The 57,671-nt window shown below is 54.6% G+C and carries 48 protein-coding genes (1 of these 48 only partly in view); 19 read left to right on the plus strand and 29 right to left on the minus strand.

Translation table 11 applies throughout. The features are described 5' to 3' along the window. Positions 1–81: 81 nt before the first annotated feature. From ACYF6X_RS12595 to galU, 9 genes are all read right to left on the minus strand, one after another. Complete coding sequence (locus ACYF6X_RS12595) at positions 82–1,092, minus strand: acyltransferase (RefSeq protein WP_130018840.1); 1,011 nt, start codon at positions 1,090–1,092, stop codon at positions 82–84. 85 nt (positions 1,093–1,177) lie between these two features. Then, complete coding sequence (wcaJ, locus tag ACYF6X_RS12600) at positions 1,178–2,572, minus strand: undecaprenyl-phosphate glucose phosphotransferase (protein ID WP_149558770.1); 1,395 nt, start codon at positions 2,570–2,572, stop codon at positions 1,178–1,180. A gap of 154 nt (positions 2,573–2,726) precedes the next feature. Next, complete coding sequence (locus ACYF6X_RS12605; protein WP_406880025.1) at positions 2,727–3,800, minus strand: glycosyltransferase; 1,074 nt, start codon at positions 3,798–3,800, stop codon at positions 2,727–2,729. A 35-nt stretch (positions 3,801–3,835) separates the two neighbouring features. Next, positions 3,836–5,134: a cellulase family glycosylhydrolase gene (locus ACYF6X_RS12610; RefSeq protein ID WP_130018844.1), complete on the minus strand. Its 1,299-nt coding sequence runs from the start codon at positions 5,132–5,134 to the stop codon at positions 3,836–3,838. Between the two features lie 26 nt (positions 5,135–5,160). Next, complete coding sequence (locus tag ACYF6X_RS12615; RefSeq protein WP_130018843.1) at positions 5,161–6,213, minus strand: glycosyltransferase family 4 protein; 1,053 nt, start codon at positions 6,211–6,213, stop codon at positions 5,161–5,163. A 58-nt stretch (positions 6,214–6,271) separates the two neighbouring features. Beyond that, the gene (locus ACYF6X_RS12620) at positions 6,272–7,336 is read right to left on the minus strand and encodes a glycosyltransferase (RefSeq protein WP_242512606.1); all 1,065 of its coding nucleotides are present in this window, start codon (positions 7,334–7,336) and stop codon (positions 6,272–6,274) included. Between the two features lie 44 nt (positions 7,337–7,380). Next, entirely contained in the window at positions 7,381–8,823 is a 1,443-nt protein-coding gene (locus tag ACYF6X_RS12625) for a lipopolysaccharide biosynthesis protein (protein ID WP_130018842.1), read from the minus strand. 55 nt (positions 8,824–8,878) lie between these two features. Next, a complete protein-coding gene (locus ACYF6X_RS12630) occupies positions 8,879–9,991 on the minus strand; it encodes a glycosyltransferase (protein ID WP_130018799.1) in 1,113 nt (370 codons plus the stop codon). 77 nt (positions 9,992–10,068) lie between these two features. Continuing rightward, on the minus strand, positions 10,069–10,971 hold the full coding sequence (gene galU / locus ACYF6X_RS12635) for a UTP--glucose-1-phosphate uridylyltransferase GalU (RefSeq protein ID WP_130018798.1): 903 nt from the start codon (positions 10,969–10,971) through the stop codon (positions 10,069–10,071). Positions 10,972–11,605: 634 nt separating this feature from the next. Between galU and ACYF6X_RS12640 the strand changes: the two genes are divergently transcribed. Further along, a complete protein-coding gene (locus tag ACYF6X_RS12640; protein WP_060440356.1) occupies positions 11,606–13,189 on the plus strand; it encodes a TerC family protein in 1,584 nt (527 codons plus the stop codon). Between the two features lie 31 nt (positions 13,190–13,220). On the opposite strand, the gene dcuC is transcribed toward ACYF6X_RS12640, so the two are convergent. The 4 genes from dcuC to udk all read right to left on the minus strand — a co-directional run bounded on the left by dcuC (position 13,221) and on the right by udk (position 17,972). Then, positions 13,221–14,573 (minus strand): anaerobic C4-dicarboxylate transporter DcuC, encoded by a 1,353-nt coding sequence (gene dcuC, locus ACYF6X_RS12645; protein ID WP_107227461.1) that lies wholly within the window; start codon positions 14,571–14,573, stop codon positions 13,221–13,223. A 173-nt stretch (positions 14,574–14,746) separates the two neighbouring features. Continuing rightward, positions 14,747–16,579 carry an outer membrane assembly protein AsmA gene (asmA, locus tag ACYF6X_RS12650; RefSeq protein ID WP_130018797.1) on the minus strand — a complete coding sequence of 611 codons (1,833 nt, stop codon included), beginning with the start codon at positions 16,577–16,579 and terminating at the stop codon, positions 14,747–14,749. Between the two features lie 44 nt (positions 16,580–16,623). Beyond that, on the minus strand, positions 16,624–17,205 hold the full coding sequence (dcd, locus tag ACYF6X_RS12655) for a dCTP deaminase (RefSeq protein ID WP_004938917.1): 582 nt from the start codon (positions 17,203–17,205) through the stop codon (positions 16,624–16,626). A gap of 125 nt (positions 17,206–17,330) precedes the next feature. Continuing rightward, entirely contained in the window at positions 17,331–17,972 is a 642-nt protein-coding gene (gene udk, locus ACYF6X_RS12660; RefSeq protein WP_004938922.1) for a uridine kinase, read from the minus strand. A gap of 229 nt (positions 17,973–18,201) precedes the next feature. Between udk and ACYF6X_RS12665 the strand changes: the two genes are divergently transcribed. Then, positions 18,202–18,831 (plus strand): phosphatase PAP2 family protein, encoded by a 630-nt coding sequence (locus ACYF6X_RS12665; protein ID WP_130018796.1) that lies wholly within the window; start codon positions 18,202–18,204, stop codon positions 18,829–18,831. A gap of 45 nt (positions 18,832–18,876) precedes the next feature. Here the strand turns inward: ACYF6X_RS12665 and apbC are convergent, their stop codons facing one another. Beyond that, complete coding sequence (gene apbC / locus ACYF6X_RS12670; RefSeq protein WP_130018795.1) at positions 18,877–19,989, minus strand: iron-sulfur cluster carrier protein ApbC; 1,113 nt, start codon at positions 19,987–19,989, stop codon at positions 18,877–18,879. Between the two features lie 159 nt (positions 19,990–20,148). Between apbC and metG the strand changes: the two genes are divergently transcribed. From metG to sanA, 14 genes are all read left to right on the plus strand, one after another. Further along, complete coding sequence (gene metG, locus ACYF6X_RS12675) at positions 20,149–22,176, plus strand: methionine--tRNA ligase (RefSeq protein ID WP_130018794.1); 2,028 nt, start codon at positions 20,149–20,151, stop codon at positions 22,174–22,176. A 222-nt stretch (positions 22,177–22,398) separates the two neighbouring features. After that, complete coding sequence (locus ACYF6X_RS12680) at positions 22,399–23,466, plus strand: sugar ABC transporter substrate-binding protein (protein WP_063989318.1); 1,068 nt, start codon at positions 22,399–22,401, stop codon at positions 23,464–23,466. Positions 23,467–23,597: 131 nt separating this feature from the next. Next, positions 23,598–24,809 (plus strand): MFS transporter, encoded by a 1,212-nt coding sequence (locus ACYF6X_RS12685; protein WP_130018793.1) that lies wholly within the window; start codon positions 23,598–23,600, stop codon positions 24,807–24,809. A gap of 615 nt (positions 24,810–25,424) precedes the next feature. Next, positions 25,425–26,285, plus strand: a complete 861-nt coding sequence (locus ACYF6X_RS12690; protein WP_406880050.1) for a UTP--glucose-1-phosphate uridylyltransferase — start codon at positions 25,425–25,427, stop codon at positions 26,283–26,285. 210 nt (positions 26,286–26,495) lie between these two features. Next, on the plus strand, positions 26,496–27,632 hold the full coding sequence (locus tag ACYF6X_RS12695; RefSeq protein WP_130018791.1) for a polysaccharide export protein: 1,137 nt from the start codon (positions 26,496–26,498) through the stop codon (positions 27,630–27,632). Between the two features lie 8 nt (positions 27,633–27,640). Beyond that, on the plus strand, positions 27,641–28,075 hold the full coding sequence (locus ACYF6X_RS12700) for an arsenate reductase/protein-tyrosine-phosphatase family protein (protein ID WP_102984989.1): 435 nt from the start codon (positions 27,641–27,643) through the stop codon (positions 28,073–28,075). Between the two features lie 12 nt (positions 28,076–28,087). After that, a complete protein-coding gene (wzc, locus tag ACYF6X_RS12705; RefSeq protein ID WP_130018790.1) occupies positions 28,088–30,253 on the plus strand; it encodes a tyrosine-protein kinase Wzc in 2,166 nt (721 codons plus the stop codon). A 109-nt stretch (positions 30,254–30,362) separates the two neighbouring features. Continuing rightward, the gene (locus ACYF6X_RS12710) at positions 30,363–31,526 is read left to right on the plus strand and encodes an acyltransferase family protein (RefSeq protein ID WP_165384409.1); all 1,164 of its coding nucleotides are present in this window, start codon (positions 30,363–30,365) and stop codon (positions 31,524–31,526) included. A gap of 60 nt (positions 31,527–31,586) precedes the next feature. After that, positions 31,587–32,906, plus strand: a complete 1,320-nt coding sequence (locus ACYF6X_RS12715) for a hypothetical protein (RefSeq protein WP_197816426.1) — start codon at positions 31,587–31,589, stop codon at positions 32,904–32,906. 194 nt (positions 32,907–33,100) lie between these two features. Next, on the plus strand, positions 33,101–33,508 hold the full coding sequence (locus tag ACYF6X_RS12720; protein WP_063989316.1) for a CidA/LrgA family protein: 408 nt from the start codon (positions 33,101–33,103) through the stop codon (positions 33,506–33,508). After that, positions 33,505–34,200 (plus strand): CidB/LrgB family autolysis modulator, encoded by a 696-nt coding sequence (locus tag ACYF6X_RS12725; RefSeq protein WP_063989315.1) that lies wholly within the window; start codon positions 33,505–33,507, stop codon positions 34,198–34,200. Before ACYF6X_RS12720 ends, ACYF6X_RS12725 begins: the two co-directional genes overlap by 4 nt. A 137-nt stretch (positions 34,201–34,337) precedes the next feature. Next, positions 34,338–35,222 carry a cytidine deaminase gene (cdd, locus tag ACYF6X_RS12730; RefSeq protein WP_063989314.1) on the plus strand — a complete coding sequence of 295 codons (885 nt, stop codon included), beginning with the start codon at positions 34,338–34,340 and terminating at the stop codon, positions 35,220–35,222. A gap of 221 nt (positions 35,223–35,443) precedes the next feature. Then, positions 35,444–37,141 carry an NAD-dependent malic enzyme gene (locus ACYF6X_RS12735; protein WP_004938945.1) on the plus strand — a complete coding sequence of 566 codons (1,698 nt, stop codon included), beginning with the start codon at positions 35,444–35,446 and terminating at the stop codon, positions 37,139–37,141. A 169-nt stretch (positions 37,142–37,310) separates the two neighbouring features. Continuing rightward, a complete protein-coding gene (gene sanA / locus ACYF6X_RS12740) occupies positions 37,311–38,054 on the plus strand; it encodes an outer membrane permeability protein SanA (RefSeq protein WP_004938948.1) in 744 nt (247 codons plus the stop codon). 845 nt (positions 38,055–38,899) lie between these two features. On the opposite strand, the gene mglC is transcribed toward sanA, so the two are convergent. The 7 genes from mglC to ACYF6X_RS12775 form a co-directional block, all read right to left on the minus strand. Next, entirely contained in the window at positions 38,900–39,910 is a 1,011-nt protein-coding gene (gene mglC / locus ACYF6X_RS12745) for a galactose/methyl galactoside ABC transporter permease MglC (RefSeq protein ID WP_004938953.1), read from the minus strand. 11 nt (positions 39,911–39,921) lie between these two features. After that, entirely contained in the window at positions 39,922–41,430 is a 1,509-nt protein-coding gene (gene mglA / locus ACYF6X_RS12750; RefSeq protein ID WP_033637724.1) for a galactose/methyl galactoside ABC transporter ATP-binding protein MglA, read from the minus strand. A gap of 99 nt (positions 41,431–41,529) precedes the next feature. Continuing rightward, the gene (mglB, locus tag ACYF6X_RS12755) at positions 41,530–42,522 is read right to left on the minus strand and encodes a galactose/glucose ABC transporter substrate-binding protein MglB (protein WP_063988873.1); all 993 of its coding nucleotides are present in this window, start codon (positions 42,520–42,522) and stop codon (positions 41,530–41,532) included. 264 nt (positions 42,523–42,786) lie between these two features. After that, the gene (gene galS, locus ACYF6X_RS12760; protein ID WP_107227452.1) at positions 42,787–43,824 is read right to left on the minus strand and encodes an HTH-type transcriptional regulator GalS; all 1,038 of its coding nucleotides are present in this window, start codon (positions 43,822–43,824) and stop codon (positions 42,787–42,789) included. 126 nt (positions 43,825–43,950) lie between these two features. Continuing rightward, positions 43,951–45,123, minus strand: a complete 1,173-nt coding sequence (yeiB, locus tag ACYF6X_RS12765) for a DUF418 domain-containing protein YeiB (protein ID WP_130018463.1) — start codon at positions 45,121–45,123, stop codon at positions 43,951–43,953. 79 nt (positions 45,124–45,202) lie between these two features. Then, positions 45,203–45,868, minus strand: coding sequence for a GTP cyclohydrolase I FolE (folE, locus tag ACYF6X_RS12770; protein WP_004938969.1), 666 nt, complete (start codon positions 45,866–45,868; stop codon positions 45,203–45,205). Positions 45,869–46,111: 243 nt separating this feature from the next. Next, positions 46,112–47,269, minus strand: coding sequence for a YbfB/YjiJ family MFS transporter (locus ACYF6X_RS12775; RefSeq protein WP_107227450.1), 1,158 nt, complete (start codon positions 47,267–47,269; stop codon positions 46,112–46,114). 105 nt (positions 47,270–47,374) lie between these two features. Between ACYF6X_RS12775 and ptrR the strand changes: the two genes are divergently transcribed. Genes ptrR through fghA form a run of 3 tightly spaced genes read left to right on the plus strand, consistent with a single transcriptional unit; the run spans position 47,375 to position 50,307 of the window. Next, entirely contained in the window at positions 47,375–48,295 is a 921-nt protein-coding gene (gene ptrR, locus ACYF6X_RS12780; protein WP_130018462.1) for a putrescine utilization regulator PtrR, read from the plus strand. A gap of 30 nt (positions 48,296–48,325) precedes the next feature. Further along, a complete protein-coding gene (locus tag ACYF6X_RS12785; protein ID WP_063988868.1) occupies positions 48,326–49,450 on the plus strand; it encodes an S-(hydroxymethyl)glutathione dehydrogenase/class III alcohol dehydrogenase in 1,125 nt (374 codons plus the stop codon). Between the two features lie 14 nt (positions 49,451–49,464). Next, the gene (fghA, locus tag ACYF6X_RS12790; RefSeq protein WP_015377214.1) at positions 49,465–50,307 is read left to right on the plus strand and encodes an S-formylglutathione hydrolase; all 843 of its coding nucleotides are present in this window, start codon (positions 49,465–49,467) and stop codon (positions 50,305–50,307) included. Between the two features lie 38 nt (positions 50,308–50,345). On the opposite strand, the gene ACYF6X_RS12795 is transcribed toward fghA, so the two are convergent. From ACYF6X_RS12795 to ACYF6X_RS12830, 8 genes are all read right to left on the minus strand, one after another. Next, a complete protein-coding gene (locus tag ACYF6X_RS12795) occupies positions 50,346–50,660 on the minus strand; it encodes a CcdB family protein (protein WP_107227448.1) in 315 nt (104 codons plus the stop codon). A gap of 2 nt (positions 50,661–50,662) precedes the next feature. Further along, the gene (locus ACYF6X_RS12800; protein ID WP_029988820.1) at positions 50,663–50,899 is read right to left on the minus strand and encodes a type II toxin-antitoxin system CcdA family antitoxin; all 237 of its coding nucleotides are present in this window, start codon (positions 50,897–50,899) and stop codon (positions 50,663–50,665) included. Between the two features lie 107 nt (positions 50,900–51,006). Continuing rightward, positions 51,007–51,915, minus strand: coding sequence for a glutathione ABC transporter permease GsiD (gsiD, locus tag ACYF6X_RS12805; RefSeq protein ID WP_172837460.1), 909 nt, complete (start codon positions 51,913–51,915; stop codon positions 51,007–51,009). Positions 51,916–51,924: 9 nt separating this feature from the next. Next, on the minus strand, positions 51,925–52,845 hold the full coding sequence (gene gsiC, locus ACYF6X_RS12810; RefSeq protein ID WP_038880960.1) for a glutathione ABC transporter permease GsiC: 921 nt from the start codon (positions 52,843–52,845) through the stop codon (positions 51,925–51,927). Between the two features lie 52 nt (positions 52,846–52,897). Further along, positions 52,898–54,433 (minus strand): glutathione ABC transporter substrate-binding protein GsiB, encoded by a 1,536-nt coding sequence (gene gsiB / locus ACYF6X_RS12815; protein WP_107227447.1) that lies wholly within the window; start codon positions 54,431–54,433, stop codon positions 52,898–52,900. Between the two features lie 23 nt (positions 54,434–54,456). Next, positions 54,457–56,331 (minus strand): dipeptide ABC transporter ATP-binding protein, encoded by a 1,875-nt coding sequence (locus ACYF6X_RS12820; protein ID WP_130018461.1) that lies wholly within the window; start codon positions 56,329–56,331, stop codon positions 54,457–54,459. A 19-nt stretch (positions 56,332–56,350) separates the two neighbouring features. Next, positions 56,351–57,307 (minus strand): isoaspartyl peptidase/L-asparaginase family protein, encoded by a 957-nt coding sequence (locus ACYF6X_RS12825; protein WP_130018460.1) that lies wholly within the window; start codon positions 57,305–57,307, stop codon positions 56,351–56,353. Between the two features lie 358 nt (positions 57,308–57,665). After that, positions 57,666–57,671 carry the 3' end of a DUF924 family protein gene (locus tag ACYF6X_RS12830; protein WP_060421380.1) on the minus strand. Its footprint extends 531 nt past the window's final position, so only the last 6 of its 537 coding nucleotides appear in the window; its start codon lies beyond the right edge, outside the window; it ends in the stop codon at positions 57,666–57,668.

A 57,671-nucleotide genomic window follows, 5' to 3' on the forward strand; every position in this document is an offset into this window, starting at 1 on the left:
AAGGATGGCTTAGAGCGGAAAAAGAAGGGACGTAACGGATGATGACAACCGGACCCTCAGGCCCGGTCAACACAACAGATGTCAGATAGTTCGCTTCAAGAGGGGAAGCTTACTGCAGACAAAAGCACATCCTAAAGAGAGGCAGAAGACAACGATAGTCGCTAAAGGAATAGTGATCAGAGGTAAGTAGGATACCGGTTTCAGCCCCAGTGCGTTTGAAACATCCAAGAGAATCGGGTGAATCAAGTAGACACCAAGTGTCAGGCTAGCCACCGTTTTAAGCTGGTGGTCACTGAGGAGGGGTATATTGATTACCTTTAACAGCTGGAAAGCTGAAATCGACATAATAATCACAGTGATCGAAAGATATGTGTATGGGTATAGACCAGGCACATTACCTAAGTTAACCGCGCAGTAATAATACCACAAAGCCGTTACTGCAATCGAAACAACGAATAAACACAACCAGACAATGGAAGGGAATATCCTTTCATCTTTCAAAAGATAGCCCAGGATAAAGTAGGGAATGTAAGGTATAAACCATACAATAAAAACAGAGTTAATAACCATGTCATGTGGGTTGCTGAAATACGAGTTTAGACAGGATATTGCCAGCAATGTCAGACTGAGCAACCATAACGCTTTCCGATCAGATGCAGCAACGACCTGTCTGATAAAGGGTGTTACAAAATAGAGCCCCAGAATCATAAAGAGGAACCACATATGAAAATAGGGTTTTCCCGAAAGCAAAGCAAAAAAAATCTCCTGAATAGATTTAGGATCACCTTTTAACATGTTTCTTGAAAAATCCCAAAGCATGTAGAAAAGTGACCAAAAAACCAGAGGGGAAAGGATTCGGGATGCACGCTTTTTATAAAAGACACCTAAAGGCTCTGCTTTCTCTGGTGCCAGCAAAAGAGCACCTGAAATCATCACAAAGACAGGGACACACCAGCGCACCAGAGAGTCGTAGAGATTAGCATACCACCAATCGTTTGAACCAAGCTCACTCCACGTTATGACACGCGAGGATACATGCAATAAGACAACAGCAAGTATGGCGATGATCCTTGCATTATTGAGCCAACGCATTCTTATGTCTCTCCATTAAAAAACGTTCTAAACGCAAAACTTGCAAGTCAGATACAAATAAGGCCGCATTATGCGGCCATTTTTATTAATATGCAGATTTATTAACGAACCCTTTGAATATTGTCATAAAAATTATCTTTATATCTAACCACAGGGTCCAGTTATGGATGTACTCTAAATCAAACTCAACACGCTTTTCCATTTTTTCCAGCGTATCGGTTTCGCCACGCCAACCGTTTATCTGAGCCCAGCCGGTAATGCCTGGCTTCATTTTGTGCCGAAGCATGTAACCGCTGATCATCTTTCGATATTGCTCATTATGGACAACCGCATGGGGTCTTGGACCAACAATCGACATATCACCCTTCAATACGTTGATAAATTGCGGCAATTCATCAAGGGAGGTACGTCGTAAAAAACCGCCTAAGGTTGTAACGCGCGCATCGCCTTTCTTCGCCTGAACCACTTTATCATCGTTCTCCATCACCACCATAGAGCGAAACTTCCATACTGCAATGCCCTTCCCATCGATACCGTACCTCTTTTGTTTAAAAATCACGGGACCAGGCGAACTTAATTTTACGAAAATAGAGATCAGGATCAATACGGGGGAAATAAATGCCAAAATAAGAATAGAAAGGATAATGTCTTCTAAACGCTTAATGACTTTATTAACGCCGCTCATTGGCGTATCGAAAAGCGAAACGACTGGAACGCCATTTATTTCTTCACTGCGGGAATGCAAAAGATTAAAGGTGAAGATATCCGGGATAAGCATGACGGAACAAGTCGAGTCAGACAACTCCGCCACAACTTCCTTGATAAGTTTCTCCTGTGACATAGGCAAAGCGATATATACCCGATCAATTTTGCCCTCCTTTGCATCAGCAATCATTTTTTTCAGATCGCCACATTTATTGATGCTGGAGCCAACTGGCATGACATTATCATCGTAAATCCCCAACACGCGGAACCCCATCCAATGCGCATCTCGCAGTGTTTCTGCCAACCTGATACCAACAGGAACTGCGCCCATGATAGCCACATTTCGGGTATTGAAACCAAGATTTCGAAGATAACCAATTGCCAAGCGAATAATTAACCGTGAGATTATAAACCCTATGCTAACAATAACAAACCAGCGAACATATAGAGTCACATCATTATCAGAAATGTTAATTACCGATAACACTCCCAAGGTGAAGAGAACGCTTAACGTCCAGTTTTGGAAGATAACACGCAATTCCACACCAATGCGGACACCTCGCCATGAACGATAAAAGTCCGTTATTCCACCAATCATCTGGAACATGACGATAGAAGTCAAAACAATAATTAAATCTTGTGACTGAAACGTTTCATGAAAGAAAGTCCGTGCAATATAAAGACCAGAAAATATAATAAATATATCTGAAAATCTTTGTATCATTGAAGTGACAGAGGCGTTGGATTGCAATGTCCCCCGACGAAAACTCATCATATTCTTTTGCCTTTCTGCGATCATAAGCCAGCTACCTCTGATAATAGTTAAGCTTATTCATCAAGCCATTAATATTAAAAAAAAGCATAATAGTTTCTGTGCGCATAGACAGTATTAATAGGTGTATCTATCCTCGCCAGCAACATCAGAATCGCTACATCAACTCTTTATATAGCCGATTTATTTCTTTCAGCATTATTTTTGAAGTAAATTTATCGCTATAATAATCAATACAACTTTGATGCATTGATTTCCAATCGTTTTTAGTTTTGGAGTTTAGAATAGAGATTATCTCATCAACATTTTCAGTTTCAAACAAAAATCCAGTTCTCCCTTCGTCGACGACCTCGGGTAAAGAACTGCAACGAGAAGCTACTACAGGTAGTCCGAAACTTTGAGCCTCCACCGCAACTAACCCAAAAGACTCCCAACGACTCGGCATTAACAGCAATGTTGAGTTGTTAAAGTGTGGAACAATTAAACGATAATCAAGCCAGCCCAGATAGGAGATATTCTCATGCGGTGGTGGAGATTCATCAGCATGAACAACATCACCAATAGCGGTGATATGCATGCCTGCAGGAAGACGATTGGCAACCTGAAGCAAAACATCAAATCCTTTTTGATAGTCAAACCGCCCAACATAAAGGATTTTTATCTCGTCCCCACACAATGCCTCATGCGTCTCGCTATCACTCGCTTTGGGGGCCGGTATACCGTTATAGACAACCTTGCACTTGCTTTCTTTTATTCCCCACTTTATAGCTTCATTCATCTCATAGCGGCTTGTACAAACCACTCGGTCAGTAAAAGTAAGCAAGGTACGTTCAATCAATGAATATATCTTCTTCTTCTTCTCAGAGACATTCATAATAAAAGAGAATGCATGTGGGCAATAAACAACTTTAGGCCTATACCACAAATAGACAAATGGCAAGACACTGCGACAAACAACCCCAGCAAATGAACTGTGTATATGAATGATCTCTGGACGGTGTTGTTTTATGAATCGAATGTAGTTAACGAGCAAGGATAAAAGAGATTTAACATCTCTTCCAGACCGTTTGAAGAAAAGCGCATTCTCATTATCAAACTCGTGCAACTCTTTACGATGAGCGTCAGGAATCAGACAGTATAACTCTCTCTCTTCTGACCTGTCAGATAATAACTGACGCAAAACAGTGGCCACGCCACCCTTTATTGTTTCTGCAACATGCAGTACTTTCAAAATATCCCCTTCCCTATCAATTCATTTTAACATAATCAGTTAATCACTGCCGGTTTATTATTAGAGTAAATAATTGTTGGCGTTGATGACGCCTGTGGCGTAGAACTGTCTATACCTGGGTCGTTTAAAAAATTAACTTTATCACTGCTGTCTTTCGCACTAAAGCTTTGCATTAACTTTTGAATGCCATTTTTGTTCGCAGCAGGTACATCTTCTTTCCAATAAATAGTGGCAAATTTGTTTTCACCTTTGTCCTTTAAGGTGACAATATTTGTACCGTCATTGGATTTCTTAACACCTTGAATAGAATAATTTTTTGTCAGTTGCGTAATTTTTTCTATCGCTGAGACCGACTCTTTAGGTGATTCAGTACGAGTAAAGAAGCCAAAGTTATGCTCTTTGTTATCCGTCGAAGTTCCGTCGTCGATAAGATCGTACCACCAAACGCCTTTTATATAACTCCTGGCTTGTGCCAAGAGAGTATATTTCATCACGTACTGAGCGACCTTATCAGCTCGTAGACCGTCCTTGCCATTGTAAGTCGGGAAGCCTAACTCTGTAATATATAACGGTACATTTTTACCGGTTTTTTGCGCGACATGTTTTTCATATGCATCAATGAGTTGTAGATTTCCTTCTGCTGTCCTGATTTCACCCGAAGACCCTGAAGGAGTGTATGTATGCAATGAAATACCATCAATATAGTTTAATACTCCAGCATCAATGACCTTGTCAAACCAAGCGACATCTCTGGTAGAAAACGGACTGAACGATCCGGTAATGATAATTGCATCTGGATTGGCCTTTTTGACCGCTTTAGCAGTCGCAATAACCAATTTTGCATACACCTCAGGAGGCGGAGGGACGGCCCCTCTCACCTGAATGCCGGTTTTATACAGCCATTCATTCCAAATTTCGAAGTACTTCACTTTCCCACTAAACCGTTTAGCGGTCCAATAGGCATAGTTAGCAAAACCTTCAATAGCAGCATCGGTATTTGGGTATCCGTATGAATCGTAGTTTTTATTGCTGTAATCCAGAATTAAAACTGAAGATAAACCGTACTTTTCGCTATCATTAAATGCCGTATCGACTTTTTGGAGGTAACTGTTATTGCTGTACGTCCCTTTTTGTAATTCAACAAGCTGCCAAGGGTAATCCTCACGAAAGGAGGTAAATCCAGCATTCTTTATCTTATCCAGGTAGTATCCAGGCTCATTAGGATAAGTTCTCACATGCATGCCGATACCCACTTCAAAGGCACTGACTTGGGCTGACAGCAAGGATGAAATCACAAATAAAGAAGGTAGGACACCACGCCAAACGATGTTCATAGTACAGTTCCTATTCTGCGATGCGGCTAAGGAATTAACCCATTGATAATTTCGTTAACTTTGGTAGCAGAGGAATGCCAAGAAAAACGTTTAACATTAAGATAGCCCTTCTCCTTTAATTCGTTTCTCAAGCACTCATCATCGATCAACGCTTTCATATGCAACGCAATATCATCAATGTTATAAGGGTCGAAGTACAAAGCACTGCCCTGCAACACTTCCGGCATCGAAGCCTTATTTGAGGAAATAACTGGGCAGCCACAGGCTTGCGCCTCTAATGGCGGAATACCAAAGCCTTCATAGAACGAGGGAAACACGAAGCCCAATGCTCCCTGATACAGTTTGATCAGCGTGGCATCGTCAACACGCCCCATAAATTCTATATTGTCAACTTGTTCATCAGTTAAATTCATTTCAGAAAAACTGCCGTTTGCAGCACCAATTATCTTTAATGAGAAATTCCCATGTCCAGCCAATTGAGAAAAGGCAGCAATAGCACCATGGAAGTTTTTATGATAGTTCTTTGATGAAACCAAGAGCAAGTAGCGTTCTTTTGATGAGCCAGGATTTATCGAAGGCGTGAACGATGAGTTAACCGCATTGCTGACAACAATAATATTGTCTGCATTGTAGTTGAATGTTTCACTAATTTCTTTCTTTGAGAATTCACTGACGGTGATCAGCTTTTTGCTCGATTTAAGCATCAGAGGGACGAGAGTATTATAAAAAAGTCTAAAGCTCTTACTATAACTCTGCGGGTAACGCTTATAAATCACATCGTGATGGGTAACTACCTTATTAGTATAAAATATAGGTGCAGTGCTGCACAAATTTATCAGCAGCGGCGATCCTTTTTTCTTTAAGTATCGAGGCAAGTCCACTTGTTCCCAAGCATGCCCCGATCTATGACCAATGATCTCAACACCCAATTTTTCCGCAATATCATTTCGCAAAACGCCTGGAGGAGAAACGAATACCACATCATCTCTGATTGAGCGCAAATTTAGGGATATCTCTTCTGCAAAGCGTTGTACACCTGTCATTTCCTGAGTCAAGAACCGGGCGTTTACGTATATCATCATTCACCTTTATAAATTCACTTTATCAACAGAACGCCTTAGAACGCCTACGAAAACATCAACTCAGAATTTGATTGTATTTCTCAAAGATGCTGTCAATTTTTGCAGTATCGAAATCAACATTCTTTATCTCAACAACTTTTTCCAAAGACGGCACGAATTCATTTTCTATATCACATATCATGCCATTGTGAACGTTAATTATTTCAGCTATGCCCCCAGGATAGTTATTGGCCAACACCGGTGTGCCGCACAGTAAAGACTCAATAACAACATTGGGATATCCTTCCCAACGAGAGCTGGAAACGAACACGTCGGCCTGTCTCATATAGGGATAAGGATTGTCAACTCCGGAAACGAAGGTCACTTTCGACTCTAGGTTAAGCTGTCGTCTTAAGGCAATCAGTTTATCCTTGTCTTCACCATCACCGATTATTGTTAGATGGAAACGGTCATCATCGAGCTTAGACATCGCTTCAAGCAGAAGATCGAACCCTTTTTGGTAAGTTAATCGGCCAATGCTAAGAAGGTTCGTTTTACTTTTATCGTAAAGGTTACTCAAGCTTTCATCTACAGAAAGCTTCACGATGGATCTATAATCTAATGGGTTATTTATTTTGACGATCTTTTGCTTATCGATACCTAAGTTATTGACCAGGTCGTTAAACATATCATCACTCTGCGCAATGATTGCATCGTAGTTACTGTATGTTGTCTTATAGAGAATGTTCGCAATTCGGCTTTTTTCGAATAGACTAGGAAGGTTAGACTCCCTAGCGATTTTTTTCACCTTACGCCCAAAAAGGAATAAAAACGGTGACAGTACTGCATTCGATGTTCCGGAACTGATTAAGATAGTGTCAATCGCATTGGATTTAGTAAACTTACTAATTCCACTTATTATTTTAGGAAATGAAGAGCGCGCCCGGCCCTGAATATTTAAATAATGCACCGTAACGTCGGAACACAAATCCTTCACCAACGTATTTATTTCCGGATCGTTTTTATAAAGCAGAAGAAATGGCTTGAACCTTGCTCTATCGATGTTATTTAGCAACGTAAAAATGACGCGATCCGCGCCGGTTCGCCCCAACACTGGCATAACAAAAAGAATATTCTTCACTGAAAACCCCAAGTGATATAAAAACAAATAAATCTTAGCATTAGTCAACTTTTCAGTAACTTGCTTCTAAGTATCCTGATGATTTCCAAACATGAGTCAGACTTGGTTATTAGGCTCGCAAGGACATAAACCACAATGCCAACTACGATTTTGACCATGAGTTCGTAGATGCCACCGTCAATGTGTATAAAATACAGCACGGCCGACATTGCTGCCGTCGCGATAAAAATAGGTGTCATATCTTTCAGCTGCTTCCAGGCCCCATAGCCAAATAGCTTACCGGGATAATATGCATGTATGAAGAAAGAGATGACAGCAACGGCGAAATACCCGATGACAACAGCGCGTAGCCCATAAGGAGCGGTCATGAATAGCACACCAAAAGTCAATGGCAGTTTCATGAGATCGACTTTGAGATAGATATCAGAACGCCCAGTCGCATTGAGTATGCTGCAGTTCAGTGCGCTGATTGGCGTAACCATTCTTGCCAAACATAACCACTGAATGACAACAACGGCTGGCAACCATTTTTCAGTCAAGAATACGCGAACAAATGGCTCAGCGATAAAGCTAAATCCAACCATCGTTGGAATAATTATAAATGCGGTCATGTTTAGACTTTTTTTATAAATTCTGACTAAACGCTCCCGATCATCTTGAGTCGATGTCATTACAGGGAACATGACCGCTTGTAGTACACTGTACAGATTAGATGAGAGAAGATCGGGCACTGTCCTCCCCTGTGTGTAATATCCGACATCACGACTATTAAAGTACCGCCCAATCAAAATTGAATAGGAGTTGTCAACGATCGTGACGATGGAACTGGCAAGCAACAACTTTGAGCCAAATCCAAAAAGTTTTCTCAAACTATCCATAGAAAATTGAAGTGTTGGATACCATTTCACCGCAAAATACATCAAGAACAATATAATTAACGAGTTGGATAACGTTTGGTAAACCAACGCCATTACGCCATAACCGTTGTAGGCAAGATAAAGCGAAAGCGCACCGCTTATTATAACAGAAATGATATTTATCTTTGTTCTTAACTTAAAGTTCAATTCTATTGATAATTTTGTTAAGTGTATAAGATAAAAAGACTTTATGATGATATTTAAGGACAATATTCTTACTACATCAATCAGCTTATCATTATTAAAGAAATGCGCGATACTTGGTGAGCAGACGTAAAGCAAGGCATAAAGAAGTAAGCTGATAAGTATATTAAAGTAAAAAACCGTGGAAAAATCGATGTTTTTCCTGTCCTTTTTTTGTATTAGTGCCTGCGAAAACCCACCATCGGTGATTATATCAGATAACACAATGAAAATAAGAATCATGCCGATGAGACCGAAGTCTTCTGGCGAAATGATTCGTGCCAGTATTATCCCGATGACAAACTTGGCACCTTGGACAAGAAATTTCTCCGCGACGTTCCAGATAATACCCAGTATCGCTTTCTTTTTTAATGAGTCACTAGACATCACTTCTCGCATTTATATATTCAAAAAGTTTATACACTATGATGATATTTACCGTTTAAATTTGCCTTATATACCGTTCCGCTATCTTTCCGATTTCAAAATCGGCCGCTCTGGACTTCAACTCTTGCTCTGAATACACATTTTCACTCAGAACATAGTCCAATTCTTTAGCCAGCATGGTAACATCACCTGGTGTTACCAGACGGCCAAACTTGCCATTTTCAAGGATCTCTTTTGGGCCGCCAGGGCAATTAGTACTGACGACCGGCGTACCGCAACTCAAGGCTTCAACCAACACATTGCCAAATCCTTCCCACTCCGAGCACAAAGCAAATACGCTGGCTTTTTGATAGAACGGGTAAGGATTTTTTTCAAAGCTAAGAATTTGTACGAAAGGCGATATTTGTAAAGAATCAGCCAGCGACATCAATTTATCTTTAGCTGCGTCTTCACCAGCGCCTAGTATCACCAAGCGTGTATTACTCTGCTCCTTTTGCAGCAAAGAAAATGCCTTGATCAGCATTGGGAAGTTTTTCAACTCATGCAGTCGGCCCACGCTTAATACGACCTTCAAATTCGTATCATTGAACCATTCGTGATCGATTGACTCACTCGCCAGTGCCGCCACATTATCCGGTAATACCGGGTTACCAATGACAACGCTTTTTTTGCTGTTCTTACTGATTATCTTATTATTAACCAGATCACTTTCCGTATCATACGAGTTGGAAATAACTTTATCCGCTCGTAGATAAGCCACTCTCATTAGCCATTTGAAGATATTCCTTTTTAGCGTTGGCATTTTTTGAATGCCATGCATGGTGCTTGCCTCTAAAAATATTATCTTCTTCTTTCTCAACAGCAGATGAACCAGCCCAGTCCAAATATTTGAGTCCCGCATAACTGAAATAACGACATCATAATCTATTGATTTAAATGTCGCATATATTTTTTTTAAGCCTCTGCTGGCCACCTTCACGCCGGCATCATAAACTTTAATATTGTCAGAGACCTGCGATCGATAAGGACCTTCTGCATTGAAGGCCAGAATCTTAACCTGGTTGTTTTTTGAGTAATACTCAGCCAAATTCAAGGCGATTCTTTCCGCCCCGCCACCAAAGAAGGTCGGCACGACGATACAAATTTTCTTTCCTTGCAATGCTTGCATATTCGATGACTCTTTTGACAATTATCTTCTGCTTTCAGGATATGCTTTTTACTTTATGCTTTTATTACCGGTAGCTCTTACTCGCTGTGTTTGATCATTTTATTCAATAATTCTTTAAATGCTTTCCCTTCAGAAGGGTGACGGACAGCATATTGTACGAAAGCTTTCATATAACCTAACTTATCACCGCAGTCATGCGACTTTCCGCTCATATGGAAAGCTTCAACATTTTCTTTTTCCATTAGCATTGCGATCGCATCCGTGAGCTGAATTTCACCGCCTGCACCTGCCGGTGTTTTCCGCAACAGATCCCAAATGGAAGATGACAGCACGTAGCGCCCTACAACGGCTAAATTAGACGGTGCATCTTCACGCGCCGGTTTTTCTACTATCGCATTCATTCGCGCGCTTTCACCGGCCTCGATGACGACGCCGCCACAATCAACCACCCCATACTTTGAAACATCTTGTTCTGGTACAGGTTCGACCATAATTTGACTGCATCCCGTTTCAGCAAAACGGCGTTGCATCGATGCCAAATTGTCAGCGGTAAGATCTGCAGATTCTTCGTCGAGCAAAACATCAGGCAAGATCACAACAAAGGGTTCATCGCCCACCATCGGCTCTGCACAAAGGACAGCATGACCCAGTCCTTTTGCCTGGCCCTGCCGCACTTGCATAATAGTGACATCAGGTGGGCAAATGCTCTTTACTTCGGCGAGTAGTTGACGCTTCACACGCGCTTCCAGCATGGCTTCCAGTTCAAAAGAGGTATCGAAATGGTTCTCTATCGCATTCTTTGAAGAGTGAGTGACCAAAATGATATCTTTGATACCTGCCAATACGCATTCATTAACAATGTATTGGATCAATGGTTTATCGACAACAGGCAACATTTCTTTTGGAATGGCCTTAGTCGCAGGGAGCATTCGAGTTCCCAAACCAGCTACCGGAATTACTGCTTTCATTCGTTTATACATTTGTCCTTCCATATAACTCTGTACATGTCGATTCATACATGGGTTATTATTCAACCACCACACCGGGATTACCGCAGCGTATCCGCCAAAAAAAGGCACGCTACCGCCCTTGGCTCTCAGTTACCAACCCGCTGTGCCTGCACCAATGCTCATACTGATTAAAAAATCTCCTCGAGGAGATCATAATCATCTGTTTTTATTGAATATCAACCTTCATGAAGACACGCCTTATAATGAAAAAGTTAATGCGTCTCACCACATTTTATCTAAGATTCTTATACTATTAGTTTAGCGACACAAGCCAAAGATGGCGCTCACCGACCTTTTCAGAATAAGACTACTCATCACCATGACCTGCCCGTAGTGTAGCCGTATTGCCAATAGGCAATACGCTGATTTTCAAAAAATTTATTCCCCAACTTTCTCCATCGTAGCCGACTTGCTGGGCCACTGGGGAAATTCCCGTCCTCACTGCCGGCTTTTGTGGTGTTTTTTAAGTCATGTTTGAGCTATCAGCATTGATAGTGAATTCACCGTGAGATATTTACGGTTTTTTAAAGTTGAATTTTGCCGCCTCAACGCCCATCATTCCCGAGCGGCATAAGCCGTAGAACTTACAGGTGAAATTGGGCGTATGGAATGGATCGCTGATCCAACAATTTGGGCTGGCCTGGCCACGTTGGTCGTGCTGGAAATCGTGCTGGGTATAGACAACCTTGTCTTCATCGCCATTCTGGCGGACAAATTACCAAAACAACAAAGAGATAAGGCCCGTGTCGTCGGTCTGTTGCTGGCGCTGGTCATGCGTCTGGCGCTGCTCGCCTCCATCTCGTGGCTGGCGACGCTGACCAAACCGATGTTCATCGTCGCGGAGCACCCCTTCAGCGGCCGCGATCTGATCATGCTGGTCGGCGGGATATTCCTGCTGTTCAAAGCCACCATGGAGCTCAATGAGCGGCTGGAAGGCAAGGATGAAGAGCAACACGGCGCGCGCAAAGGCGCACGTTTCTGGCCAGTCGTGGCGCAGATCGTAGTACTGGACGCCGTTTTCTCGCTCGACTCGGTGATCACTGCGGTTGGGATGGTCGATCACCTGGCGGTGATGATGATCGCGGTCTGTATCGCCATCGGCCTGATGCTGCTGGCCAGCAAACCGCTGACGCGTTTCGTCAACGCTCACCCGACTATCGTTATCCTGTGTCTGAGCTTCCTGCTGATGATTGGCTTTAGTCTGGTGGCGGAGGGCTTCGGCTATCACATTCCGAAAGGCTACCTCTACGCGGCGATCGGTTTCTCGGTAATGATCGAAGCATTGAACCAGCTGGCGCAGTTCAACCGCCGTCGCTTCCTGTCGAAGGTGCGGCCACTGCGCGAGCGTACCGCCGAGGCGGTGCTACGCATGCTGAGTGGCAAACATGAAGAGGCGGAGGTCGACAGCCATTCCGCCAACCTGCTGGCCGACAGCGACAGCGAAAACGGCGAGATCTTCAACCAGCAAGAGCGGCGCATGATCGAACGCGTACTCGGCATGGCGCAGCGCACGGTCAGTAGCATCATGACCTCGCGTCACGACGTCGAATACCTTGAGCTGAACGATCCGCAGGAAAAGCTGACGCAATTGCTGGAGCGCAATCAGCACACGCGCATCGTGGTGGTGGAAAGCAGCGCCAGCGATGAGCCGTTGGGCGTGATCCATACCATCGACGTCCTCAAACAGCAGTTGGCGCAGGCGCCGCTGGATCTGCGCGCGCTGATACGCCAACCGCTGATCTTCCCGGAACAGCTCACGCTGTTAAGCGCCCTGGAGCAATTCCGCCAGGCGCAGACGCACTTTGCCTTTGTGGTCGACGAGTTCGGCTCCGTCGAAGGCATCGTCACCCTGACGGACGTGATGGAAACCATCGCCGGCAATCTGCCGGAGGCCGGCGAAGAGGTGGACGCTCGCCATGACATTCAGCAAAACGAGGACGGTAGCTGGATTGCCAACGGCTATATGCCGCTGGAAGATCTGGTGCTGTACCTGCCGATGCCGCTGGAAGAAAAGCGCGAATATCACACGCTGGCGGGTCTGCTGATGGAACACAGCCAGCGCGTGCCGCAAGAAGGCGAACAAATCAAGATTGGTGACTACCTGTTCGAGCCATTGGAGGTCAACAGCCACCGTATCCTGAAAGTGAAGATCACCCCGCCACCCCCACCGGAGGACTACGAGGTTTAACATTGAGGCCGGGCATCGCCCGGCCTTTCTTTTACTGGGGAACCAGCAGCTCCGTCGCCACGATCACCACCACCAACCCGACAATCACCGGCACCGAAGTACGCTTCACCACGTCAAAAGGCGAGATTTTCGCCATGCCAGAGACCGCCACCACCACGCCGGAGACCGGCGACAACGTACGGCCGAGATTAGACGCCTGCAGCATAGGGATCACCAGATAGGCAGGATTTACACCCATCTGCGCCGCCAGTTTCGGGATCAGTTCGACAAACGCATAGAACGGCGCATTGCCGGAACCGGTGGTCATGGCCGCCAGCATGGTGATCACCACCAGCACCAACATCATGATCAAACCGCCGGTGCCGAACGACTGCGCCAGCCCGATCAAGCCGCTGATAAAGCCGACGGTGCTCAGCCCCTGCGCGAACACACCCGCGGCCACCAGCAGCATCACCACGCTGGCGAAAGCGTCCGCCATACCGCGATAGGCCACTTCCAGGCCGCTGAATACCTGCTTGGCGCTGAAGCTGCGCACGAACTCGATCAATGCCGCCAACAGCATGCACCCCACCAACACGGTAATGATGTGCAGCTCAGGCCCCCATTTGCCGTCGAAGATCAGCACGCCGAGGATCGGCGTAAACGGCAATACAGCGTAAAAACCCGGCGCGTGCGTTTTTATTTCGCTGGCGTCCATAATGTGGTGCTGTTCATCACTCTTCTTATCGAGATAACGCTGCCAGAAAAAGTGCGCCACGGCCATGCAGACGATGGCGGCAATCGAGATAGGCAGCGTGGTTTTGAACGCGAAGTCCACCAGCGGCATCTCCGCCGCCTTGGCTGCCAGCACCACGTCGCCAGAGGTCGGTGCCAGAATAATCGCCGCCGGCGAAGCGCAAATGGCCGCCGCCGCGCCGCGGCTAATGCCAACGTTCACCATCAACGGGAACAGCGTCGCCATCAGCAATACGCCGAGGCCGGTAGCGGAAGAGACCGCCAATGACATCAGGCAAGCGACAAAATAGGCCGCCACCATCAGCAGATAAGGCGAGTTGATCATCTGCAACGGGCGCGAGGCCAGCTTGACGACCACGTCGTTGGCGCCGATATGCGTCATGTAGGCGGCGAAACCGCACAGCATCATGATCATCATGCCCAGATCGCCGCCGCGGCTCATCAGCAAGATCTTGACGTATTCGATAATGTCGGTCGCGCGCCAGCCGGTAGACGCGGCGCCGGATGGCAACAGCGTTTTCCCCATCAGGGCGCTGATGCCAAGCAGCAGCAACCCTCCCACCATCAAGACGCCAGTGGCGGAATACCCTTTGATGATGTAACGGCCCACGCCCGCCGCCACCGCCGCGCCAATAAGAAGCTCTATCATGTTTCCTCAACTCGTCATGTTTTCGCGCCCAGGCGCATCGCAATCGCAGAATAGGTTCCTACTCTGCACAAACTGAGCACGTTTCTTCATGACCTTCATCAAGGTAACGGAGGGAAATTATCGCGAGGAGCATCGATATTGACGCGGGCCACAGTATGGCCCGCGTTGGGGAATTACAGTTTGTCGAGCAGCTTTTTCAGATCCTGGCCTTCGCGCGAATCCTTGTTCTTTTCAGCCCATTTGTTCAACGCATCTTTGGCCCGATCCTGCAGCGTTTTGCGCAGCACCTGATCGACCTGCAGTTGGTAATTCAGCTGTTGCCACGGCCCGTAAACCCGCAGCGGGATCGGCGTTTTTTGCAGTTGCTCGATCAGTTCACCCCGCCCTTGCCAGCCGCCCGTGACGCGCACGTTAAGTGCCATATCACACTGTTTTCCCGGCATATCGATACTGCCGGCGCCGGTCAGCGCCAGCAAAGGCGAATCCGCCGTCAGGCTGCTGAGTTTGACTATGCCCTGGCTCAGGCTGGCCTGCGCCGAGACGCTTTTGACTTCGGTATAACGCTGATAGCTGTCTTGCCCGCGCACGCTGTTATCGTTGCGCGCCACCGCCTGTTGGATCAATTGCTGAATGTTCAGGCCGTGCAACTGCGCATCCTGCATCGTCAGCTGCGCCGTACCGCGCCAACGGTGCTCAAATGACTGTGAAGAAAGGCGATCGCCGGTCAAATCCCCTTTCATGCTGAATTTGCCGGTCAGCATCTGCGGCATGTCGAAGGCTTTGAGCACCGTGCCGAGCTCAACCTGGTTCAGGGTCGGCTTCACGTTTATCACCGGTTTATTGCCGCGTGCGTCGAGCGATCCCGGCAAGGAGAAATCGCCGCCGGCCAATTGCCCGGCAAGTTTATGCAGCGTCAACAGGCCGCGTTGATTATCCGCCGCGACGGCTAACTGGGTAACGTTCATACCGCGGTAGGTCAACTGCGCCGCCTGCAGATTCAGCTGTGCATTGAAATCGCGCAGCGCTTCCAGGTTCTGCTGCCGATCGTCAACCTGGCTGGCGATTACCGGTGCAGCGGTCACGGCGGGCTGCTCGGCGGTATTGGTGCTGGATTGCCAACCGGAAAGCGCGTCAAGATCGAGATTAGCCGAATTCAGGTTCACCACATAGCCGGGCACCGTCCCCAGGCTGGCGCTGATATCGCCGGTCAACTGGCTGTTATTGGCACTGACGTTCAGCTGGCTGACGGCAATTTGCGCCGGCGTCTGCTTATAGACCACCTGAGCATTACCCTCGCCTTGAATACCGCCGTTCGGAATATCCGCCCCCGACAATTGGTAATTGAACTGGGTCACCTTCGCGCCGATCTGGTGCGGGAACTGCTGCAGATCGATATCGGCCGCCATGCTGAAGGCTAGGTCGCGCTGATCGCGGTTGACCCGGCTGGAAATGTCCAGCTGCGCCTGCCGTTTCTCCGTTTGCTGCAGGGTAAGATTGATGTCCCGGACATTGATTTGCTCGTTGTCGGCACGCTGCCAAATCAACAGGCTGTCCACGACGCGCAGGTTATCGATGTCGAACTTCCAGGCCGCGTCTGCCGCATCAGCGCCGCTGCCGGCCGGCGCAATCGGGGCGTCCACTTGCGAGTGCTCTTCACTGTCGGGCGTGAGGCGAATGACGGCATTTTTCAACATCACCTGTTTCACAAACAGCTGATGCGACAGCAGCGGCAACAGTTTGACGTCAAGACGCATGTTTTCCGCGCTCACCACCGGCGCCTTGGCGCCCGGCGCAGTCAGCGTCATGCGCCCGGCCAAAATGCTGAGCTGCGGCCAGATATGCCAACGCAGGTCGCCTTCGAGCGTTAGCTGGTAGCCGCTCTTCTGCTCGACCTTTTTGACCATGTAACCGCGAAAATCATTCGGATTGACCAGCAGTACCAGCGCGGACATTCCCGCCACCACGACCACCAGTAAAATCGCCAATGTCGTCAGTAATCTTCTCATGCCACCCTCTTGTCAGCGCCACACCGACGGTGCATCCCGCGCCGTTAGTCCTTGTCGATTCGACTGGCTACTGCGCCCTGCTGATCGCGATATTTTGCGTCCTGCCGGCTGTTGTATGGCCGGGCCGCCGGGCCGGACAACGGCTCAAAGCTCAAAGCGCCAATCAGCATCCCCGGCCGCAGCGCCAGCGGCAGCTTGCCGGAGTTGTAAAACTCCAGCACGATGCGCCCGTGCCAACCCGGATCGATACGGTGCGCGGTCACGTGCACCATCAGCCCCAGACGCGCCAGAGAAGAACGGCCGTCGAGCCAACCCACGAGATCGTTCGGCAGCGTCACGGATTCGAACGTCACCGCCAGGGCCAGTTCGCCGGGATGAAGGAAGAACGCCTCGCCTTCCGGCAGGACAATCTCGTCGCTCATCACGCGATCCAGCGCGGCGCTGACTTCGTCTTTCGGCCCGCTAAGATCGATAAAAGGCGCGGTATGGCCGCGGAACACGCGGAACTGATTGCCCAAACGGACATCTACTGTGGCCCCGTTGATGCGTTCGAGCGGCGGGCGCGGGGAAATCACCAGTTTCTCGCTATCCAGCCAGGCTTCTATATCGCGGTCGCACAGTCTCATGTCTTTCTTCTCCATCAAAACGCGTAACTAAACAAAAATTGCCACACAACGGGCGAAAGGTCTACGCCGGGGTGCAAATAGTTGGCCGCCGGCCGGAAATACGCATTTCCGGCCATTAAGCGGCATTATTCAAAGAATTGGCTGATTTTGGCTTTCAGAATATCGATCGCAATGCGGTTTTTGCCGCCGCGCGGGACGATGATATCGGCGTATTGTTTGGAAGGTTCGATAAACTGCAGGAACATCGGACGCACGGTTTTCTGGTATTGCGCCATTACCGAATCCATCGAGCGGCCGCGCTCGTTGACGTCGCGCTTCATGCGGCGCATCAGGCAGATATCGAGCGGCGTGTCGACAAAGATCGAGAAGTTCATCTCCTGGCGCAGGCGGATATCCGTCAGCAGCAAGATCCCTTCCAGAATGATCACTTTTTTAGGTTCGAGATGGACGGTTTCTTTCTTGCGCGTGTGCTCGGTGTAGCTGTACAGCGGCAGTTCGATCGCCTTGCCGGCCTTCAGCATTTGCAGATGCTGGAACAGCAGGTTGTGATCCATGGCGCTCGGGTGGTCATAGTTGGTTTTGACCCGTTCTTCCATGGTCAGGTGAGTCTGGTCTTTATAGTAACTGTCTTCTGGAATAACGCCGATGTGCTCATCGCCGACCTGCTCGCGGAGTTCGCGGTACAACGTGCTGGCAATAAGGCTTTTTCCGGAGGCAGATGCGCCAGCTATACCAATAATGACGCACTGATGCGGATTGTCAGTCATAAAATTAAAGACCTGATTTCGTAATGTGAAGGGGGGAACTAAAACGCGACAATTATAGGGAGTCGCCGGGGATTCCGCCACTGTATATTACGCGGCGGCGGGCGAATTCGGGCTGCTACGCCACGGGCACGCAGCATTTTAAGAATCTCGCGGCTAGGGCAACGCGCCGTAACGGGTTACACTCCCCGGCGCTGACTTTTGCTCCCCGCCCCCTTCATCGGAGATTGATGTGCTGGATTGGTATTTTCTGACTTTTTTCGGCGACAGTATGCTACTGCTGCCCTGCGCGCTGATTCTGTTTTTATTGCTGCTCATCTCTCCCACCACCCGCGCGGCAGGCTGGCAGTGGGCGCTGATCTTCGGATTCACCGGCGGGCTGGTCTGCCTGTCCAAACTGGCCTTTATGGGCTGGGGCATAGGCAGCGAGCGCTATGATTTCACCGGATTCAGCGGCCATTCAGCCCTCGCGGCAAGCATCTGGCCGCCACTGCTCTGGACGTTGACCGGCCGCTTTTCCCACCCAATACGTAGCATCGCTTTGCTGACCGGGTGGATATTGCCTTTCGCCATCGGCGTTTCGCGGCTGGAAATTCGCGTTCACTCGGTATCAGAGGTGATCAGCGGGCTGATTTTAGGCTATCTGGCCAGCGCACTGTTCCTGTGGTTGCAGCGAAGCAAAACGCGCCCGCATCTCTCTTGGCCGCACTTCGCCATCGCGCTGGCCTTGCCATTAGCGCTGATGGGGCAGCGGCAGCCGGCTCCCACCCAGGGGTTGCTGGAGCATATCGCCAAAACGCTGGCGCAGATCGAACGTCCCTATACCCGGGCAGATTTGCACAACCCTGTCCGCATCCCATAAAAAAACCCGGCGTTTAAGCCGGGTTCTTGCTTTGCGATAGGCAGATTACAGCGCGCGGAATGCAATCTCTGTCGGGATCGCCTCGCCCTGCCAATACATCTGCGCAGCCACGCGACCGGCCAGTTGACGATACATTTCGGCGAATTCGCTGTCCGGGCGGCTTATCACGGTCGGCGTACCGCGATCCAGGTCTTCGCGCAGCGAGATATGCAGCGGCATCTGCCCCAGCAGACGGCTGTGGTATTTCTGCACCAGCTTCTCGGCGCCGCCGGTGCCGAAGATCGGCTCATGGTGACCGCAGTTGCTGCAGATGTGCACGCTCATGTTCTCCACGATGCCCAGCACCGGCACATGCACTTTCTCGAACATCACGATGCCCTTGGCGGCATCCAGCAAAGCGATATCCTGCGGGGTGGTAACCACCAGCGCGCCGGTCACCGGAATGTTCTGCGACAGCGTCAGCTGGATGTCGCCGGTGCCCGGCGGCATGTCCAGCACCAGGTAATCCAGATCCGGCCACAGCGTATCCTGCAGCAGTTGCATCAGCGCCTTGCTGGCCATCGGGCCGCGCCACACCATGGCGTTGTCGTCGGTCACCAGGTAACCGATGGAGTTGGTCGCCAGGCCGTGCGCCACGATCGGCGCCATGTGCTGACCGTCCGGCGAAGTCGGCCGCTCGTGTTCGGTGCCCAGCATATTGGGGATCGACGGGCCGTAAATGTCGGCGTCCAGAATACCGACCTTGGCCCCTTCGGCGACCAGCGCCAGCGCCAGGTTGACGGCGGTGGTGGATTTCCCCACCCCGCCTTTGCCGGAGCTGACGGCGATGATATTGCGCACGCCTTTGATCCCGGCCTGGCCGTTGGCACGCTTCAGCGTCGTGATATCGTGTTTTAGCTTCCAGTCGATGGCGCCGGCGCCGGTCACGCGCAGCAATTCGGGGCCGACGCTCGCCTGCAGCGCCTCAAAACCGCTCTGCCAGGCAAACGGCATCGTCAGTTCGATATGCAGCACATCGTCCAGCAACGCGCAGTGATGGATGGCCTTCAATGCGGTCAGGTTGTTTTTCAACGTCGGGTGTTCAAAGGCGGCCAGTACACCGGTCACCAGGGCGCGCAGAACTTCGGGGTTGGTCTGCTCAGGGGATTTTGCGTTCATCCCGGCTCCTTGATTTTGAATGGGTAGCTTCCGGCTAAGCATATCAGAACTGCGCTGCCGCTGGCGCATATAACCTGCAAGAAACCGCCCTAGCAGCGAAGGGCGCGATCGGTTAACATCGAAGGCCCTTTTATTCATTACAGAAAGCAAGTTCTCACTATGGCTCAAGTCGCGAAAAAATTATTGGTGACGTGCGCGCTACCGTACGCAAATGGTTCCATCCATCTCGGCCACATGCTCGAGCACATCCAGGCGGATATCTGGGTGCGTTACCAACGAATGCGCGGCCACGAAGTGCATTTCATCTGCGCGGACGACGCGCACGGCACGCCGATCATGCTGAAAGCGCAGCAACTGGGCGTGAAACCGGAAGAAATGATCGCGGAGATGAGCCAGGAGCACCAACAGGATTTCGCCGGCTTTGGCATCAGCTATGACAACTACCATTCGACCCATAGCGATGAAAACCGCGAGCTGTCCACCCTGATTTACAGCCGCTTGAAAGAAAACGGTTTTATCAAGAACCGCACCATTTCTCAGCTGTACGATCCGGAGAAAGGCATGTTCCTGCCGGACCGTTTCGTGAAAGGCACCTGCCCGAAATGCAAATCGCCCGATCAGTACGGCGACAACTGCGAAGTGTGCGGCACCACCTACAGCCCGACGGAACTGATCGATCCGAAGTCCGTGGTTTCCGGCGCGACGCCGGTGATGCGCGACTCCGAACACTTCTTCTTCGACCTGCCGGCCTTCAGCGAAATGCTGCAGGCGTGGACGCGCTCCGGCGCGCTGCAAGAGCAAGTGGCGAACAAGATGCAGGAGTGGTTCGAATCCGGCCTGCAGCAGTGGGACATCTCCCGCGATGCGCCTTACTTCGGCTTCGAGATCCCGGATGCGCCGGGCAAATACTTCTACGTCTGGCTGGACGCGCCGATCGGCTACATGGGCTCCTTCAAGAACCTGTGCGACAAGCGCGGCGATCTGGACTTCGACGAGTTCTGGCGCAAAGACTCCACTACCGAGCTGTATCACTTTATCGGCAAGGACATCGTCTACTTCCACAGCCTGTTCTGGCCGGCGATGCTGGAAGGCAGCAACTTCCGCAAACCGACCAACCTGTTCGTGCACGGCTACGTGACGGTGAACGGCGCCAAAATGTCCAAGTCGCGCGGCACCTTCATCAAGGCCGGCACCTACCTGCAGCATCTGGACGCCGACTGCCTGCGCTATTACTACGCCGCCAAGCTCTCTTCACGCATTGATGACATCGATCTCAATCTGGAAGACTTCGTGCAGCGCGTAAACGCGGATATCGTCAACAAGGTGGTGAACCTGGCGTCGCGCAACGCCGGCTTTATCAACAAACGCTTCGGCGGCAAGCTGGCCGACAGCCTGGCCGATCCGGCGCTGTACCAGACCTTCGTCGACGCGGCGCAGAGCATCGCCGACGCTTACGCCGGCCGCGAGTTCAGCCGCGCGATCCGCGAAATCATGGCGCTGGCCGATCTGGCCAACCGTTACGTGGATGAGCAGGCACCTTGGGTGGTGGCGAAGGAAGAAGGCCGCGACGCCGATCTGCAGGCCATCTGCTCGATGGGCATCAACCTGTTCCGCGTGCTGATGACTTACCTGAAGCCGGTGCTGCCTTCGCTGACCGAACGCGCCGAAGCGTTCCTCAATGCCGAGCTGAGCTGGGACACGATCCCGCAGCCGCTGCTGGGCCATCAGGTGAACGCATTCAAAGCGCTGTTCAACCGCATCGATCTGGACAAGGTCAGCGAGATGGTCAACGCCTCGAAGGAAGACATGGCCGCCGCCAAACCGGTGACAGGTCCATTGGCCGATGATCCGATCCAGGAAACCATCGCCTTCGACGACTTCGCCAAGGTGGACATGCGCATCGCCCTGATCAAGAGCGCCGACTTTGTCGAAGGCTCTGACAAACTGCTGAAACTGCAGCTGGACCTGGGCGGCGAATCGCGCCAGATCTTCTCCGGCATTCGCTCCGCTTACCCGGATCCGAAAGCGCTGGAAGGCCGCCTGACCATCATGGTCGCCAACCTGGCGCCGCGCAAAATGCGTTTCGGCGTTTCGGAAGGCATGGTGATGGCGGCGGGCCCCGGCGGGAAAGAGATCTTCCTGCTGAGCCCGGACAGCGGCGCACAGCCTGGCATGCAGGTCAAGTAACCGCACCGGCGCGTTACATCAAGGGTCGAGCTTGCTCGGCCCTTTTTTATTACCCCGTCCCCAGCGTTATAAACAGTAAGAAAAAGTCATAACCGCTCTGATTCCCTCGTCCGCCGCATCCCGCTATGATGCTCTGCAACAACAAATAGACGTCCAGATAGAAAGACTGCTATAACAGACCTTCACCGGGACCGTTTACCCGCTTTTTTGGAGCCTATAATAATGAAAAACCTCAAGACTTCGCTGCTCGCCCTCAGCCTTCTGGCCGCCCTGCCGTTGCAGGCGGCGGAAAACGCCGCCGTGCCGGCCGCCATCGCTCAGCATCAGGGGCCGGTGCGCATCGCGGTGATCCGCAACCTCGGATCCGACGACAACACCACGCAATTTTTGGCGGGCGCCATTCAGGAAGGACGCAAGCTGGGCTTCAAGGTGGACACCTTCCTCAGCAACGGCGACGACGCGCGCTTCCAGGACTTCGTCAACCAGGCTATCAGCCAGAAATATGACGGCATCATTCTCTCGCAGGGGCGAGCCCCCTATTCCACCGAGCTGGTCAAACGCATCGCGGCGGCCGGCATCGCCGTCGCGGCTTTCGATACCGACGTCAGCGGCAGCGTTCCCGGCGTCACCGTCTCGCAGCAGGACGACGCTTCGCTGGCCAACGCCTCCTTCGGCCAGCTGGTGAAGGATTTCAACGGCCAGGCCAATATCATCAAACTCTGGGTGGCCGGCTTCCCGCCGATGGAACGCCGCCAGGCCGCCTATCAGCAGCTGCTGAAACAGCATCCGGGCATTCACGAGCTGGAATCGATCGGCGCGGTCTCCTCCGACGTACAGGGCGATACCGCCAATAAAGTGGGCGCGGTGCTGGCGAAATACCCGAAAGGCAAGATCGACGCCATCTGGGGCACCTGGGATGCCTTTACCCAGGGCGCTTACAAGGCGTTGAAGGAGAACGGGCGTACCGAAATCAAGCTGTACAGCATCGATATTTCCAACCAGGACTTGCAGTTGATGCGCGAAGCCGGCAGCCCGTGGCAGGTCAGCGTGGCGGTGGATCCGAAGCTTATCGGCGCGATCAACCTGCGCCTGGTGGCCAACAAGATCGCCGGGGAAAGCACGCCGGACAGCTATCAGTTCAAAGCGACGGTCATTCCGCAGGCGCTGTTACAGGCGCAGCCGGGGCCGGTCAACGTCGCCGGGCTGGCAAAGATCATCCCCGGCTGGGGCAGCAGCAGCGACTTCGTGCAGCCGTGGTTCGCCACGCTGCAGGCCGAACACGGTAAATAATGCTTTTTTTGACGAGGCTGGCGACGCAGCCTCTGTTTTTAAACTAATTATCGGCTTTCCCCTTCCGTCCTCGCCAAAATACGCTATGTTATCTGCATTACCCAATAACTGTATGCATAAACAGGCTTCGAATGAAGGGATTTCCCCCGCTGATCAACGTACTGCTGGCCAGTTCGCTGGTGTTGACCATCGGCCGCGGCGTGACGCTGCCGTTCATCACTATCTACCTCACCGAGCATTTCCATCTGCTGCCGAAGAGCGTGGGCGTGATCCTGGGTGTCAGCCTGACCCTCGGCATCCTTGCGAGCCTGTACGGCGGCTATCTGGTAGACAAATTCAGCAAGAACCGCCTGATCCTGCTGTCGATTTTATTGTTTGCGCTGAGCTTCTTCGCCCTTCCCTGGATCCCGCGCCCCGGCGGCGTGATCGTGGTGCTGGCGATCCTGCATACCTGTTATTCGGTGCTGAGCATCACCATTAAGGCCTGCTTCGCCGACTGGCTGCCGGTCGAGCAGCGCATCAAGGCTTTCTCAATCAACTACACATTGGTCAACGTCGGCTGGGCGATCGGCTCTGCGCTCGGCGTCCTGGTGGCCGGGCTTAGCCCACTGCTGCCGTTTTACCTGTCGGGCGGGTTGGCGCTGGCGACGGTGGCGGCGCTCAGCCTGCGCTTGCGCGGCCAGGAACAGCGCCCAACGCCAACCGCCAGCGTACCGGCCGCGCTCCCCAACTTCCGCCAGACGCTGACTATCCTGCACAGCGATCGGCGGCTGATCTACTTCACTCTCGGCAGCACCCTGGGCGCCGTGGTGTTCGGTCAGTTCACCGGCTATCTGTCGCAGTACCTGATCACCGTCTCCAGCGCCGAGTTTGCCTACAAAATCATCGGGCTGGTGATGATTGTCAACGCCAGCATCGTCATCGCCCTGCAATACCTGCTCAGCCGCGGCATGCGCCAGGAAAACATGCTGCGCTGGCTGGTGCTGGGCACGCTGTTTTTCATCATCGGGCTGCTTGGTTTCATGGTGGCCGGCCAGGCGGTCTGGCTATGGCTGGCGGCGATGGCGGTATTTACCCTCGGCGAAATCATCGTTATCCCGGTAGAGTACATGTTTATCGACTTTATCGCGCCGCCGCACCTGAAAGGCAGCTACTATGGGGTACAAAATCTCAGCGCGCTGGGCGGCGCCATCAACCCGGTGCTGTGCGGGGTGCTGCTCAGCTATGCCGCACCGCCGTGGATGTTCGTGATGCTGATCGTCGCGGCGCTGCTCAGCCTGCTGTTTTTCTTTTGCGGTTATCGAACATCACCGGATGATTGCACGGGGTATGCAAAACGCTAGCCCCCTCTTCTACTACGTTGGACTGAAAAAGCTCAATGACGGGAAAAGAATGTGATAAGCCATGTTGGAACGATGGTAGTCTTAATCCTAAAAAGGCAGCGGCAAGCTGCTCATGCTTGTAACATGGCCCTATTCATATGAAAATCTGCCACGGCAAAATCGGAATATACCCTTCTATAGCAAAGCAAGTTAAAATCAAAGTGTTAATCGTTATTTTGCCCTAAAATGCCGCAATTAAGCCCATTGCTGGCAACACAATATGAAGCACACAGCGTTTTGGTAGCTGCAAACCAAGGGCGGTAGCGTGCTTAAGCCGTTTCTCTGCTCGTCAGCAGCCTCATTGTGGATCGATTCAAACGGTGCCGGGGCTGCTCTGCGGAGGGGAACTGTAGTGATATCATCCATACTATGCCCGGTCTCACCTATATATTTAGTCAACGAGTAGCTTTCTGGTCAGCGCCTCTGCGCAATAGCCCAGAGATAACCTGCACTGTAAGCTTTTAAAAATCATGTTTGATAAACCGGCTCAAACATGGCGGGCTCGAACCGGATTCATTAAAGACAGGAGTGGAGATGAGCAAGTTGAAGGCGATTATCCCGGTGGCAGGACTGGGAATGCGAATGTTACCGGCGACCAAAGCCATCCCTAAAGAAATGCTGCCCATTGTCGATAAACCTGTCATTCAATTCATTGTTAATGAATGCGCCCAGGCAGGTATCGAAGAAATTATCCTCGTTACCCACTCATCAAAGAATGCGATAGAGAATCATTTTGATACGTCGTTCGAGCTGGAAGCGATGCTCGAATCACGAGTAAAACGCCAGCTATTGGATGAGGTTCAATCTATCTGCCCGAAAGGCGTCAAGTTGATGCATGTTCGCCAAGGTCAGCCCAAGGGGCTGGGACATGCGGTACTCTGCGCTAAACCGATTGTCGGCAATTCGCCGTTTGTAGTGTTATTGCCAGATGTGATTATCGATGACGTTTTGGCCGATCCACGCCAGGATAACCTGGCAAAAATGATAAACAGATTTAATGACACTGGGGTCAGCCAGGTATTGATTAAGCAAGGCGATGCCGAAATGTTGCATAATTATTCTGCTGTAGAATGCGATAAGCAATGCCTGAAGCCCGGTGAAGGTGCCACCATCTTGTCCCTGATCGAGAAACCGGAAAAAGAAGCTATCTCACAGGCCAATTATGCCGCTGTCGGTCGATACGTGCTCTCTTCCGACATCTGGCCTATTCTAGAGAAAACGGAACCTGGCGCCTGGGGGCGGATACAACTGACGGATGCAATTGCCAATCTGCTTGATAAGTATCCTGTTGAAGCCCTCCGTTTAAAGGGTGAGTCTTACAACTGCGGTGAGAAAATCGGCTATATGCAGGCCTTTTTAACTTATGCTATGCGTCACCCCAACCAGGGAGAAGAGTTCAGCCATTGGCTGCAACAATGGTCTTCTGCCGCTGGGTGATTAGTGTAAAATTCATACCAGAAGCGATCAGACGGCACCACAGTACGCAGTTGACGTCAAACCTGACGCTGTATAGAGAACTGAATGCTACTAAATAGAACAAATAATCCTTTTCTGTTTTACTTCGGCTGGGAACGCATTTCTCTGTAAAACCGGAAGACCTACCAGATTATTTGTAATGATATTTACATTGAAAGTGATGATAACTAGATGGCTAACCGACAACTTAAATTAATTTCCATACTCGTTTCGCTTAGTATGCTCAGCGGCTGTACCGTTATTCCGGGTACACATCTTTCCACCTCAGGAAAAAATGTTGTAAAACAAGATGATGCTGATTACAAAATCGATGACCTGGTCAATATTTACCCACTAACGCCCAAGCTAATCGAGAAAATGCGGCCGATTCCCGTCGTCGCTCAACCTAACTCCTCTCTCGATAACGCTCTACGCAGTTACGAATATAAAATTGGTGTTGGCGATGTCCTCAACGTAACAGTTTGGGATCACCCAGAGCTGACAACGCCTGCAGGCCAGTACCGCAGTGCCAGCGATACCGGGAACTGGGTGCATTCAGACGGCACGATATTCTATCCTTATATCGGCAAGGTCAGGGTTGTCGGCAAAACCGTGACGCAAATCCGCACTGAAATAGCTAATCGCCTGGCGCAATATATCGAGAGCCCGCAAGTGGATGTCAGCATCGCTGCCTTCCGTTCGCAAAAAGCCTACGTGACCGGCGAAGTCGCTAAATCAGGCCAGCAGCCTATCACTAACGTGCCGCTAACGATTCTCGACGCGATCAATAACGCAGAAGGCCTGACCGAGAATGCCGACTGGCGTAACGTTATTCTCACCCACAATGGCAAAGAAGAACGTATCTCTCTGCAACAGCTCATGCAGAATGGCGATTTGATGCAAAACCGGCTGCTGTATCCGGGTGATATTCTCTACATCCCGCGTAACGACGATCTGAAAGTCTTCGTGATGGGTGAAGTGAAAAATCAATCGACCCTGAAGATGGATCGCAGCGGTATGACCCTGACCGAAGCCTTAGGCAACGGCAACGGCCTGGAGCAAAATATCGCTGACGCTACCGGCATCTTTGTTATCCGCCCTCTTCGCGGAACGCAAGGGAAAAAGCTGGCGGATATCTATCAGTTGAACTTGTCGGATGCAACCGCCTTTGTGATGGGCGCCGAGTTCCGTCTACAGCCTTATGACGTGGTCTATGTGACAGCAGCGCCTATCGCAAGATGGAACCGTCTGATTGGCCAACTCTACCCAACCATAGAAAGCTTCAACAATCTGAGCGAAGGTTCGTTGCGTATTCGTAACTGGCCGTAGAGGTAGCTATGTTTGATTCGATTCTCGTCGTATGTGTGGGGAATATTTGCCGTTCGCCGACTGGCGAACGGATGTTAAAACGTCTTCTGCCCCATAAAAAAATCGCCTCTGCGGGTCTAGGGGCCATGGTCGGCCATCCAGCAGACCCTTCAGCTATGGCTGTTGCCGAACAAAACGGCCTATCGCTGGAGCACCATTCAGGCACCCAACTGACTAAAGAACTCTGCCGCGAATATTCCCTTATCTTGGTCATGGAGAGGAAACACATCGACGGCGTCTGCCGATTGGCGCCTGAAGTCAGGGGGAAAACCATGCTTTTTGCTCACTGGCTTGCGCAAAAGGACATCCCCGATCCCTATGGGAAAAGCGCCGAGGCGTTTGATTTCGTCTATCGCCAACTGGACGAATCGGCAAAGAAATGGGCAACTGTTTTAAATAAATAACCAGAGATGACAATGACAGACAATATTCGTAGCCGAAGCACAGACAATAGAAGTGAAGAGATCGACCTCGGTCGTTTGTTCGGTACATTGATAGATAATCGCTGGCTTATTATTGCAATCACGGCATTATTTTCTGTAGCCAGTATCATTTATGTACTATTTTCAACGCCCGTATATCAGGCGGATGCATTGGTCCAGGTGGAACAGAATGCTGGCAATTCAATTCTGAACAACTTGTCTGAAATGCTTCCTAACAGCCAGCCGATGTCCAGCACTGAAATCGAGTTGATCAAATCTCGACTGGTAACAGGCAAAACGGTTGACGATCTCGATCTGGAAACGGTGATAGAGCAAAAATACTTTCCGATCTTTGGCCGAGGCTGGGCTCGTCTGACCAATGAAGAGCCGGCACAGATCGCCTTGTCTCGTTTCACTGTGCCAGAATATATGCTGGATAAACCTCTGGAACTCACCGTTGTCAACGACAAAGAGTATGTGCTGGATTTCGATGGCACCGAGGTTCTCAAAGGCCAGATCGGGCAGTTTGCGCAAGCCCACGGCGTCACGCTGCTGGTCAGCTCCTATCTCGGTAAACCTGGCACCGTATTCACGCTAACACGTGTACCACAGCTTTCCGCTATCAACGCTCTGCTGAAATCACTGGTTGTTGAAGATAAAGGCAAGGATACCGGTGTCTTGGCCTTGAGCTTTACAGGGGAAAATGCGTCTTCGGTACGAAAAATTCTCGACAGCATCACCAGGAATTACCTGCTGCAAAACGTCGAGCGTAAATCTGAAGAAGCGGGTAAGAGCCTGCAGTTTCTTGAAAAACAGCTTCCCGATGTTCGCAGTTCACTCGATGCGGCGGAAAGTAAGCTTAATCAGTTCCGCCAAGCCAATGACTCTGTAGATTTGTCTTTGGAAGCCAAGTCGGTTCTCGATACCATTGTTTCCGTTGAATCCCAGCTGAATGAATTGACCTTCAAAGAAGCGGAGATTTCCAAGCTCTACACGAAGGAACACCCTGCCTATCGCGCACTATTGGAAAAACGCAAGACACTGCAAAACGAGAAAGAGAAACTGAACAAACGCGTTTCAGGCATGCCTAAAACGCAGCAAGAGATTCTGAAATTAACCCGTGATGTTCAGGCTGGGCAAGAGATTTACATGCAGTTGCTGAACAAACAGCAGGAACTCGGCATCACCAAAGCGAGCACCGTAGGTAATGTCCGCATTGTCGACTCGGCTGTGACCCAATTACGCCCTGTCGCGCCGAAGAAAACGCTGATTGTCTTGTTAGTGACGATCGTCGGTTTTATTGTCTCTTCAGCACTCGTTCTCTTGAAAAATATGCTGCATCGCGGCGTAGAAAACTCAGAAGAATTGGAAGAGCGCGGTATCAATGTGTATGCCAGTATTCCTCTGTCTGAGTGGCAACAAAAGTCAGACCGTGAAACGTTACTGCGGGGCGGCAAAAAGAAAAACACGCGTTCAGATTCACTGCTGGCAATAGGCAACCCTGCCGACCTGGCCATTGAAGCGATTCGCAGCCTGCGAACCAGCCTTCACTTCGCCATGCTCGAATCAAAAAACAATATCTTAATGATTTCCGGGGCAAGTCCTAATATTGGTAAAACATTTGTCAGCATAAACCTGGCAGCCGTTATTGCCCAATCAGGACAACGTATACTGGTCATCGACGCCGACATGCGTAAAGGCTACTCACACGCCCTGCTTAACGTCAATTGGAATAATGGTCTCTCTGATATCCTGTCCGGGCAGACTACCGCTGAGCAAGCCGTGCGAAAAACCAGCGTTGATAATATGGACTTTATTCCACGTGGCCAGATCCCGCCGAACCCATCTGAGTTGTTGATGAATGATCGCTGCAGTGCGTTATTAAAATGGGCTAGTGAACATTATGATATCGTGCTGATCGATACGCCTCCGGTGCTTGCCGTGACTGACTCTTCGATTATCGGGCGCATGGCGGGTACTGTTCTGATGGTAGCGCGCTTCGGCGTCAACACCGCTAAAGAAATTGAAGTCAGTATCAACCGTTTCCAACAGAATGGGATCGATACTCGCGGCGTCATTCTCAACGCCATTGAAAAGCGCGCCAGTAGCTACTACGGCGGCTATGGATATTATAACTACAGTTACAAAAACAATAGCTAATAGTCTATTATGCACCCGCGAATTTTATATTCCGGGTGCAATTTGTGTTTATCCCGCACTGAGCAAAAAAATAATTATTAATAGAGCCCCCTTTCACTTCGGAGTGTTGATGAAAAGATATACTGTTTTGGATAGTTTTAGGGGAATATGTGCGCTTTGTGTGGCTTTACATCATCTGAATGTCACTGGCAGCATTACTGAATGGGCTATATTTAGAAATTCCACCTATATGGTTGAATTCTTCTTTATCCTTAGCGGTTTTGTATTAACTCACAGTTATTTTAGCCGAGACTTCAACAAAATCACTCTGGCTAATTTCGTCATCAGCCGCAGTTTTAGACTTTTCCCACTTCATATTATTATGCTGCTCGTATTCCTGCTTTTCGAGTTTGGGAAACTCGCTGCTCAAAATTATGGATTTTACTTTAATAAGCCGGCATTTACGGAACTGAGTGCACCAACGGAATTCATTCCTAATCTGTTGCTGCTGCAATCCTGGATTCCTTCCGCCGAGAGTCTCTCCTTTAACTACCCTTCATGGAGCATCAGTGTAGAGTATTACCTTTATCTTGTTTTTGGTGGCGTCCTCTTCTTCAGCAATGACAGGAAAAGTATCGCAATCGCGCTATTCGCACTGCTGTCAGTATGGGGTTTTTACTCTTTGCTGAGTCATAATCTATTGCTTAAAGATGATGCATTCCGCGGTATCTCTTGTTTCTTTTTTGGCTCGCTCATTTACTTTATTCACTCAAGAATAGCCAATATAAATATCAACAAGTATGTGGCGTCTCTACTGGAAATGGCCATTATCCTTGCCTGTTTCTTCTGTATGACTTTACCTATCGAAAACAAGGGTGTTACCGTCAGTATACTGTATGGCTTAGCTATTATTATTTTCTCTGGTGAATTCGGTATCTTCTCGTCATTGTTAAAATCGACGTTCTTCCAAAACTTGGGTAAACATTCATTTTCCATTTATATGACCCATGCAGCAATAATTTTCCTGATGGTCAGTGGCGCGATGATACTATCAAAACTATTGGGCGTTGAACTAAGCTACTCTCAAACTAATCCGTACGGAAATCCAATAAGATATATAAACCTAGGCAATGCTACGATTAACAACATCCTTGTTTTTTGTTTTCTTGCCGTCATTCTATTCGTATCGAAGCTGTCATACGATAGCATTGAAAAAAGATCCATAAGATATGGAAAGAAATGCCAAATAAATCACACAGTGCAAAATGATACTAACCAGCAGTCTACTCAGTAATTTTCACTGAATTGAAACAGAATATTAGATATTCATGCGCAGAGCTTTGCAATGAAAATAATGCGAACGTATCTTCCAAATAGATTTTTACTGCTTTTTTTATTTATCTCTTTCTTTTCGGGTGTCGTGAGTCTGGCATCCGTAGTATTGAATATGGCCATATTGAAGCTTTGGAAAGAAGCCTTCATGGCCTTAATGTTGGTTGTTGCCATTTGCTACTCAGGTGGCCGAATCAGTGCAAAATCAATCATACCGACAATAATACTTTTAGCTATTCTCATCTTTGCGATTCTCACTATCGCGACAAATTTCAACAGTAAAAATTTTATTGTTTTTTATCAGTTGAAGTTTGATGTACTGCCAATGCTTTTTTTAATCGCAGTATTGATCATTTTATCTAAACAATCGCTGCAGGATCTCGAAGCCCTCTGCATGAGCGTTGCCAAGATGATGTTTTTCTTGGGCGGGCTCAATGCCGTTGCGATTATTCTTCAGCAACTTTTCCCAGATTCCTTCATGGGGCTACTTGGCTTAAGCGCCGGTGAATGGGGAAGTGACAGCGGCGTTCGATTAAACTCGACCGAAGGCAATATCCGGGCCATCGGGTTCCAGCTTGCTTTCACCATGTCCGGTGTGCTCATGTTTTTCTGCTTGGTTGTGTCATTCGAAGCACGGAAGCTATTCGCAGGTAAACGCTGGCCATTGTTCTTCTCGCCGTTATTTATCGTTGCCATCATCTGCACAACATATAAGACAGCCATTTTGGCTGCATTGGTGTATTTGCTGACTAAAGTGATTGAGTTTCTATTCAGAAGAACGTCGGGCATTATCGTGTTCTGCATGGGGCTCGTCATATTCTCAATGTTCTGTTACTCAACGCATAGCTATGATGTCTATGAAATTGTTAGAAAATATAATGAAAATGCGGCGTACAACTCAATTTACCTGCGCGTCTGGGAACATTTAAAGATCCTCTCAGACCTGGACTCAACGGGAAAAATTCTTTTCGGTGCAGGCTTGGGTCTGAATGGTACCTTCGGTCTCGATAAGTCACTCTATGGAATACAAGCAATACCTATTGATAGCGCCTATATCTATATGGTCAGCAACTATGGATTTGTTGGCTTCTTCACTTATCTTGCTCTGATGGTCTACTTGCAATTCAAGTTGTACAAGATCAAGCATTTTGACATTTTCGGCGCCAGATATTTTGTGTTCTTTACGCTCACTATCGAACTGTTCTATAACCTTGGACTCGGAAACTTCCCGAACAACATTCTGCTGATACTGTTCGTCGCCATTCCATTTGTGCTTCATAGGAAGTCTTTGGACGAGCAACGCGCGCTTAATTCTGCAGGTGTGGAACACCAACCCTATTGAGATCGCCTTTATCTTTATATTGTTACAAACCAGCAACACTCTGCTCATGAACAATGCATGCAGAGGGTTGCTGGTTTGCTCTCCTCTTACCCCCCCTCCTTGCTGCACTCCTCCCTGTCATGATTTTTTGTGAGCTATAGCACACTGCCCAACTTAATTGTATGATGAATGCATCAGTTAAACGGGAAAAGACAATGGCCAACGTGCTCACACTGTGCTGGAAATACCTGAGAGCCCTGCTCCTCATCTATCTTTGTCTGTTCGTCGGCAACGCGCTGGCGGCGCTGCTGCCGTTCGCCATTCCCGGCAGCATCCTCGGCATGCTGCTGCTGTTCGCCCTGCTCTCTACCCAAATTATGCCGGCCAAATGGGTCAAACCCGGCTGCCATTTGCTGATCCGCTACATGGTGCTGCTGTTCGTGCCGATCGGCGTCGGGGTGATGAAATACTATGACCAGATCGTCGCGCATCTGGGCCCACTGGTTATTTCTTGCCTCATCAGCACGCTGATGGTGCTGGTGGTGGTCGGCTATACCTCACACTATTTTCACCGCGAGCGTCGCATCGTCGGTAAGCCCGACGACACGGAGGGTAACCCATGATCCATGAAATCTGGTGGTCGCTGCCGCTAACGCTGGCGGTCTATTTCGCCGCGCGCTGGCTGGCGCGTAAGCTGAACATGCCACTGCTCAACCCGCTGCTGGTGTCCATGGCGGTGATCATCCCGCTGCTGCTACTCACCGGCATCTCCTATGAGCGCTACTTTCAGGGCAGCAAAATCCTCAACGATCTGCTGCAGCCGGCGGTCGTCGCGCTGGCCTTCCCGCTGTATGAACAGCTGCACCAGATCCGCGCGCGCTGGAAGTCGATTATCGCGGTGTGCTTCATCGGCAGCCTGACCGCCATGATCAGCGGCGGCGCCATCGCCCTGTGGCTGGGCGCCACGCCGGAAATCGCCGCCTCTATCCTGCCGAAATCGGTCACTACGCCGATCGCCATGGCCGTCGCGGACTCGCTCGGCGGCATTCCGGCGATCAGCGCGGTCTGTGTCATTTTCGTCGGTATCCTCGGCGCCGTGCTCGGCCATACGCTGTTCAACCTGTTGAAAATCACCACCCACTCGGCGCGCGGCCTGGCGATGGGCACCGCATCCCACGCGCTGGGCACCGCACGCTGCGCGGAGATGGACTACCAGGAAGGCGCTTTCGGCTCGCTGGCGCTGGTGATCTGCGGCATTATCACCTCGCTGCTGGCGCCGTTCCTGTTCCCGGTGCTGCTGCATCTGTTCGGTTGAATACGTTGAAACTTGCGATACATCTCGCATTTATGTATCTCATTGCATTAATTTCATCGATTAAGAGACATTAATCACACTTTAATGTCTCTGGCCTGCCTAGAATGTTATCCCGTTAACCTGTAGAGAGACTTTCTATGCATCCGCGTTTTCACACCGCGTTCAGCGCACTGCCCGCGACACTGCAATCCGCCCTGCAGCCCTATCTGGACGCGCCTGACTTTCCGGCGATGTTCACGGCCGAGCAAGCGGCGGCGATCCGCACAGGCTGCGGACTGGACGATGATGCGCTGGCATTCGCGCTGCTGCCGCTGGCGGCGGCCTGCTCGTTAACCCCAATATCGCACTTCCACGTCGGTGCCATCGCACGCGGGCAAAGTGGCAACCTCTATTTCGGTGCCAATATGGAATTCAGCGGCGCACCGCTGCAGCAAACCGTGCATGCGGAACAGTGCGCGGTTACCCATGCCTGGCTGCGCGGTGAACCGGCACTGGCTTCGGTCACCGTCAACTACACGCCGTGCGGCCATTGCCGTCAGTTTATGAATGAGCTGAACAGCGGCGGCGATCTGCAGATCCGTCTGCCGGGCCGCGCGCCGGCCACGCTGGCGGACTATCTGCCGGACGCCTTCGGCCCGAAAGATCTGGATATCGCTTCGCTGCTGATGGACAAGGTCGATCACGGCCACCGGCTGGCGCTGGACGATGCGTTGACGCAGGCGGCGCTGGCGGCGGCCAATCAGAGCCACGCACCGTACAGCAACGCCCACAGCGGCGTGGCGCTGGAAACGCAGGACGGTAACCTCTACGCCGGCCGCTATGCAGAAAACGCCGCCTTCAACCCGAGCCTGCCGCCGTTGCAGGCCGCGCTGATCCTGCTGAACCTCTCCGGCGGCGATTGTCTGAACATCCGCCGCGCCGTGCTGGTCGAACCGCAAGAGGCGATCCTCAGCCAGTGGGACGCCACCCGCGCCACGCTGGCGGCACTGGGCTGCCAAAACGTCAGCCGCGCCGCGTTCTAAGCGCACCACGGCGGAGCCATCCGGTTCCGCCGCTAACAGCCCCGCCCGCCAAATACAATGCCCCAACGCCGCCAGAGAGACTTTCTTTAGTTAAAAAATCATTTGATTGTCGATAATTACGCCAACCTGGTTCATCATCTGGCAACAAATGCTGTACATCTTCTCTTTATCTCTTAGGATCGTCGGCAATAAAGTTATCTGATACGTGAAGAGTAAAACTGATGGAACTAGAATACGAAAGCAAACGCCCGCTCTACATCCCTTACGCCGGCCCGATTCTGCTGGAATTTCCGCTGCTGAACAAAGGCAGCGCTTTCACCGAGGAAGAACGTAGCCACTTCAACCTGCACGGCCTGCTGCCGGAAGCGGTGGAAACCATCGAAGAACAGGTGGAACGCGCCTACCGTCAGTATCAGGATTTCAAGAACGATAACGACAAGCACATCTACCTGCGCAACATCCAGGACACCAACGAAACCCTGTTCTACCGCCTGCTGGACTCGCACCTGAGCGAGATGATGCCGATCATCTACACCCCGACCGTCGGCGAGGCCTGTGAGCACTTCTCCGATATCTACCGCCGCGCGCGCGGGCTGTTCATCTCCTACCCGAACCGCGATCGCATCGATGACATGCTGCAAAATGCCACCAAGCAGAACGTCAAGGTGATCGTGGTCACCGACGGCGAGCGCATTCTCGGTCTGGGCGACCAGGGTATCGGCGGCATGGGTATCCCCATCGGCAAACTGTCGCTGTACACCGCCTGCGGCGGCATCAGCCCGGCCTACACGCTGCCGGTGGTGCTGGACGTCGGCACCAACAACCCGCAGCGCCTCAACGATCCGCTGTACATGGGCTGGCGCCATCCGCGCATCTCCGGCGAGGAGTACCACGCCTTCGTCGAAGAGTTTATTCAGGCGGTCAAACGCCGCTGGCCGAACGTGCTGCTGCAGTTCGAAGACTTCGCGCAGAACAACGCCACCCCGCTGTTGAATCGCTACCGCGATGAGATCTGCTGCTTCAACGATGACATTCAGGGCACTGCCGCAGTGACCCTCGGCAGCCTGATCGCCGCCAGCCGCGCCGCCGGCAGCCAGCTGCGCGATCAGACCGTCACCTTCCTCGGTGCCGGTTCCGCCGGCTGCGGCATCGCCGAGCAGATCATCGCGCAGATGAAGTCCGAAGGCTTGAGCGAAGACGAAGCGCGCGCCCGCGTGTTCATGGTCGACCGCTTCGGCCTGCTGACCGACAAACTGCCGAACCTGCTCGATTTCCAGAGCAAGCTGGTGCAGAAGAGCGACAACCTGGCCGGTTGGGAAACCGCCAGCGACGCCATTTCGCTGCTGGACGTGGTGCGCAATGCCAAGCCGACCATTCTGATCGGCGTGTCCGGCCAGCCGGGGCTGTTTACCGAAGAGCTGATCCGCGAAATGCATAAGCACTGCGAGCGCCCTATCGTGATGCCGCTGTCCAACCCGACCTCGCGCGTGGAAGCCCGTCCGGAAGACATCATCAACTGGACCGACGGCGCCGCCCTGGTAGCGACCGGCAGCCCGTTCGCACCGGTGAGCTATAAAGAGCAGCTGTACCCGATCGCCCAGTGCAACAACTCCTACATCTTCCCCGGGATTGGTCTCGGCGTGCTGGCCTCCGGCGCCACCCGCGTCACCGACGCCATGCTGATGGCTGCCAGCCGCGCGCTGGCGGACTGTTCGCCGCTGGCCACCGACGGCCACGGCGCACTGCTGCCGAATATCGACGATATTCAGGGCGTGTCGAAGTGCATCGCCATGGAAGTGGGTAAAGCGGCGCAGCTGCAGGGTGTGGCGATCGTCACCTCCGAAGACGCGCTGTCGAAAGCCATCGAGCACAACTTCTGGCGGCCGCAGTACCGCAGCTACAAGCGCACTTCGTTCTGATTGGCGCGCTGAAATGACCCAGCCCGGCTCCGCCGGGCTTTTTTGTGCGGCAAAACCGCCTAAAAATGCGGCGTTGCGCGTGCTTCAGGCGGTTCGCGTCTTGCGTCGATCGGTCAGGTAAAGTAGCCTTGATCCATCTTTTTCAGCCCGGCGCGCGTAAGGCAACAACATGTGGAAACGCCTGATCATCAGCCTGTTCATCATCATTGCGGTGTTGATGGGTTCGGCTATTGCGCTGGATCGCTGGATCAGCTGGAAAACCGCGCCTTACGTCTACGACGAACTGCAGGAATTGCCGCACCGCCAGGTCGGCGTGGTGCTCGGCACCGCCAAGTATTACCGCACCGGGGTGATCAACCAGTACTACCGTTACCGCATTCAGGGGGCGATCAACGCCTATAACAGCGGCAAGGTGAAATACCTGCTGCTGAGCGGCGACAACGCCCAGCAAAGCTATAACGAGCCGATGACCATGCGTCGCGATCTGATCGCCGCCGGCGTGGCGCCGAGCGATATCGTGCTGGACTACGCCGGTTTCCGCACCCTGGACTCCATCGTGCGCACCCGCAAGGTGTTCGATACCAACGATTTCATCATCATCACCCAGCGTTTCCACTGCGAGCGCGCGCTGTTCATCGCCCTGCACATGGGCATTCAGGCGCAGTGCTACGCGGTGCCGTCGCCGAAAGACATGATGACGGTCCGCGCCCGCGAGATCTTCGCTCGCCTGGGCGCGCTGACCGATCTGTACATCCTCAAGCGCGAACCGCGCTTCCTCGGCCCGCTGATCCCGATCTCCGCCATGCACACCGTGCCGGAAGACGCCCAAGGCTATCCCGCCGTGTCACCGGAACAGTTGGTGGAGCTGGAGCACAAGCTGAAAGAAGAGAAGCAGAAAGCCAAACAGCCCTGACGCGGCAAACGCCCAACAGAAAGGCCGGCAATAGGCCTAATACCGGTCACTTAAGCCTGACTGGTATTTTTTATCCAGTCTCTTTACGTGACGTGCAGGATGAATTGCCGTAAATACCCCGAATTTCTCTGTTACTACAATGAACGGCAATTGGAGGGCCGAAGGCGAGGCCCCTCCACCCGCGCCCTTGCTTAACACCGTCTGTCCGCTATGCGGAAATTACTCGGCCCATCCTGGGCCTCGCCCCTTCGGGGCCGCTGCAAGCAGCGTTCAAATCTGCTCCCGGCAGATTTGTCCTCGCCGCGTCTGCATTGTCGGGCGGGTCGGCTGCGACAAACGTCCCTGTTAGTCTCGCCTCAACCGACCTTCCCTGCCCGGTTGCCCCTGACAACGCCGTCTTGCTCGGCAGCCGGTGATGCGCGCCAAAGGTCAACACCCGTGCTGGCAGCTACCGGGCAACCCGTACTTCATGAGGTTATGGCAGAGAAGAGGAATTGGAGATGAGCACGGTATTGGACGCCCTTGAAGACGCCGAACGCAGGCATAGCGCATTAGGAGAAACCGCCATGGACGGCGGTTTCAGGTGAGACAGGCAGGGACGCCTGTCGCAACCGGCCTCAATGCGCTATGGCGGAGAGAGGGAAGTTGGCAAAGCCAACCGTCTGATAGGGCAAAGGCGCGGGTTGCCAGGGGCCGCGCCTTCGGCCCCTGGCTCGGTCGAGGCGTATGAGTCTCATGGCGCATCTCACCTTTATCGACCGAAAACTGCACAAATACGTTCAGAAAAACGCTAACTGACCAGCATTAGGCAATAGGCCGACCTTGTTGTCTGCGAGGTGATAAATCTACTTCTTCTTGGCGTATTTCAACGAATCCAGCGCCACGGCGAAGATGATGATGCTGCCCTTGATGATGTACTGCCAGTACGGGTTGATGCCGATATAGGTCAGGCCGTAGTTGATGACGGTAAAGATGATCACCCCGGTCACCACGCCCCACACCGTACCCACCCCGCCGGCGAAGGAGACGCCCCCCACCACGCAGGCGGCGATGGCATCCAGCTCGTACATAAAGCCGAGGTTATTGGTGGCGCTGCCGATGCGCCCCGCTTCCAGCAGGCCGCCAAAGGCGTAGAACACGCCGGACAGCGCATAGATCATGATCAGGTTCAACGGCACGTTGACCCCGGACACTTTGGCCGCTTCCGGGTTACCGCCGATGGCGAAAATGTTCTTGCCGAAGCGGGTCTTGGTCCACAGGATCCAGACGAATATGATGGCAATCAGCGCATAGAAGGTAATGTACGACAGCTTAAAGTCACCGAAGCGCAAGAACCCCTGGGCAAAGGTGGAAAACTTCGGATCGAAGCCCGCGACCGGCGAAGCGCCGACCGAATCGTAATACAGCGAGTTGATGCCGTAGACGATGATCATGGTGCCCAAGGTGGTGATGAACGGCGTCACATTGAGATAGGCGATAATCAGGCCGTTAACCAGGCCAATCACCGCACCGACCGCACACACCAGCAGGATGACCAGGGGAATCGACCAGGTTTCCATGTGCGGAAATACCTTGTTGACGTTATCCATCGACTGCAGCAGCGTGGCCGCCACCACCGCCGCCAACCCCACCTGTCGCCCGGCGGACAGGTCGGTGCCCTGGGTCACGATCAGCCCCGCCACGCCCAGCGCGATGATGATGCGCACCGAAGACTGCGTCAGAATGTTGCTCAGGTTCATCAGGCTGAGGAAGGTAGGATCCTGAATGATGATGATGGCCAACAGCACCAACAACACCACGTAAATGCCGCCTTCCTTGAAATAGGTAAATAAGGTTTTTTTATTTAGCGCGTTCATAATTCCGATCCTTAAAGGTGCAGGGAGGCGAGACGTAAGATTTCATTTTGCGAGGTCTGTTTGGTGTTAACGATGCCCGCAACCTGACCATTGCTCATCACCAAAATACGGTCGGTGATCCCCAAAAGCTCCGGCATTTCGGACGAGACGATAATGATCCCCTTGCCCTTCTTCGCCAGTTCGGTCATCAGCTGATAAATCTCGAACTTGGCGCCCACGTCGATGCCGCGCGTCGGTTCATCCAGCATCAGGATCTCCGGCTGCGTCAGCAGCCAGCGGCCGATGATCACCTTCTGCTGGTTACCGCCGGACAGCGAGCCGATATGGGTGTGATGCCCCGGCGTTTTCACCCGCATGGCGTCGATCACCCACTGGGTGTCGCTCTTCATCCGCGCGTTATCCAGCAGGCCGAGTTTGTTTTTATAATTGCGGATATTGGAGATCAGCGAGTTGAAGCCCACGTCGAGGTAGGCGTAAATCCCGGTGGAACGGCGCTCTTCGGTCACCAGCGCAAAACCGTGGTTGATCGCTTCGTTGGCGCTGTGGTTATCGATCGCCTTGCCGTGCAGCTTGATGGTGCCCGCCACCTTTTCGCGAATGCCGAACAACGTCTCGACGATATCGGTGCGTTTGGCGCCTACCAATCCGGCAATGCCAAGGATCTCGCCTTGGTGCAGATCGAAGGACACATCGCGGATCGAGGGCTGGCGCAACGACGTCAGGTTTTTCACCTCGAGGATCACCTCACCCGGCGTGTTCTGCCTGTCGGGGAAGCGCTGGCTGAGCGAGCGGCCGACCATCATCGCGATGATCTTGTCCATATCCAACCCTTCCAACGGCTGGGTGGCGATCCACTGGCCGTCGCGCAGCACCGTTATCTCGTCGCACAGCTGGAAGATCTCTTCCATCTTGTGCGAGATATAAACGATGCCGCAGCCGCGCTCTTTCAGCTTGCGGATGATGGTGAACAGATGATTGACCTCTTTCTCCGTCAGCGAGGAGGTCGGTTCATCCATGATGACGATTTTGGCGTCGTAGGAGAACGCCTTGGCGATCTCGATCATCTGCATCTGCGATACCGACAGGTTGCCCACCTTTTCGCGCGGGTTGATGTCGATATCCAGCTCGTCGAAGATCGCCTGAGTGTCTTTGAGCATTTTTTCCTGATCGACGAACAGGCCTTTGGTCGGGTAGCGCCCCAGCCACATGTTGTCCATCACGGTGCGCTGCAGCACCAGGTTCAGCTCCTGGTGCACCATGGAAACGCCGTGCTCCAGCGCTTCCTTCGAACTTTTGAAATCGATTTCCCGGCCCTGAAACACAATGCTGCCGCTGTCTTTTTTGTAAATGCCGAACAGGCATTTCAGCAACGTTGATTTCCCCGCGCCGTTCTCCCCCATCAGGGCGTGAATCGAGTGCGGGCGGACGCGTAAATTGACATTGTCCAAGGCTTTGACGCCGGGAAATGACTTACAGATATCCGTCATTTCCAGCAGAAATTCGCGTGAGCTATCGGCCATAAATACACCTGGCTTAACGATCTTGCAGTCGTAAACATCCCCGCCGGCGGTATTCCTGGTGTTGGCGCCGCCGGCGGGGTCTTAGCGGGATCTCAATTCTTATTTAACAAACTGAGACAGGTTGTCTTTATCTACGCCGACGTAAGGAATACGCACGACTTTATTTTCGACTTTATATTGGGTGCCTTCGGTGGCCGGTTTGCCCGCCGCCAGGTTTTTCGCCAGCTCGAAGGTGGCTTTCGCCTGGTTATCGGCGTCATTCAGCACCGTGCCCGCCATCGCGCCGGATTTCACCAGCGCCAGCGCTTCAGGCAACGCATCGACGCCAAACACCGGGATGCTGGTCTTGTTGTGCGCTTTCAGCGCTTCAACCGCGCCCATCGCCATGGCGTCGTTGTTGGCAATCACCACTTCAATCTTGTTGGCGTTCGGGCCGGAGAGCCAGGCGTCCATCTTGTCTTTCGCCTGCGCGGTATCCCACATCGCGGTATCCATCTGCAGTTGCTGGGTCTTGATGCCTTTTTCGTTCAGCGTTTTCACCACGTAGGTGGTGCGCGCTTCGGCATCCGGGTGGCCCGGCTCGCCTTTCAGCAGCACGAACTGGATCTGGCCGTCTTTGTTCAGATCCCAGGCCGGGTTGGCTTTCCAGTGTTTGGCGATCAACTCGCCCTGGATCACGCCGGATTCTTTGGAGTCGGTGCCGACGTAATATGCCTTGTCATAGCTGTCCAACGCTTTGCGGGAAGGCTCTTTGTTGTAGAACACTACCGGGATATCGTTTGCGCGCGCCTTATCGATAACCACCGGTGCCGCGGCCGGGTCGACCAGGTTAATCGCCAGCGCTTTCACGCCCTTGGCCAGCAGCACGTCGATCTGATCGTTCTGCTTGGACTGGTCGTTCTGCGAGTCATTCATCAGCAGGGTGACGTCCGGTGAAGCCTTGGCGTCTTTCTCAATAGCCTTGCGCACCACCGACATGAAGTTGTCGTCGTACTTGTAAATCGTGACGCCAATACGGGTGTCAGCATGGGCTGCGGCGCCAAACATCATGGCTGCGGCCAGGGCGGCCAGGGTGAAAACCTTCTTATTCATTGTCAGTCTCCGGTTCTGTGTAGGGTATTACTCGTCTTTAAGCCAATGGTCACCGGCAGTGCGCACACCCCAGGCCAGGCGATTTCCACTCAACACCTGTCGTCCGTGGATCTTGTTATTTCCGAGAAATGCTGTGTCAGCGCGAGATAAAGGTTGCAGCGGCAAGGGCCTTTGCGCCGGAAAACGCCTAGAGCATAGACGGCGTGATGTTAATATTCTGTGAATTTTCTCACAGATTGAAAACGGTTACACAAGATTAAATCGTCAGAGAGTGACCGTCGCCTCACTTTGCCAAGGGGCGACAGAATGGCGCCGCACCAGCGTCGGCATGAACAGATGAGCGGCCTGCGGCTCCACCAGGCCTGCTGCGCCCTGCAATGCCAGCTCGGTGGCCAGCGTGGCCATCGAGACGATCGGATAGCGCACCGTGGTGAGCTTGGGGCTGGTGTAACGCGCGATGGGGATGTCGTCGAAGCCGATCAGCGAGAAATGCTGCGGCACTGTGATACCGTTTTCTTTCAGCACCGCCATGGCGCCGGCAGCCATGGCGTCGTTGTAGGCGAACACCGCGCTCAGCTGTAGATTACGCCCCAGCAGCTCCACCATCGCCGCCTCGCCGCCCTGCAGATCCGGCGAACCGTAGGCGCGCCAGTTGTCGGGCGTGGCCAGCCCGGCGGCGGTCATCGCCTGCGCATAGCCCTGCTGGCGCAGCGGCCCGTCTTCAATCGGGTGATTGGAGCCCAGATAACCGATGCGCCGATGGCCCTGCGACAGCAAAAGACGCATCGCCATTTCCGCGCCGCAGACGTTATCCAGCCCGACGCAGCGCGGCTCATAACCGGGGATAATCCGGTTGATCAGCACCATGCCTGGCACCTGTTCCAGAAAACCGATCAGTTCGGCGTCGCTCAGGGCTTTGGCGTGAACAATCAGGGCGTTACAACGCTGTCGGATCAGCACTTCGATCGCGTGGCGCTCTTTGTCCGCCTGATGATAGCTGTTGCCGATCAGCAGGTATTTGTGGTGTTTCTGCGCCACCGTGTCTACCGCTTTCACCAGCGCGCCGAAGAACGGGTCGGAGACGTCCATCACCACCACGCCCAGGGTATCGCTGCTTTGGGTCGCCAGCGCCTGCGCATTGGCGTTGGGGCGATAGCCCAGATCCGCCACTGCCTGCAGCACCTGCTCGCGCGTCTCCTTGCTGGTCAGCGCGCTGTGGTTCAGCACGCGGGAGACGGTCGCCACGGAGACCCCGGCGCGTTTCGCCACGTCGCGAATGGTGATCGGATGAACTGGAGGCATGCGGGATCCTGAAATCGGGGTAGTGGCCGGTGGCGCTATCCTACCCCGATTGGCCCGCTGCTCGCGTGAATTACGTCACAGGAAAGAAAACGTTTACATACATTTTTTTAACCTGCCGGCAGGCGCTCACTTCAATGCCCTGGGTTCCGCTGCGCCGGCGGCCAACTGCGTCAACCGGCGCCACAGCCACTCCATCGGCCCCTGCTCGAAGTAACGCAGCCACAGTGCGGAAAACGCCAGGTTGGCCAGCCAGACCAGCGGCACGAATGCCAACAGCTGCAGCCGGTCGAACTGCTCATAGAGACCGAAGCGATAAAACAGCGTGGTGCAGATCAGCGTTTGCAGCAGGTAGTTGCTCAGCGCCATACGTCCCACCAGGGTCAGCCAGTGGGCGATGCGCATGCGCGACAGCGTGGGCCAGAAACCGTAACACAGCGCCAGATAGCCCATCGCCTGCAGCGGGGCGCCCAGCTCGCGCGGGACCTGCAGCAGGAAACCGCTCCAGCGATAGTCCCAGTGGACCTGCCATTGCAGCGCCACCGCCGGCAGCTGGATCAGCACCGAAAGCGGCAGTAGCCACGCCGCCTGCCGCAGGTAATAGCCGGAGGAATAACTGCCGCGCAGCCAGCCGCTGCGCATCAGCCCGGCGCCGAACAGCATCAGCCCCGCCAGCTCCCAGCCATACTGCGCGCCGATGGCCAGCAGGCTGGACGAGAGCAAATCGGTGCGGCTGCGCCAGGCTTCGAAACCGCCCTGCAGCTTCCAGAACTTCTCGTACTGCAGCTCCGCCACGCCCGGCTGCCAGAAGCTGCCCGGTTCACCGTGCGAGATAAAACCGAGCAGCAGCAGCACCGCCACACCGATCAGGTAGAGCACCACGCCGGTTTTCAGCAGCTGGAAGGTTTCCCTGGCTTCGCGGATCATGTGCCAGCACACCAGGCCGATCAGCCCGTAGGCCAGCAGAATATCGCCGTCCCACAGGAAGATGGCGTGCGCAAGGCCGAACAGCACCAGCCACGACAGCCGCGCGCGGATCCAGCTTTTGCCGCGCCGCAGCAGCATTTGCAGCCCGGCGCCGAACAGCAGCGCGAACATCGCCAGGAACTTGGCCTGGGCGAAGAGATCGAGCAGCGCCCAGGTCCAGGCATCGCGCGACGACGGCATACCCAAATAGGCCGGGTTGAGGTAGGCGGCCTTCGGCAAGCCGAAGGCGCTGATGTTCAGCAATAAAATGCCGAGGATGGCGATGCCGCGCACGCAGTCCAACGTGGCGATGCGCGGCAGAGGGTGACTGTTCATTTTTTATCGCTGTCTTCCGCTCATGAAAAAGGCGCCCGCAGGCGCCTGTTGTCGTCGTGCGGGTCGCCCCGCAACGCCATCACCCCTGGTGATGGCGCACCGCGCGCAGGAACTCCTGACGGGTGTTCTGGCTGGACTTGAACAGCCCCCCCAGCGAGGTGGTAGTCGTGGCGCTGGTCGCGTCGCGAATGCCGCGTGCCTTGACACAATAATGGACCGCATCGATCGATACCGCCACGTTATTGGTGCCGAGCAGAGTCTGCAGCGCCACCAGGATCTGCTGGGTCAGGCGCTCTTGCACCTGCGGACGCTGGGAGAAGAACTGCACGATGCGGTTGATCTTCGACAGGCCGATCACCGAGTCTTTCGGGATATAGGCCACGGTGGCCTTGCCGTCGATGGTCACGAAGTGGTGCTCGCAGGTGCTGGTCAACGTGATATCACGCACCGTCACCATCTCATCCACCTTCATCTTGTTCTCGATGACGGTAATTTTCGGGAAGTTGGCGTAGTCCAGCCCGGAGAAGATCTCGTCGACATACATTTTGGCGATGCGATGCGGCGTCTCCGCCAGGCTGTCATCGGACAGATCGAGATTCAGCAGCTGCATGATTTCGGTCATGTGCTCTTTGATGCGGCGCTTGCGCGTTTCGCGATCCAGCACTTCCCCGCGCAGCGGCGTCTCCAGACCACGCTCTTCCAGTGCCGCATGCACCAGCGCGGCTTCTTTACTTAATGATGTCATGTCTTTGTTCTCCTGCGGACGGAACCCGCCGGCGGCCTGGTAGGGCGTGCGGCCGGCGAATTGCTTGCTCTCGTGACGGCAGAGTTTTCGTGGTGGATAACGTGAACCCGGTCAAGATTTTGCCCCACTGTAGATGAGAGCGCGGCGATTATCCAGTGATAGTGCTTCATCCGCAGGTGAAATATTCGCATTTAGCACAATCAGGCCGGCTGCAGGATTCCACGTTTTTTGTATGGATTTTAATCACCGCATCGCCGTTTTTTGCGCCAACCGCCGCGCCGGGGTATTCACCATCAGCGCACCGGCCACCAACAGTGCCGCCACCGCCACGTACAGCGCAGGTTCCAGTCGATGGGTCAAGGCGGTCGACAGCGCCGACAGCATCGGCCCGACCAGTTGGCCGATCGCATAACCGGTAGTCAGCAATCCGGCCATGTAACGCGCATGGCGCGGCGCCAGTTCACGGCCGTGCTGAAGGGCGAGCTGCACCACGCAGAGAAAACCGCCGCCGGTCAGCAACGCCCCCAACGCCAGGCCGGCCACGCCCGGCACCACTTCGGCGCTCAGCACGCCCAGCGCCTGTATCCACAGCGTGATCGCCAGCCGGGTCTGGGTGGTCAGCCGGTGGCGGGTCAAAATACCGATAACGATCCCCAGTACCGCCGCGCCGCCGAACACCGGCCAGACGAACTGCGCAAACAGGCTGTCGGGAAAGCGCGCGGCCGCCATCTGCGACAAGAACGTCGCCGGCAGGATGTAGCCGAAACCGGCCAGGCTGTAGCTCCACACCAGGCGTTTGAGCGCCGGCGTCAGCAGCAGCGGCTCCGGGGCCACGTCCGGGCGATGCAGCTCACCGCTGCGCGGCAGAAAGGCGCTAATCCCCCCGACCAACACCAGTGCCAGCCCGCCATATACCAGCCAAGCCTGCGCCGCCGTCAGCCCCAGCGTGTTGATGCCCACCGCCAGCATGCCGCTGAGGAAGATACCGGCACCCGGCCCGGCGAACACCGCCGCACTCAGCGCCGGCCGGCCGTAGTGCGCCAACCGCTCGTTTGTCCAGGCCGCCACCAGTACCATCGCCCAGCCGCTGGCCCAGCCGATGACGAAACGCAGCGCACCGTGCGTCCATTCATCCTGCGCCAGCGCCGACAGCAGCGTCAGCGCCACCGCGCCCCACACGCCAAGCCACAGGCGCCGCTCGACGTGGCGCGTGGCGCGCATCGCGTCGTAGGCGCCGCACAGGTAGCCCAGGTAGTTGATCGCCGCCACCAGCCCGGCGCCGGTGAGGCTGAACTGGTGTTCCGCGATCATCAGCGGCACCTGGGGAGTGAAAGCGAAGCGGCCGATACCCATCGCGACGATCAGCGCGGCAAAACCGCTCAAGGCAATACGTAAAGCCATACCGGTATCCAAAAGGTTAAAAGAAAGTTGCCAGTATCATGCCGCAGTATTAAACTCACAAAAACTGAATAATAGTTATCAAGTTCATCACGAAACGAGAACATTATGGATCTGACCCAGCTTCGCATGTTCTGCTGCGTGGCGGAAACCGGCTCGGTCGCCCGCGCCGCCGAGCAGCTGCACCGCGTGCCGTCGAATTTGACCACCCGGTTGCGCCAGCTCGAGCAGGAGCTGGGCGCCGATCTGTTTATCCGCGAAAAACAGCGCCTGCGCCTGTCGCCGATGGGCCATAACTTTCTGTGCTACGCCAACCGCATCCTGGCGCTGAGCGACGAGGCGATGAGCATCACCCACGCCGGCGAACCGGCGGGCAACTTCGCCCTCGGTTCGATGGAGAGCACCGCCGCCACCCGCCTGCCCTCGCTGCTGGCGGCTTACCACCAGCGCTTCTCGCAGGTTTCGCTGTCGCTGACCACCGGCACCTCCGGCGAAATCGCCGATCGAGTGCGCGCCGGCACGCTGGCCGCGGCGCTGGTCGACGGCCCGGTGTCTTATGACGAGCTGAACGGCTGCATCGCCTATCCTGAACATATGGTGGTGATCTCCTGTCTCGATCACGCGCCGATCCACAGCGCCAAAGACGCCAACGGCGAAACGCTGTTCGCCTTTCGCGCCAGCTGTTCCTACCGCCTGCGGCTTGAGGCCTGGTTCAAGCGCGAAGGCGCGCGGCCGGGGCAGATCATGGAGATCCAGTCCTATCACGCCATGCTGGCCTGCGTCGCCAGCGGCGCCGGGCTGGCGATGATCCCGCATTCGGTGCTCAGCCTGCTGCCGGGCCATGAGCGGGTCCGGGTTCACACCCTGCCGCCGGACGTGGCCGACACCGCCACCTGGCTGCTGTGGCGCCGCGATGCGTTCGGGCCGAACGTGCGCGCGCTGAAAGAATTGATTATTGAACAGACGGAAACCGCCGCTGTTGATGAAAGCACCCCCAACGATTTATCAGACGTTGTCGATATCGCCTGATTTAAAAAGAAAACCACTGAGGAGACTATGATGGAGATGATCAAAACCCGCGCCGCCGTTGCCTGGGGCCCGAACCAGCCGCTGAAGATCGAAGAAGTCGAGCTGATGCCACCGCAAAAAGGCGAAGTGCTGGTGCGGATCGTCGCCACCGGCGTTTGTCACACCGACGCCTACACCCTGTCCGGCAAAGATCCGGAAGGCGTGTTCCCGGCAATCCTCGGCCACGAGGGCGGCGGCGTGGTGGAAGCGGTCGGTGAAGGCGTCACCAGCGTGGCGGTCGGCGATCACGTGATCCCGCTCTATACCCCGGAGTGCGGCGAGTGCAAATTCTGTAAATCCGGCAAGACCAACCTGTGCCAGGCGATCCGCGCCACCCAGGGCAAAGGGCTGATGCCGGACGGCACCACCCGCTTCTTCAAGGATGGCAAGCCGATCTTCCACTACATGGGCACGTCCACCTTCTCCGAGTACACCGTGGTGCCGGAAATCTCACTGGCGAAAATCAACAAGGAAGCGCCGCTGGAAGAAGTGTGCCTGCTGGGCTGTGGCGTGACCACCGGCATGGGCGCGGTGATGAACACCGCCAAAGTGCAGCCGGGCGACACCGTGGCGATCTTCGGTCTGGGCGGCATCGGCCTGTCGGCGATCATCGGCGCGCAGATGGCCGGCGCGGGCCGCATCATCGGCATCGACATCAACACCAGCAAGTTCGATCTGGCGCGCAAGCTGGGCGCTACCGATCTGATCAACCCGAAAGACTATGACAAGCCGATTCAGGACGTGATCGTCGAGCTGACCGACGGCGGCGTCGACTTCTCCTTCGAGTGCATTGGCAACGTTAACGTGATGCGTTCCGCGCTGGAATGCTGCCACAAAGGCTGGGGCGAATCGGTGATCATCGGCGTCGCAGGCGCGGGCGAAGAGATCTCGACTCGTCCGTTCCAACTGGTCACCGGCCGCGTCTGGCGTGGTTCGGCGTTCGGCGGCGTTAAGGGCCGTTCGCAGCTGCCGGGCATCGTCGAGCGCTATCTGGACGGCGAATTCGCACTGAACGACTTTATCACCCACACCATGGGGCTGGAGCAGATCAACGAAGCGTTCGATTTGATGCACGAAGGCAAATCGATCCGCACCGTCATCCACTTCGACCAATAAGCCAGGAGGCAGAGATGACGTTGTCATTGGAACTTCTCGAAGAGCACCGCATGTTCGGCGGCTGGCAGCAGCGCTATCGCCACGCGGCGCAGAGCCTGAATTGCAACATGACATTCAGCATCTACCTGCCGCCGCCGCGTGATGACAACCCGCCACCAGTGCTGTACTGGCTGTCGGGGCTGACCTGTAACGACGAGAACTTCACGTTGAAAGCCGGCGCGCAGCGCATCGCCGCCGAGCTGGGCCTGGTGCTGGTGATGCCGGACACCAGCCCGCGTGGCGACGAAGTGCCGAACGACGAAGGCTACGATCTGGGCCAGGGCGCCGGGTTCTACCTGAACGCCACCCAGGCGCCGTGGGATCGCCATTTCCGCATGTACGACTACATCAGCGCCGAACTGCCGGCGCTGATCGAACAGCACTTCAGCGTCAGCGATCGTCAGTCGATCTTCGGCCACTCGATGGGCGGCCACGGCGCGCTGATGATGGCGTTTCGCAACCCGCAGCGCTTCCGCTCGGTATCGGCGTTCGCGCCGATCGTCAACCCGTGCCAGGTGCCGTGGGGCCGTAAGGCGTTCACCGCCTATCTGGGCAGCGACGAAAGCCAGTGGCTGCAGTATGACAGCTGCCATCTGCTGGCCAGCGGCGCGGAAAAAATGCCGGTCCTTATCGATCAGGGCGACGACGACCAGTTCCTGGCCGACCAGCTGCAGCCGGCGCGGTTGGCGGAGCTGGCGCGCCAGCGCGACTGGCCGCTGACGCTGCGCATTCAGCCGGGGTACGATCACAGCTACTTCACCATCGCCACCTTCGTGGAAGATCACCTGCGCTTCCACGCCGAGCACCTGTTCCGCTGATAAAAAATCCGGGCGGTTATTAACCCGTCCGGATTTCTTCAAATACCGTCAAAAAGAAAGTCGATGGCGGCTTTTATCCTGCTCCGATACTGGGAAACATCACAAAACTCGGCCCCCAAAGCCCGAACCGGGATGCTGGCCATTTCATATGTCATCACGGCATACTCGTTGTCATCAATCAATCTGATCAGCGGGATCAAGCGCTCCGGCCGCGTACTCCCCGGGTATTTTTCAACGGGCAACAAAGGGATCACAACTCGACGATTTAATTGCCCAATGATATCGCTCGTCACATCAAGCAACAGGGGATAAACCGCGCTGTTTCCCCTATTCGCATACACTGTAAATTGCATCGCTAAAACGTCCTGTATTCGTCGCTAAAGCAACCATGCTCATCATTAAATCGGTTAAGCGCTTCAAGCGCCTCTCGGTTTTCTTCCTGCCATTTTATCCTCTCATGCTGACGCAACTCAGCATCTAAAGCAGCCGTTAGCGTCGCGCTGAGATTAATCCCCGCCTCACGCGCACGGCTCAACAAACTGCGTTCCAGCGTCATGGTCACACTTTGCGTCGTTCGTTGTTTTACTGGCATCGGCACCTCTCTCACTCATCTTCGTGCAAACAACACGGTTTATTGAACGGATAATAGCACTGAGACGTCATTTTAACCCGTTCAAATATGCGCCATACGTTAAAGCATCACCCCTTCAGCTTCGGATCGAGCGCGTCGCGCAATCCGTCGCCCAACAGGTTGAAGGCCAGCACGGTGATGAATATCGCCAGGCTGGGGAAGATCGCCACGTGCGGCGCAATCACCATATCGGCGCGCGCCTCGTTGAGCATCGCTCCCCACTCCGGCGTTGGCGGCTGGGCGCCCAGGCCCAGAAACGACAGGCTGGCGGCGGTGATGATCGAGGTGCCTATGCGCAGGGTGAAATAGACCACGATCGAAGACAGGGTGCCCGGCAGAATGTGCCGCAGGATGATGGTCCAGTCCGAGGCGCCGATGCTGCGCGCCGATTCGATATAGGTCAGGTGCTTCAGCACCAGCGTATTGCCGCGCACCAGGCGGGCGAAAGCCGGAATGCTGAAGATCGCCACCGCGACGATCACGTTGGCCATGCCGCTGCCCATGATCGCCACCACGCCGATCGCCAGCAGAATGCCGGGAAACGCGAACAGCACGTCGCAGACGCGCATCGTGAGGCGATCCCACCAGCCCTCATAGTAGCCGGCCAGCAGCCCCAGCAGGGTGCCGATCGCCCCGCCTGCCAGCACCGAGAACACCCCGGCCGCCAGCGAAATGCGCGTGCCCATCAGGATGCGGCTGAAGATATCGCGCCCTAGGGAATCCACGCCCAGCCAGTGCATCAGCGAAGGCCCCTCGTTCAGCCGGTCATAGTCGAAGTAGTTTTCCGCATCGAACGGTGCCAGATAAGGCGCCAGCAGCGCCGCCGCAATCAGCAGCAGCACGAACAGGCCGGCGACCAGCGCCGCCCGCTGGCGGCGAAAACGCCGCCAAAACTCGCCCCACGGCGTGCGTACCGCGTTAGGGTCGATAAGCGGCATCGCCTTCAGTGCGGCGTTGCGCCGCCAATGCTTAATCATGCCGCGTCCTCATTGATAACGAATCGCCGGGTTGATCGCCGCGTACAGCATATCCACCAGCAGGTTGATCAGGATGAACTCCAGCGAGAACAGCAGCACCTCGGCCTGGATCACCGGGTAATCGCGCATCTCCACCGAGTCTACCAGCAACCGCCCCAGCCCCGGCCAGTTGAACACCTTTTCCACCACGATCGAACCGCCGAGCAGGAAGCCGAACTGCAGCCCCATCATGGTCACCACCGGGATCATCGCGTTGCGCAGGCCGTGTTTCATCACCACCACGCTTTCCCGCACGCCCTTGGCGCGCGCGGTGCGCATGTAGTCCTCCTGCAGCACCTCGACGAACGAAGCGCGGGTGAAGCGCGCCATCACCGCTGCCACCGCCGCCCCCAGGGTGATCGAAGGCAGAATGTAGTGTCGCCAGCTGTCGGCGCCCACCGTCGGCAGCCACCCCAGTTCGACCGAGAACACCTGCATCAGCAGCATGCCGAGCGCAAAGGCCGGGAACGAGATCCCCGACACCGCCAGCGTCATGCCGAGGCGATCCGGCCAGCGGTTGCGCCACACCGCTGACACCACGCCGATCGCCAGGCCGAACGCCACCGCCCACAGCATGCTGGTGACGGTCAGCCAGAAGGTCGGCATAAAGCGCGAGGCGATCTCTTCGCTCACCGGGCGTTTGGACACCATCGAGATGCCAAAGTCGCCCCGCAGCGCGTTGACGAAGAAGTGCGCGAACTGCTGCGGCAGCGGCTTATCCAGCCCCAAATCCTTGCGCACCAGCTGCACCACCGCCTCGTCGGCCTCCGGCCCCGCCGCCAGACGCGCCGGATCGCCCGGCAGCAGATGGACGAACAGGAACACCAGCACCGCCACGATCAGCAGCGTCGGGATCAGGCCCAGCAGTCGTTTCAGAAAATAATTGAGCATCTCATTCCTTCCCCCGCCCGCCGCCGTCTGGCCGCAGGCGGGGATGGGCGCCTTATTTCAGATCGGCGTTATCAAAGTTGAACGAGGTATCCGGCATCACGTAGAACCCGCTCAGCTGTTTGCTGTTGGCCGACAGCAAACGTTCGGTCGCCAGGAAGATCCAGGGCGCGTCGGCCCAAATGCGATCCTGCGCGTCCTGATACAGTTTCTGCTTCTCGGCGCGATCGGTAGTCGCCAGCGCGTCGGTCAGATCCTTGTCCACCTGCGGGTTGCTGTAGAACGCGGTGTTGAACTGCTTCGGCGGCGCCGCCTGGGTAGAGAACAGCGGCGACAGCGCCCAGTCCGCTTCCCCGGTCGAGGCCGACCAGCCGGTGTAGAACATCCGCACGCCGGTGTCTTTCACCCCGACGCTCTCCACCTGCGCCGCACGCTGCCCGGCATCCATCGCCGTCACCGTCACTTTCACCCCCACCTGCGCCAGCTGCTGCTGGGTGAACTGCAGCACCTTCTGCGCGGTGCTGTGGTTGTGGGAAGACCACAGCGTGGTGGTGAAGCCGTTCGGGTAACCGGCCTCTTTCAGCAGCTCGCGCGCCTTGGCCGGATCGTACGGCCACGGCTTATAGCGGGCGGCGAAGTCAATGGCCGGCGGCACCGGGCCTTCCGCCGGCACCGCGTAGCCGGCGAACGCCACCTTGATCAGCGCGTCCTTGTTGATGGCGTAGTTCAGCGCCTGGCGCACCTTCGGGTTGTCGAACGGCTTTTGGGTGACGTTCATGCTGATGTAACGCTGCAGGATCGACGGCGCGGCCACCACGTCCAGCTTGGCATTGCCCTCCAGCACCTTGGCCTGCTCGTAGGGGATCGGGAAGGCGAAGGTCGCCTCGCCGGTCTGCAGCATCGCCGCGCGGGTGTTGTTATCCACCACCGGGCGCCAGGTGATGCTGTCGAGCTTCGGCAGCCCCGGCTGCCAGTAGCCGTCGAACTTCTTCACCTTGACGAAATCGGTCTGATTCCAGGTCACGAATTGATACGGCCCGGTGCCGACCGGATGGAAACCGATCTCCTTGCCGTATTGCTTCAGCGCCGCCGGCGAGATGATCGCCGCCGCCGGGTGCGCCAGGTTGTTGACGAACGCCGAGAACGGCGCCTTCAGCACGATCTTCACCGTATTGGCGTCCACCGCCTCGGTTTTGTCGATCATCTTGAACAGGTTGTAGCGCTTGAGGTGACTGTCCGGATTGCTGGCACGATCGAGGTTGATCTTCACCGCCTCGGCGTTGAACGCGGTGCCGTCGTGGAATTTAATCCCCTGGCGCAGTTTGACGGTATAGGTCAGGCCGTCTTTGCTGACCTCATAGCTGTCCGCCAGCACGTTCACCAGCTTCATGTCCTTATCGAAGCCGAACAGCCCCTGATAGAAAGACTTGGCCACCGCCTGCGACAGCGTATCGTTGGCGTCGTAAGGATCGAGGGTGGTGAAGTTGGAGGCCACGGCGATCACCGCGTCCTTCGCCGCCCAGACCGGGCCGGTTCCCGCCGCCAGCAGTACGGCGGCCAACAGCGCATTGCGTTTGAATGTGTGCTTCATGTCGCTTGTCTCTCCTGAGGTCTTTAAAAAGCACCGGCGATCGGGTGGCGGGCGACAAAGTGCCCGGCGCCAACCTGCACCAGCGGTGCGGTAACGGGTTCATCGCCCAGCACGCGCACCGGGCTCGGGATCTCATCGGCCGGCAGCGGCTGCCGTTTGTGGGCATGCGCGGGATCGGCCACCGGCACCGCCGCCATCAGCTTGCGGGTGTAGGGGTGCTGCGGATTGTCGAACACCGCCTGCCGTGGGCCGATCTCGACGATCTGCCCGAGGTACATCACCGCCACCCGGTGGCTGATGCGCTCCACCACCGCCATGTCGTGTGAAATAAACAGAAAAGCGATGCCGAACTCGCGCTGCAGATCGAGCAACAGATTGACGATCTGCGCCTGAATCGACACGTCCAGCGCCGAGACCGCCTCGTCGGCGATCACCACTTTCGGGTTCAGCGCCAGCGCGCGCGCGATGCAGATGCGCTGGCGCTGGCCGCCGGAAAATTCGTGCGGGTAGCGGCGCGCATGCTCCGGCAGCAGGCCGACGCGTTCCAGCAGCCAGGCCACCCGTTGCTCCGCCTCCCGGCCGCGCATCACGTTGTGCACCAGCAGCGGCTCCATGATGGAAAAACCGACCGTCAGGCGCGGATCGAGCGAGGCGTAGGGATCTTGAAAGATGAACTGAATATCGCGCCGCAGGTGCTGCAGCGCCGGCCCCTTCAACTGATCGATTCGCCGCCCGGCGAAGGTGATGGTGCCGCTTTGGCTGTCCACCAGCTTCAGCAGAGAGCGCCCGGTGGTGGACTTGCCGCAGCCGGACTCGCCCACCAGCCCCAGCGTCTCGCCGGGGTAAAGATCGAAACTGACGTTTTCTACCGCGTGCACCCGGCGAGTGACCCGATTGAACAACCCGCCGCGCAGATCAAAGCGCGTAACCAGATGCTCCACCCGCAGGATCGGCGCAGCGCCTGGCGGCACGGTATCCTGCGGTGCCGTATCCCCCTCGCCGTCCGGCAGCGGAAACTTCGCCGGCAGCGGCCGATCGGCCATCGCCCCCAGCTTCGGCACCGCCGCCAACAGCGCTCGGGTATAGGCCTGCTGCGGCGCGGCAAACAGCTCGCGCACCCGATTCTGTTCCACCTGCTCGCCGCGGCGCATCACCAGCACCCGATCGGCGATCTCTGCCACCACGCCCATGTCGTGAGTAATGAAGATCACCCCCATCTGCATCTCCCGTTGCAGCACACGGATCAGCTGCAGGATCTGCGCCTGAATGGTGACGTCGAGGGCGGTGGTGGGCTCGTCGGCGATCAGCAACGCGGGTTTACAGGAGAGCGCCATGGCGATCATCACCCGCTGGCGCATGCCGCCGGAAAGCTGGTGCGGGTAGCGCCCCAGCACCTCTTTGGCCTCCGGAATACGCACCAGATCGAGCATGCGCAGCGCCTCTTGGCGCGCGCTGCGGCGATCCATGCCCTGATGCAGGCGCAGCGATTCGGCGATCTGCTCGCCGACCGGAAACACCGGGTTGAGCGAGGTCATCGGCTCCTGGAAGATCATCGCCATGTCGGCACCGCGCACCGTGCGCAGCGTGCTCTGCGAGGCGTTCGCCAGATCGAGCAGCGCCCCGTCGCGCCGGCGCAGCGTCATGGCACCGCTGACGATGCGCCCGCCGCCCTGCTCCACCAACCGCATCAGCCCCAGCGAAGTCACCGATTTACCGGAGCCGGACTCACCGACGATCGCCAGCGTCTCGCCGCGATCGAGATCGAACGACAGGTTGCGCACCGCTGCCACGGCGCCGTCCGCTTGAGGAAAGCTGATGCTCAGATCGCGCACCGTCAGCACCCGCTGCGGCAGCAATGACAACCCATCGCCGGCGGGCCGGAATGAAACGTCGGTCATACACCCTCCCGGTGAACGCTTAGCGATAAATCCCGACGGACGGCGCATCGCCGACATAACCAAAACCGCGATACATCCCCTCGCAGTTGAACGGCAGCGCGAGATTGCCGTGGCGATCGACGGCGATCATGCCGCCGCTGCCGCCCAGTGCAGGCAACTTTTCCATCACCACCCGATCGCTGGCCGCCTGCAGGCTAAGGCCACCGTATTCGATCAGGGCGGAGACGTCATAGGCCGCCACACCGCGCATGAAGATTTCGCCGGTGCCGGTGCTGGAGACCGCTACCGTCGCGTTGTTGGCATAGCAGCCGGCGCCGATGATCGGCGTGTCGCCCACCCGCCCGGCCTGCTTGTTGGTCATGCCGCCGGTGGAGGTGGCGGCGGCGAGGTTGCCCAGCGCATCCAGCGCCACCGCGCCGACGGTGCCGAGTTTGCGATCGGGATCGAGCGGATCGCCGGCCTGCGCCGCGCCGTCGTGATCGAGCAATACCCGGCCCTGCTCCGCCTGGGCGCGGTGCAGCTGATCAAAGCGTTCCTGGGTAAAGAAGAAGTCAGGGGCGACCATTTCCAGGCCGTGGGCGGCGGCAAACTTCTCGGCGCCTTCGGCGGCAAACAGCACGTGTTCGCTGTTTTCCAGCACCGCGCGCGCCGCCAGCACCGGGTTGCGGATATGGCTGACGCCGGCGACGGCGCCGGCATCGCAGGTGCGGCCGTCCATCACGCAGGCGTCCAGTTCGTGAGTGCCCTGATGGGTAAACACCGAGCCTTTGCCGGCGTTGAACAGCGGGCACTCTTCGAGCAGTCGCACCGCTTCGGTCACCGCGTCCAGCGCGCTGCCGCCCTGTGCCAATATCGCCTGCCCAGCGGCCACGATCTCGGACAGCGCCTGGATATACAGCCGTTCTTTTTCCGCACTTAGCGCCGCCCGGGTAATTGCGCCCGCGCCGCCATGAATGGCAATCACTGGTTTGCTCATTTGCCTGACACCCTGTGTTAATCCCGCCGTTGCACAGCGAATAAGCTGAGCGCGGTATCATTATTATTTAGTCTTTTTCGACTCTATTTAGTCCTACAGTGGAAGTACAGCATAACGTCCACGTCCCGCTTTTAGCGTAGTCCGCTTAGACCATTTCGCACCTTGAAATAGCTTATTGGAATAAAAACAGCAGGTTATAAAAAGCAGCGAACCGCCGATCGTGCGGCTGAGATTATTGGTAATTTCGCGTGCGGAAATAGCGGCATGGCGTGAGGAAATAAACGTTCGCGCTGAATAACGCTTATTGTGGCGCCCGACCTGCTGCTTTTTCCCCGGTCGGGCGCAGATGATCCGACGATTAAAA

This window comes from Serratia sp. ID 25-353 (assembly GCF_054792795.1).

Bases quoted from the DNA above. Each gene is read 5' to 3' on its own strand.
- ACYF6X_RS12595 (WP_130018840.1), bottom strand. From the start codon at position 1,092: ATGCGTTGGCTCAATAATGCAAGGATCATCGCCATACTTGCTGTTGTC.
- wcaJ (WP_149558770.1), bottom strand. From the start codon at position 2,572: ATGATGAGTTTTCGTCGGGGGACATTGCAATCCAACGCCTCTGTCACT.
- ACYF6X_RS12610 (WP_130018844.1), bottom strand. From the start codon at position 5,134: ATGAACATCGTTTGGCGTGGTGTCCTACCTTCTTTATTTGTGATTTCA.
- ACYF6X_RS12615 (WP_130018843.1), bottom strand. From the start codon at position 6,213: ATGATATACGTAAACGCCCGGTTCTTGACTCAGGAAATGACAGGTGTA.
- ACYF6X_RS12625 (WP_130018842.1), bottom strand. From the start codon at position 8,823: ATGTCTAGTGACTCATTAAAAAAGAAAGCGATACTGGGTATTATCTGG.
- ACYF6X_RS12630 (WP_130018799.1), bottom strand. From the start codon at position 9,991: ATGCAAGCATTGCAAGGAAAGAAAATTTGTATCGTCGTGCCGACCTTC.
- galU (WP_130018798.1), bottom strand. From the start codon at position 10,971: ATGTATAAACGAATGAAAGCAGTAATTCCGGTAGCTGGTTTGGGAACT.
- ACYF6X_RS12640 (WP_060440356.1), top strand. From the start codon at position 11,606: ATGGAATGGATCGCTGATCCAACAATTTGGGCTGGCCTGGCCACGTTG.
- dcuC (WP_107227461.1), bottom strand. From the start codon at position 14,573: ATGATAGAGCTTCTTATTGGCGCGGCGGTGGCGGCGGGCGTGGGCCGT.
- asmA (WP_130018797.1), bottom strand. From the start codon at position 16,579: ATGAGAAGATTACTGACGACATTGGCGATTTTACTGGTGGTCGTGGTG.
- dcd (WP_004938917.1), bottom strand. From the start codon at position 17,205: ATGAGACTGTGCGACCGCGATATAGAAGCCTGGCTGGATAGCGAGAAA.
- udk (WP_004938922.1), bottom strand. From the start codon at position 17,972: ATGACTGACAATCCGCATCAGTGCGTCATTATTGGTATAGCTGGCGCA.
- apbC (WP_130018795.1), bottom strand. From the start codon at position 19,989: ATGAACGCAAAATCCCCTGAGCAGACCAACCCCGAAGTTCTGCGCGCC.
- metG (WP_130018794.1), top strand. From the start codon at position 20,149: ATGGCTCAAGTCGCGAAAAAATTATTGGTGACGTGCGCGCTACCGTAC.
- ACYF6X_RS12680 (WP_063989318.1), top strand. From the start codon at position 22,399: ATGAAAAACCTCAAGACTTCGCTGCTCGCCCTCAGCCTTCTGGCCGCC.
- ACYF6X_RS12685 (WP_130018793.1), top strand. From the start codon at position 23,598: ATGAAGGGATTTCCCCCGCTGATCAACGTACTGCTGGCCAGTTCGCTG.
- ACYF6X_RS12690 (WP_406880050.1), top strand. From the start codon at position 25,425: ATGCGAATGTTACCGGCGACCAAAGCCATCCCTAAAGAAATGCTGCCC.
- ACYF6X_RS12695 (WP_130018791.1), top strand. From the start codon at position 26,496: ATGGCTAACCGACAACTTAAATTAATTTCCATACTCGTTTCGCTTAGT.
- ACYF6X_RS12700 (WP_102984989.1), top strand. From the start codon at position 27,641: ATGTTTGATTCGATTCTCGTCGTATGTGTGGGGAATATTTGCCGTTCG.
- wzc (WP_130018790.1), top strand. From the start codon at position 28,088: ATGACAGACAATATTCGTAGCCGAAGCACAGACAATAGAAGTGAAGAG.
- ACYF6X_RS12710 (WP_165384409.1), top strand. From the start codon at position 30,363: ATGAAAAGATATACTGTTTTGGATAGTTTTAGGGGAATATGTGCGCTT.
- ACYF6X_RS12715 (WP_197816426.1), top strand. From the start codon at position 31,587: ATGCGAACGTATCTTCCAAATAGATTTTTACTGCTTTTTTTATTTATC.
- ACYF6X_RS12720 (WP_063989316.1), top strand. From the start codon at position 33,101: ATGGCCAACGTGCTCACACTGTGCTGGAAATACCTGAGAGCCCTGCTC.
- ACYF6X_RS12725 (WP_063989315.1), top strand. From the start codon at position 33,505: ATGATCCATGAAATCTGGTGGTCGCTGCCGCTAACGCTGGCGGTCTAT.
- cdd (WP_063989314.1), top strand. From the start codon at position 34,338: ATGCATCCGCGTTTTCACACCGCGTTCAGCGCACTGCCCGCGACACTG.
- ACYF6X_RS12735 (WP_004938945.1), top strand. From the start codon at position 35,444: ATGGAACTAGAATACGAAAGCAAACGCCCGCTCTACATCCCTTACGCC.
- sanA (WP_004938948.1), top strand. From the start codon at position 37,311: ATGTGGAAACGCCTGATCATCAGCCTGTTCATCATCATTGCGGTGTTG.
- mglC (WP_004938953.1), bottom strand. From the start codon at position 39,910: ATGAACGCGCTAAATAAAAAAACCTTATTTACCTATTTCAAGGAAGGC.
- mglA (WP_033637724.1), bottom strand. From the start codon at position 41,430: ATGGCCGATAGCTCACGCGAATTTCTGCTGGAAATGACGGATATCTGT.
- mglB (WP_063988873.1), bottom strand. From the start codon at position 42,522: ATGAATAAGAAGGTTTTCACCCTGGCCGCCCTGGCCGCAGCCATGATG.
- galS (WP_107227452.1), bottom strand. From the start codon at position 43,824: ATGCCTCCAGTTCATCCGATCACCATTCGCGACGTGGCGAAACGCGCC.
- yeiB (WP_130018463.1), bottom strand. From the start codon at position 45,123: ATGAACAGTCACCCTCTGCCGCGCATCGCCACGTTGGACTGCGTGCGC.
- folE (WP_004938969.1), bottom strand. From the start codon at position 45,868: ATGACATCATTAAGTAAAGAAGCCGCGCTGGTGCATGCGGCACTGGAA.
- ACYF6X_RS12775 (WP_107227450.1), bottom strand. From the start codon at position 47,269: ATGGCTTTACGTATTGCCTTGAGCGGTTTTGCCGCGCTGATCGTCGCG.
- ptrR (WP_130018462.1), top strand. From the start codon at position 47,375: ATGGATCTGACCCAGCTTCGCATGTTCTGCTGCGTGGCGGAAACCGGC.
- ACYF6X_RS12785 (WP_063988868.1), top strand. From the start codon at position 48,326: ATGGAGATGATCAAAACCCGCGCCGCCGTTGCCTGGGGCCCGAACCAG.
- fghA (WP_015377214.1), top strand. From the start codon at position 49,465: ATGACGTTGTCATTGGAACTTCTCGAAGAGCACCGCATGTTCGGCGGC.
- ACYF6X_RS12795 (WP_107227448.1), bottom strand. From the start codon at position 50,660: ATGCAATTTACAGTGTATGCGAATAGGGGAAACAGCGCGGTTTATCCC.
- ACYF6X_RS12800 (WP_029988820.1), bottom strand. From the start codon at position 50,899: ATGCCAGTAAAACAACGAACGACGCAAAGTGTGACCATGACGCTGGAA.
- gsiD (WP_172837460.1), bottom strand. From the start codon at position 51,915: ATGATTAAGCATTGGCGGCGCAACGCCGCACTGAAGGCGATGCCGCTT.
- gsiC (WP_038880960.1), bottom strand. From the start codon at position 52,845: ATGCTCAATTATTTTCTGAAACGACTGCTGGGCCTGATCCCGACGCTG.
- gsiB (WP_107227447.1), bottom strand. From the start codon at position 54,433: ATGAAGCACACATTCAAACGCAATGCGCTGTTGGCCGCCGTACTGCTG.
- ACYF6X_RS12820 (WP_130018461.1), bottom strand. From the start codon at position 56,331: ATGACCGACGTTTCATTCCGGCCCGCCGGCGATGGGTTGTCATTGCTG.
- ACYF6X_RS12825 (WP_130018460.1), bottom strand. From the start codon at position 57,307: ATGAGCAAACCAGTGATTGCCATTCATGGCGGCGCGGGCGCAATTACC.